This is a genomic window from Allobosea sp. Tri-44 (assembly GCF_004123845.1).
Taxonomy (GTDB): Bacteria; Pseudomonadota; Alphaproteobacteria; order Rhizobiales; family Beijerinckiaceae; genus Allobosea.
The window spans coordinates 941,000-997,524 of the sequence record NZ_NBDP01000030.1 but is presented as its reverse complement, the minus strand read 5'-3'; the positions used below and the strand labels follow the sequence as shown (position 1 = coordinate 997,524).

The window sequence follows — 56,525 nt, the reverse complement described above, 5'->3', positions numbered from 1 at the left end:
CTTCCTGGTTTCGGGCATCTCCGGCTCCAAGGTCTCCGACATGGCGACGGTGGCGCCGGCACTGTTCCCGGAGATGAAGCGGCGCGGCTACCAGCCCAAGGAACTGATCGCGCTGCTCTCAACTGGCGCCGCCATGGCTGAGACCGTGCCGCCCTCGATCGTGCTGATCGTGCTCGGCTCGGTCGCCGGTGTCTCGATCGCCGGGCTCTTCACCAACGGCCTCGTGGTCGCGACCGTGCTGCTGCTCGTGCTCGCCATATTGGCGCGCTGGAAGGCGCGGGGCGAGATGCTGAAGGGCGTGCGCCGCGCGCCTTTCGCGACGATCTGGAAGACGGCGCTGGTCGCGGCGCCGGCCCTCGTCCTGCCCTTCCTGATCCGCAGCGCCGTCGGCGGCGGCGTCGCCACCGCGACCGAGGTCTCGACCATCGCCGTGCTCTACGCGCTGATCGTCGGCATCGTCCTCTATGGCGGCATCAGCTGGCGCACCTTCTACGGCATGCTGGTCGAGACCGCGGCGCTTTCGGGCGCCATCCTGCTGATCCTCGGCACCGCCTCGGCCATGGCCTGGGCGCTGACCCAGACCGGCTTCGCCCGCGATCTTGCGACCGCGATGTCGCATCTGCCCGGCGGCTGGATCAGCTTCATGGCGGTGACGATCGTTGTCTTCATGATCCTCGGCTGCGTGCTCGAGGGCCTGCCGGCGATCGTCCTGATGGCGCCCTTGATGTTCCCGATCGCCAAGAGCCTCGGCATCAACGACATCCACTATTCGATGGTGGTCGTCACCGCGATGAACATCGGCCTGATGACGCCGCCGGTCGGCATCGGCTTCTACATCGCCTGCAAGATCGGCAATGTCGAACCGGACGAGGCGATGGGCGCGATCTGGCCCTATCTGCTCGCACTGCTCGCCGGCCTCGCCATCATCGCCTACGTCCCGTCCTTCTCGACGATGTTCCTGTGATGGGTGGGGCCGGTTCTTCGACCTCTCCCGCGAGCCCTCATCCTGAGGAGCGCCGCAGGCGCGTCTCGAAGGATGCTCCAGCCAGTTCCGGAGCCTCTTGGAGCATCCTTCGAGACGCCACTTCGCGGCTCCTCAGGATGAGGGCTGAGTTGGGACATGCCGGTTTGGCATGGCCGCCCACCATCGCGATCAGTTGTCCACGCGGTATGTGCCGCGCAGCATGAGCAAAACGCCTTGGCGCGTCCGAGCGAGGCCGCGCTGACCAATGAAGAACCTTCAGGGAGGAAAGACCATGTCGATCTCACGCCGCACGATCCTGCAGGGCGCCACCGCCGCCGCCACCATCGGGACCTTCCAGGTCGCCCGCGCCCAGACGCCGGAATTCACCTACAAATACGCCAACAACCTGCCGCTGGCGCATCCGTTGAACGTGCGCGCCGCCGAGGCGATGGAGAAGATCAAGGCCGAGACCAATGGCCGGGTCGTCATCCAGATCTTCCCGAACAACCAGCTCGGCTCCGACACCGACATGCTGAACCAGGTCCGCTCCGGCGGCGTCGAGTTCTTCACGTTGTCGCCGCTGATCCTGTCGACGCTCGTGCCGAACGCTTCGGTCAGCGGCATCGGCTTTGCCTTCCCGGACTATGACTCCGTCTGGAAGGCGATGGATGGCGAACTCGGGACTTATGTCCGCGGCCAGATCGCCAAGGCGAACCTGCATGTCCTCGACAAGATCTGGGACAACGGCTTCCGCCAGATGACCTCATCCAAGGGCCCGATCACCAGCCCGGCCGATCTCAAGGGCTTCAAGATCCGCGTGCCGGTCTCGCCGCTCTGGACCTCGATGTTCAAGGCCTTCGACTCGGCCCCGGCCAGCATCAACTTCGCCGAGGTCTATACGGCGCTGCAGACCAAGATCGTCGACGGACAGGAGAACCCGCTCGCGATCATCGCGACGGCGAAGCTGTTCGAGGTGCAGAAATACCTCTCGCTCACCAACCATATGTGGGACGGCTTCTGGTTCCTGGCCAATCGCCGCGCCTGGGACCGGCTGCCGCAGGACCTGCGGACCATCGTCGCCAAGAACATCGACGCCGCCGCCCTGCTCGAGCGGGCCGACGTCGCCAAGCTCAATGCCGGCCTGCAGGCCGAGCTGACCTCGAAGGGCATGGTCATCAACCCGACCAAGGCCGATGAATTCCGGGCCGCGCTGCAGAAGGCCGGCTTCTACGGCGAGTGGAAGGGCAAGTACGGCGACGAGGCCTGGGCGATCCTGGAGAAGGCGGTCGGCGGCAAGCTGGCTTGAGCGGGTAGCTTCTCCCTCTCCACCGTCATTCCGGCCGCAGCGAAGCGGAGTGCCGGAATCCATCGTAGAGCTCAGCGCCCTTCGATGGATTCCGGAGCTGCGCTGCTCCGCAGCTTGTCCGGAATGACGGTGCTCAAGCGACGGCGGGCGGCGGAAAAATCAACCACCCTTCTTCACCGCCTTGCCCGGCTCGCTGAAGTCGAGCTGCTTCTGAAGTCCGAGCTGGACCACGAAGGCCGGCACCGCTTCCAGCCCGGTATCCTTGGTCTTGCGCCAGGCGGCCGAGGCGGTTGCGGTCATGCCGTTGCCGAGGCCGCGCGCATAGTCGATGCCGATGCTGGCGGTCCGCGTCGTCGAGTCGAGCCCGAGATAATCCTCCAGCTTCTGCCTGACGGTGAGCGAGAGCGCGTTGGTGTCGTTGAAGCGCGCGGTGAGCTTGCCCTCGTGCAGCGTCACGAGATTGATCACGGCGAAGGGCAGGGTGGTGTCCTCGACGGTGCGGCCCGATGACAGGTCGAGCGTCAGCCACTCATAGGGAACGCGGAGCTTCGCTGTATAGAGCAGCTTCTTCTCGTTCTCGAACTCCTTGTCCGGGAAGATGATCTGCAGCGGTGAGAGCGAGGCCTCGAAGCTCGCTCCCTTGAGTGCGGTCGAGACGAACAGGTTGGGCTGCAGCCGGTAGTTGTCTCGGCGCAGGCCGAGATAGTCGGTGCCGTTGGTGAAGCGGGTGCGTGACGCCATGAACGAGACGCCGATCTCGGTCTCACCCTGGCGCCAGGCGATGCCCGGCGTGATGCCGAGCGTGGCGAGGTTCTCGTCCTGGGGCAGGAAATCGCCACTGGCGAAGACGTTGCGCTCGTTGAGCGCAGCGAGCCGCGCCTCGGCATTGGCAAAAAGCCTGATGGAGCCGAGGCTGAGATTGAGCCGCTCGCGCCAGGTCAGGCTGCTGCGGCGGCGCGACCAGGTCTGCTCGTTCTCGATCGCCAGCGAGGATTGCAGGGTAAGCCTCTCGCCGACCCCGGTGGCGTGCTTCAGCGTCAGCGTATGCAGCCGGCTGGCGGCGAGCTGGCGTGGATCGTACTGGGTGTCGACCAGCAGGAGGTCGAGCCCGTAGCCGTCCTGCGCCGTGCCGCGCAGATAGTTCCAGCTCGCAAAGCCGGTCAGCGTCGGGCTGCCCTTCTCGCCCTTGCTGTTGGTCGGGCTGGAGTCGAAGCCGCCGCGCAATCCGACCACGGCCGTCGAGGCTAGGGTCTCCTCCGCTTTCTCTCCGGCCGTAGCCGGCAGGGTGCAGAGCAAGGCGCAGCAAAGCACGAATACCGTACGGACAGGACGCATGACATCACCCCTCTCAGACAAAGATAGGTAATCATGCCTAACGGCCAGTTAATACTATCAAGATGTGGTTCGTAGTTCCAAGAATAGATTTGGCGTAATACATTTTAGCCGAGATAATATTGGCTTCTGTATTCGGGCGCTCCCCGGTTAAGGCTAGCAAGTATGGTTAACAATGCGTTCAGATTGCAGTCAAAGTAAAACACAACCATAACGTGTATATCGCTTCGACACCCGGAGCGAGAGCAGGGAGAGAAAGATGAAGTACGCAATTGTTCTTGCCTCGATCGCTGCCTTTTCCGTCACCCCCGCCTTCGCAGGAAGCAAGGGTGGCCGTGGTGGCGGCCTTCTCGGCGGTGTCTTCGCCTCGGTGGCGTCCGTCACGACTGCCGTCTCGAACGTCAAGGTGCTCAACAACGTCTCGGTGCTGAGCGGCAATGGCATCCTGAACGGCAACCGGGTCAGCGTCGGCCGCGGCGGTATCGGCATCGGCAATGGTGGGCACGGCTGCGGCTGCAACTGAGCCCCGAGGAGAGCCAGGCCGGTCGATGACACCGGTCCGGAGGAAGAGAGGAGCGAGCGCCGCTCCTCTCTTCTTCGCGGCATTCGAGAGTTGTCTACCTGCCGACCGGTAGGGTAAGCTATCGCGGAGACATGGGAGCATGCTGGCGGCGATGGACAATTTCGATGCGGCTGGCGGCGGGACACTCCGTTCGCCCTATTTCAGCGAGGAACACGAGGCGCTGCGCGACCAGTTGCGCCGCTTCGTCGCGAGCGAGGTCAAGCCGCACGGGCTCGCCTGGGAAGAGGCCGGCATGGTGCCGCGCGAGGTGCTGCGCCGCATGGGCGAGCTCGGCTTTCTCGGCATCCGCTACCCGGCCGAATATGGCGGCTCCGAGCTCGATACGCTCGCCACCGTGGTGCTGGCCGAGGAGCTCGGCCGCTCGACCTTCTCGGGCTTTGCCATCACCGCCCTCGTCCACACCGACATGGCCTCGGTCCATGTCTTCAATGCCGGCAGCAAGGAGCAGCGCGACCGCTGGCTGCCCGACATCATCGCCGGCAAGGTGATCTGCGCCATCGCCGTCACCGAACCCGATGCCGGCTCCGACGTGAAAGGCATCCGTACCACCGCCCGGCGCGACGGCGACTCCTATGTACTGAACGGCGCTAAGATGTTCATCACCAACGGCGTCCACGCCGATCTCTACTGCGTCGCCGCCAAGACCGATCCGTCGGCGAAGCCTTCGCAGGCGGTGTCGATGTTCCTGGTCGAGAAGGGCACGCCGGGCTTCCGCGTCGGCCGCGCCCTCGACAAGCATGGCTGGCGTTCCTCCGACACCGCCGAGCTGATCTTCGAGGATTGCCGGATTCCGGCCGAGAACCTGCTCGGTGGCGAGGGACGCGGCTTCTACGCGATCATGCGCAACTTCCAGAACGAGCGCACCGTGATCGGCGCCATGGCGATGGGCGAGGCGCAGGCCGCGCTCGAGCTGACGCTCGACTATGTCCGCACGCGCATGGCCTTCGGCGCGCCGCTCTGGGACAAGCAGGCGATCCGGCAGAAGCTCGCCATGCTCGCAGGCAAAGTCGAGGCCGGGCGTCAGCTCGTCCATCATGCTGCCTGGCTCGATGCCAGGGGCTTCGACGCGACGCGCGAGGTCTCGATGGTCAAGGCTTATTGCGGCGAGCTGGTCAACGAAGTCATGTATGCCTGCGTCCAGTTCCATGGCGGCATGGGCTTCATGCGCGAGAGCGCGATCGAGCGCATGGCCCGTGACGCCCGCGTCCAGGCAATCGGCGGCGGCGCCACCGAAGTCATGCTCGAAGAGGTGGCGAAGCGGTTGTGAGGACGTTTGCGGTGACGGAACTCCCCTTCGCCGTCATTCCGGCCGCAGCGAAGCGGAGTGCCGGAATCCATCATAGAGCTCTTGCGCCCTTCGATGGATTCCGGAGCTGCGCCGCTCGCGCGGCTTGTCCGGAATGACGGCGGCATGATGGATGCTGATGCGAAGACCGGAAGAGGGCGGTTAAAGGGCGGCGCACGCCGCCTGATCCTCGACCATGCGGCGCGTCTGCTGCGCAGCAATGGCTATCACCAGACGAGCCTGCGCGAGATCGCCGAAGCCGTCGGCATCCGCAAGGCCAGCCTCTATCATCATTTCGCCTCGAAGGAGGAGATCGTCGAGGCGGTCGTCAACGACGGGGTCCGCTTCGTCCACGAGGCCGTGGCGGCGGCGCTCGCCGCCGCCGGTGAAGCCGATCCGCGCCGCCGGCTCGCAGCGGCGATCGCGGCGCATCTGTCCGCGCTGCACGGCCATTCCGACTACACCTGCGCCAGCATCAAGGTCTTCAGCTTCGGCGAGAACCCGACGCCGGAAAGCGTCCGGCGTATCCGCCGCGACTATGAGGATGTCTGGCGCTTGCTGATCGAGGAGCTCGCCGGCACGGGCGCGCTGGCGGTCGGGGCAGCGCCGGAGCGGCTGCGCCTCTTCCTGCTCGGGGCGATGAACGGCTCGGTCGACTGGTACCGCGAGGGGCGCTTCGACATCGCCCAGCTTGCCGATGAGCTCGCGGCTCTGGTCGCGCCGGTCAAGGCTGGCGAAGCCAGCTAGCCAAGACTATTGGCCAAGACAGCTGGCCATTTCACCTTAACCTCGCTTTGACCAGCGCCGGGTGACGGTACGCGCATGACGCGCGACGGCCTGTTTCGATTCGGTGGTGAATTCCGCGATTCCCTCCGGGAAGTGGCGTTCCGCGATGCGCGCTTTGCCGAGATGCTCCGGCAGTGCCGCTTGATCTTCTTGATCTCGGCGATCCTCAACACGCTCTTTCTCGCCAGCGACTGGCGCTTCCACGGCACGCCGCATTTCTTCGTCGCCGTGCCGGCGCGCCTCGTGGTCGTCTTCGCCTCGCTGCTCTGCTTTGCGCTGGTGCGCCGGGCGACGCGCTTCTCGCAGGCGCAAGCCGTGCTGATCGGCTGGGAGGTCACGACCGCCCTCGCCGTCGCGCTGCTGGTGTCGTCGCGCAGTGATCTTGCGCTCTTCGTCGTGCTGATGCTGCCCTCGATCTTCTATCTGGTGGCGCCGACGGCCTTTCGCTGGAGCATGGTCCTGGGTGTCGGTTGCAGTGCTCTCATGCTCGCCGGCTATCTCGGCCGCGGGCCGATGCCCACGACCTTGCCGGGCCTGATCCTCGTCCTCGTGATGCTCAATTTCGCGCTTGGGCTGGTCGTCGTCCACGGCAACCGCCTGCGCCGGCTCGAATGGGCGGCGACACAGGCCGAGCGCCAGGCCAAGGACGAGCTCGTCGCCAGCCAGGCGATGATCGAGCGCATCTTCATGGCGGTGCCGATCCCGCTCATCGTCACCTCGCGTGACGAGGGCCGCTTCCTGCGCGGCAACGATGCCGCCAAGCGCTATTTCGGCGAGGAGGTCACGCAGGCACAGGTCCAGGATGTCCTGCTCGATGGCGGCAACCGGCGCATGATCGCCCGCTTGTTGCATGAGCAGGAGCAGATCAAAAGTCATGAGGCGAAGGTCCGCGACGGCAGCGGCGCCGTGCGCGACGTCCTGATCACCGCGACGACGCTGCCGATCGGCGAGGCGCCGGCGGTGGTCGCGGGGATCGTCGACATCACCGACCGCAAGGCGGCCGAGGCGCGGACGCGGCTGCAGGCGACGCACGATGCGCTGACCGGCTTGCCGAACCGGCTGCTCTTTGGCGAGCGGCTGCAGCGGGAGTTGGCGCGCATGGCGCGCAAGGGCGGCGCGGTCGGGCTCTTGCTGATCGACCTCGACGACTTCAAATCGGTCAACGACACGCTCGGCCACGATGCCGGTGACGCGCTGCTGATCAAGGCGGCGGCGCGGCTTGCCGCAGCGATCGGCCCGGAGGACTTCGTCGCCCGTCTCGGTGGCGACGAGTTCATCGTGCTGACCGCCGAGCGGCTGACGACGGTGCAGGCCCTGGCGAAGGGCGAGCGGCTGATCGAGGTGCTGCGCCAGCCCTGCGAACATGCCGGGCAGACGATCGCGACGCGTGCGAGCCTCGGCATTGCGTTCGCGCCCGAGCATGATCGGGACGCTGTCGAGCTGATGAAGGACGCCGATCTCGCGCTCTATCGGGCCAAGGCGAACGGCCGCAACATGGCGATCGTCTACGAGCCGTCGATGCGGGCCGCGATGGCGCGCCGGGTCGCCGTCTGCCAGGGGCTGGCCGGCGCGCTGAAGGAAGAGCGAATCCTGCCCTACTATCAGCCGCAGGTCGCGCTCGACACCGGCCGGATCGCCGGCTTCGAGGCGTTGGCGCGCTGGCGCCATGCCGAGCGCGGCATCATCCCGGCCGCGGCTTTCCAGGAAGGTTTCCAGGACGCCGAGATCGCCAACGGGATCAGCGATGCGATCATCGCCGCGGCGGTGAGCGATCTGCGGCGCTGGCTCGATGCCGGCCTCGATGTCGGCCATGTCCATGTCAACCTCGCGGCGAGCGTCTTCCGCGACCCGGCGCTGCCGGAGCGCCTCCTCGCGCAACTGGCGGCAGCCGGCGTGCCGGCCGATCGCTTCGGCGTCGAGGTCACCGAGACGGTGCTGCTCACCCGCAATGCCGACGAGGCCGAGCGCACGCTGAAGACCTTGCGCGCGGCGGGCCTGCGTGTCGCGCTCGACGATTTCGGCACCGGCTATGCCTCGCTGACCCATCTCAAGCGCTTCCCGGTCGACGCCCTCAAGATCGATCGCGGCTTCGTCAGCCATGTCGCCGAGGGGCAGGGCGATGCGGCGATCGTGCGGGCGCTGATCCGGCTCGCGGCCGATCTTCGTCTCGATGTCATCGCCGAGGGGGTCGAGACCGCCGAGCAGGAGGCCTTCCTGCGCGAGCATGGCTGCCGCTTCGCCCAGGGCTATCGTTACGCGAAACCCGCCCCAGCAAGCCTCGTGCCCCGGCTGCTGCAGCTGCCGGACCTGTTGCCGAAGAACGGCGCCATGCACGGGGATAGTGCCGCCGCCTGAGCCGGCGCACTGGTCGTGGAATGGTTTTCGTGGCGCTATGCGCGCTTCCTGATCAAAGCCACGAGCCTTGCATGCGCGCCTTCTACCATCCCGACCAGTCCAAGCATGATCCGCAGCAATATATGCGCTTCGGCCAGATCGTGGCGCCGAAGGACCTGCCGGAGCGGACCGAGCGGCTGCTCGGCGCGCTGGCCAAGCACGGCATCACGCCCGAGCGTCCGGCCGAGCACGGCACAGGCCCGATCCTGGCGGTTCATGACGAAGGCTTCGTCCGCTTCCTCGAGGGCTTGTGGGAGCGCTGGCTTGCTTTGCCCGAACGGGGACCGGAAGCCTGGCCCAACACCTTCCCCTATTGGAGCGGCCGCACCGACGAGGATGTGCGCCCGCCCTGCCGGCCGATCGGCATCGTCGGCCAGATGGGCTGGTATCTCGGCGATATGTCGGTGCCGGTCGGCGAGCATTGCTGGCTCTCGACCCTGCGCTCGGCCGAGACGGCGGTCTCGGGCGCTGACGCGATCCTCGCTGGCGAGCGCGCCGTCTATTCGCTCTGCCGCCCCTCGGGCCATCATGCCCGCGCCGACCGCGCCTCCGGCTTCTGCTACCTCAACAACACCGCGATCGCGGCGCAGCGCCTGCGCCGTAAATTCCGCAAGGTCGCGATCCTCGATGTCGACGCCCATCACGGCGACGGCACCCAGCAAATCTTCTATCGCCGCGACGACGTGCTGACGATCTCGGTCCATGCCGACCCGGTGAACTACTACCCCTTCTTTACCGGCTATGAGGACGAGCGCGGCAATGGTCCGGGCGAGGGCTACAATATCAACCTGCCACTCGCGCCCGGTGCCGGCGGCGCCGAGATGGAAGCGGCGGTCGATCGTGCCGGCCGCGCCATTCGCGAGTTCGGTGCCGAGGTCCTCGTCATCGCGCTCGGCTATGACGCGCACAAGGACGATCCGATCGGCGTGCTCAAGCTCGAAGCGTCGGATTTCGCCACGATCGGCGAGAGGGTGAAGGCGCTCGGCCTGCCGACCCTGGTGGTGCAGGAAGGCGGCTACGCCATCGAGGCGATCGGCGACTGCCTCGACGCGTTTTTGGGTGGGTTCAAGTAGCGCTTCTTCTCCCCTCGGGGGAGAAGGTCCCGGCAGGGGATGAGGGCGGTGTGACCGGGTGAAGAAAAAGGGCCGCGCGCGGCCCTTCCCTCATCCGTCAGCGCTGCGCGCTGCCACCTTCTCCCCCGAGGGGAGAAGGAAGAAGAGCGGACGCCAGCCCGCTCTTCCTTTGGCTCCAGCCGCTATTCGGCCGCCTCGCGCCCCGACAGCACCCAGTCCGGGCGGACCCAGTGGCAGGTATAGCCGGCCGGGTAGCGCTCCAGATAATCCTGGTGCTCCGGCTCCGCCTCCCAGAAATCGCCTTCGGGCTTCACTTCCGTGGTCACGCGGCCGGGCCAACGTCCCGACGCGTTCACCTCGGCTATGACCTCCTCGGCGGTCTTCTTCTGCGCCTCGTCGACATAGTAGATGCCCGAGCGATAGCTGGTGCCGAGGTCGTTGCCCTGGCGGTTCAGCGTCGTCGGGTCATGGATCTGGAAGAAGAACTCCACCAGCTGCCGGTAGCCGATCTTGCCGGGATCGAAGGTGATCTCGATGCCCTCGGCATGGGTCCCGTGATTGCGATAGGTCGCATTCTTCACGTCGCCGCCGGTGTAGCCGACCCGGGTCGTCTCGACACCGGGGAGCTTGCGGATCAGGTCCTGCATGCCCCAGAAGCAACCGCCTGCAAGTACAGCACGTTCCGTCATGTCAAACCTCCTTGATCCCGCCGAGATAAGCATCGAAACCTGAGTTCGCTATGTCGGCGCGTCAGGTTACAATCGGCAACACCTTCATCGAGAGCGCGCAGGCTCGCAGCTCAGATCACCGCCTCGATCAGGAACGGCCCCTTGCGACCGAGCGCGCCCTTGAACAGCCTGGTGAACTCCTCGGCCGTCGTCGCCCGTCCGGCCTCGACGCCCATGCCCTTCGCCATCGCGACCCAGTCCAGCGCCGGCTCGTCGAGATTGAGCATCAGCTTGGCGTTGCGGCCGAAATCATTGACGCCGACTGCGCGCATCTCGCCGTGCAGGATCGCATAGGTCCGGTTGGCGAAGATCACGGTGATGACATCGAGGTTCTCGCGCGCCTGCGTCCACAGGCCCTGTACCGTATACATGCCGGAGCCGTCGGCCTGCATGCCGATGACCTTGCGATCGGGGCAGGCGACCGCGGCGCCGACGCAGAGCGGGATGCCTTCGCCGATCGCGCCGCCGGTGAGCTGGATGTAGTCGTGCTGCGGCGCGCTGTGGCAGTCGTAATAGAAGCTGCGCCCCGACGAGACGGATTCGTCGCAGATGATCGCGTTCTCGGGCAGGAGCCGCGCGACGATGGTGCAGACCTTGTCGGCGTCGAGCGCGCCGGTTGGCAGCGCCTCGCCTTGGGGCTGCGGCGCGGCGATGAAGGCGGGCGGTGTCGCCTTGGCCGAGAGCGCGTCGGCCAGCGCCTCGATCGTGCCCGGCAGGTCATCACCGGGCACGGCCAACTGCTCGACGCGGCAGCCTTCGTGCACGAGCCGGCCTGGCTTGCCCGGATAGGCGAAGAAGCCGACCGGCATCTGGGCGCCGATCAGGACGAGCAGGTCGATGTCCTTGAGTTGCTGCAGCGCCATGTCGATGGGGTAGAACACCTTCGGGATGGCGACGCGGCCGGCACCGCGCTCGATCCGGCCATTCGACATCTGGGCGAAGATCTGGGCGCCGGTCGCCGCGCAAACGCGCGCCGCCATCGCCATCGGCCCCTCGCGCAGCGCCGAGCCGGTCAGCATGATCGCAGCGCGCGGCCCATGCTTGCGCAGCAGGCCAGCGACGTCGCGGATCAGCGCCGCATCGACCTCTCCCGGTGCCGACAGCGGCGTCGGCTTCAGCTCCGCCGCCTCGACGCTGCCCCAGGCGCAATCGGCCGGCAGGATCACGGTGGTGACGCCGGGCAAGGTGAGCGAGGCGGCATAGGCTTCGCCGATCGCCGGGCCGACATCCTCGGGCGAGGCGATGCGGCGCACGAACTGCGACATCGGTCGGGCCAGGCTCTCGATGTCGCTGGTCAGCGGCGCATCATGCTGCAGGTGATAGGTGGCGTGGTCGCCGACGACGTTGATCATCGGTGTCCAGGCGCGCCTGGCGTTGTGCATGTTGGCCAGCGCGTTGGCCATGCCGGGCCCGCAATGCAGCAGCGTCGCCGCCGGCTTGTCGGCCATGCGGGCATAGCCATCGGCCGCGCCGGTGACCACGCCCTCGAACAGGCCGAGCACGCAACGCATCTGCGGCTTGCGGTCGAGCGCTGCGACGAAGTGCATTTCGGAGGTGCCGGGATTGGCGAAGCAGACATCGACATCGTTGACCAGCAACGTGTCGCACAGGCGGTCGGCGCCATTCATCCGGAAGAACCTCTCGATAGCCAAAGGCGCTTTGCGCCGATGGTCCGAGGGGAGGGGATCGCTACTGCGGTGTCAAACAAGAGAATGTCATTGCTTTCCCAAGCGGCGGTGATCAGCGGTTCATTCGTCAGCTCCTATCGAGCCCTCATCCTGAGGAGCGATCCAAAGGATCGCGTCTCGAAGGACGCTCCAACTGGTTCGGGAGCCTCCTGGAGCATCCTTCGAGACGCCGCTCGCGCGGCTCCTCAGGATGAGGGCTTATGAGATGCCGCACTGCCTTGACGGATTTGCATATGCATTTAACCTGACTTGGAACGAAGCTTGCTTTATCGGGCACGATCGGGCTGCGATGGCCGGGGTGTTCCGCCGCAGGCAGAAACAAGAGGGGAGTGGGTTCGTCATGATAGGTATGAAGCGTATCGGGGTGGCCGCCGGGATCGGCCTTGCAACCCTCATGGCCGCGGCCGGCGCGCAGGCGCAGACCAAGGTCAATATCGGCATCTCCGGCTGGACCGGCTTTGCCCCGCTGGTGCTGGCCAAGGAGGCCGGCATCTTCGCCAGGAACGGCCTCGACGTCTCGATCAAGAAGATCCCGCAGAAGGATCGCCACCTCGCCATCGCGTCGGGTGACATCCAGTGCGCTGCGACCACGGTCGAGACCTGGATCGTCTGGGACGCCGCCGGCATCAAGACCAAGCAGATCTTCCAGCTCGACAAGAGCTATGGCGCCGACGGCATGGCCGTGCGCAGCGCGACCGGCTCGATCAAAGACCTGAAGGGCAAGACGGTCGCGGCTTCCGCCCCCGGCACCTCGCCCTATTTCGCCCTGGCCTGGATCCTCAAGGAGAACGGCATGTCGGTGAAGGACGTCAGCGTCGTCAACATGGAGCCCGGCCCGGCGGCGCAGGCCTTCATCGCCGGCCAGAACGACGCCGCTATGACCTATGAGCCCTATCTCTCGGCGGTGCGCGAGAAGCCGGATGCCGGCAAGATCATCGCCACCACGCTCGACTACCCGATGGTGATGGACACCTTCGGCTGCACGCCGAAATTCCTGGGCGAGAACGATGCGGCCGCCGCGGCGCTGACCAAGAGCTATTTCGAGGCGCTCGCCCTGATCAAGGCCGATCAGGCCAAGGCCTATGGCATCATGGGCGCCGATGTGAAGCAGACCGGCGAGCAGTTCGGCAAGTCGGCCGGCTACCTGCGCTGGTCGGACGCCGAGGGCAACAAGGCCTTCTTCGCCGGCGAGTGGCAGGCCTTCACCAACAAGGCGGCGGACCTGCTGCTCGAGATCGGCCTGATCAAGGCCAAGCCCGACATCACCACGCTGGTCGACACGAAGTACGTCGCCGGCAAGTGACTGATCACGTCCTGCCGGACGTGCTGGGGCCGGGCTTGCGCGTCGTCTTCTGCGGCACGCAGGCCGGTTCCGTCTCGGCCCGGCGGGGCGCCTATTATGCCGGCCCGGGCAACAGGTTCTGGCCGACATTGTTCGAGACCGGTCTGATCCCGCTGCAACTCGGTCCGGCCGATTTCCGCGAGCTCCCGTGCTACGGCATCGGCTGCACCGATGTCGCGAAGCGAACCTTCGGACCGGATACGGCGCTGATACGGGATCACTTCGACGTCGCGGGCTTCCTCGGCAAGATGCGGGCGCAGCGGCCCGCAATCGTCGCCTTCAACGGCAAGCGCGCCGCCCAGGCTGTTCTGGCTGAGGCTGGTCGCGTACTAGCCTACGGCCTTCAGCCTGCAGCCATCGACGACATCCGCGTCGTCGTCCTGCCGTCCACATCCGGTGCCGCCTCGGGCTACTGGTCGATCGAACCCTGGCGTGAACTCGCCGCCCTCGCGAAGGAAGCGAGCCTCTGACGATGAAACCACTCCAGCCCGTCTCCGCCGGCGCCCGCGTCGGCTACGGCGTCGCCTTCTTCGCGCTCTTCGTCGTGGTCTGGTCGATCGCGACCTTTGGCGGCTATGTGCAGAAGCTCTTCCTTGCCGATCCCCTGACCATGGTCGCCGAGGGCTGGAATCTGCTCGTCAATCACGGCTTCCTGTTCGACATCGGCATGACGATCTGGCGGGTGCTGGGCGGCTTCGTCCTGGCCGTGGTCCTGGCGCTGCCGTTCGGCATCCTGATGGGCGCCTACAAGCCGGTCGAGGCTTTCCTCGAGCCCTTCGTCTCCTTCGCGCGCTATCTGCCGGCCTCAGCCTTCATCCCGCTGCTGATCCTCTGGGCCGGCATCGGCGAGACGCAGAAGCTGCTCGTCATCTTCATCGGCTCGTTCTTCCAGCTCGTGCTGATGATCGCGGTCGCGGTCGGCGGCATCAGGCGCGACCTGGTCGACGCCGCCTATACGCTGGGCGCGAGCGATCCTTCCGTGGTGCGCCGCGTGCTGCTGCCCAATGCCGCGCCGGAGATTGCCGAGATCTTCCGCCTCGTCCTCGGCTGGGCCTGGACCTATGTCATCGTCGCCGAGCTCATCGGCTCGTCCTCCGGCATCGGCCACATGATCACCGACAGCCAGGCGCTGCTGAACACCGGGCAGATCATCTTCGGCATCATCATCATCGGCCTGATCGGGCTGGTCTCGGATTTCCTCTTCAAGGCGGTCAACCAGCGCCTGTTTCCGTGGGCGCAGGCATGAGCAAGCTCCTGATCGACCAGGTCGGCAAGGTCTTCCCGGCGCGCGGCAAGGGCCAGCCGACGCGCGCGCTGATGCCGACCTCGCTCAGCGTCGCCGACAACGACTTCATCACCATCCTCGGCCCCTCGGGCTGCGGGAAGTCGACGCTTTTGCGCATCATCGGCGGGCTGGAGACGGCGAGCGAAGGCAAGATCCTGCTCGACGGCGCTCCCGTCACCGGGCCGGGCGCCGATCGCGGCTTCGTCTTCCAGAGCTACACGCTCTTCCCCTGGCTGAACGTGGCCCAGAACATCGCCTTCGGCCTGCGCGAGAAGGGCGTGCCGGAACGCGAACGGCTCGATATCGCCCGCAAATGGGCCGAGCGGGTCGGGCTCACCGGCTTCGTCGACCATTTCCCGAAGCAGCTCTCGGGCGGCATGCAGCAGCGCACCGCGATCGCGCGGGCGCTCGCCAATGATCCCAAGATTCTGCTGCTCGACGAGCCCTTCGGCGCGCTCGACAATCAGACCCGCGCCTTGATGCAGGAGATGCTGCTCGGCATCTGGGAGCGCGAGCAGAAGACCGTGCTCTTCGTCACCCACGACATCGAGGAGGCGATCTTCGTCGGCTCGCGCGTCGTGGTGATGAGCGCGAGGCCCGGCCGGATCAAGGCCGACATCCAAGTCGAGCTGCCGCATCCCAGGCCCTACACGATCAAGACCTCGCCCGAGTTCGTCGCCCTGAAGGAGCGGCTGGTCGAGGAGATCCGCGTCGAGGCCGTGCTGGCGGCCGAGGGGCACTGATCCTGGAGCTTAGTGCGCTTCCGGCAGGTTGAGATGCTGCTCGACCCGGCGCAGCCGCGCTTCGAGCTCGCTGATCAGCACGCCGTGGCCGATGACCGAGGTGTGGTATTCCACCACAGCTCGGCGAAGCCCGACGATCTGGCCGCCCAATTCCTTGTGCAGGGTGAGCACATCTGAGGCGACATCGGCCCTGAGCGAGCTGAAATCCGACTGGAGCTCGCGGATGTCGTCCTTGCTCGCGACGGTCCCCTCGAGGCGAGCCATGTCGGCACGCATCTCGCGCAGCAGCTGCAGGATCACGCTTTCAGGTTCGGTGCTCATATGGATCCGGTCAGTTTTCGTCACACCCCATCAAAATTGTAGCTTGTGCGCATGGCGCGGCAATGTCCGCGGCGTGCGCCATGTTTCTCGGTCTGATCGTTCTCGTCAAATTGGGCAACGCCAATCGGTTGACACCAGACCGGTATGGTGGTTTTTGTCGATGAAATTGGCCTGACCACATGGCCAAATCGATGCCGCACATTCGGGTGGCGCAGGGAAGGGTCCAGGGAGCCGATGCCGCTCGCAGTCGTCGAGTCGCCGCGTCTTTATCGGCAGATCGCCGATCAATTGCGCCATCTCATCGACCAGCATGAATTTCCGGTCGGCAGCCGCCTGCCGCCCGAACGCGAGCTCGCGGAGAAGCTCGGCGTCTCCCGCCCCTCGGTACGCGAGGCCCTGATCGCGCTCGAGGTCGAGGGGCGCGTGCGCATCCGCATGGGCTCGGGCGTCTATGTCGTCGATCCCGCGCAGGCTGCGGCGCAGCTCGCCGGAGCCGGCTTTCCCATGGAGGGGCCGTTCGAGGTGCTCGCCGCGCGCAGGCTGATCGAGGGCGCGGTCGCGGCTGAAGCTGCAGCGCAGGCGACGCCCGCGCAATTGGCCGGTCTCGCCGGCATCCTCGACCAGATGGAGCAGCCCGGTTTGCCGGCCGAGCGGCTGATTGCGCTCGACCGCGCCTTCCATGTCGAGATCGCCGCGATGCTCGGCAACACCGTTCTGGTGCGCTGCGTCGGCGAGCTCTTCGACCAGCGTATGAGCCCGTATTTCCGCCAGCTCGCGCAGTATTTCGAGAACGAGCAGTCGTGGCGCACGGCTGCCGCCGAGCATCGCGCGATCCATGCCGCACTCGCCGCTGGCGACCACGAGGCGGCGCGCGCGGCGATGTACGCCCATCTCCAGGCTTCGCAGGAGCGCTTTTCGCAGAGCTTCGGCGAGACCGACTTCAAGCGGGCAGGCGAGCGTCAGCGCCGGCCGCGGCCGATCAAATGACGCAAGACCAGATCACACCCGTGACCTTCAGGGAGGACAGACGATGAAACTGCACCACGCCCTCGCCGCGCTCGCCGCCGGCGCTCTTTTCGCCGTTGCACCGGCGCAGGCCCAGACCAAGCTGAAATGGGCCCATGTCTACGAGACCTCCGAACCCTTCCACACCGAGTCGGTCTGGGCCGCCGAGGAGATCAAGAAGCGCTCCAACGGCAAATACGAGATCACGGTCTATCCGGCCTCGCAGCTCGGCAAGGAGACCGACATCAACCAGGGCCTGACGCTGGGGACGGTCGACATGATCATCTCCGGCTCGAGCTTCGCGGCCCGCGCCTATCCGCCGATCGGCGTGACCTATTATCCCTTCATCTTCCGCGGCCCCGACCATTTGCTCGCCTATGTGAAGAGCGACGTCTTCAAGGAGATGGCCAAGGGCTATGAGGAGAAGAGCGGCCACCAGATCCTGGCCGTGACTTATTACGGCACGCGCCACACCACTTCGAACAAGCCGATCAAGGCCTGCGCCGACATGAAGGGCCTGAAGATCCGCGTGCCCGACGTGCCGGCCTATCTCGCCATGCCGCGCGCCTGCGGCGCCAACACCACGCCGATCGCCTTCGCCGAGGTCTATCTCGCGCTGCAGAACGGCACCGTCGAGGCGCAGGAGAACCCGCTCAACACCATCGACGCCAAGAAGTTCTACGAGGTCCAGAAGCACATCGTGCTCACCGGCCACATCGTCGACCACCTCAACACGGTCGTCTCGAAGCAGCTCTGGGCCAAGCTCTCGGCCGAGGACCGCAAGCTCTTCACCGACGTCGCCCAGGAGGCGGCGACGCGCGCCACCAAGAAGATCCAGGACGATGAGGTGAAGCTCGTCCAGGTCTTCAAGGACAAGGGGCTCTCGGTCACCGAGATCGACAAGGCCGACTTCCTCGCCGCCGTGGAGAAGAACGTGAACTTCGAGCAGTACGGCTATCGCAAGGCCGACTGGGAGAGGATCCAGGCGATCAAGTGAGCTGATCCGTCCTTTCGGAGCAGGCCGCAGGGCCGGCTCTGGAACCGATGCACGTCGCCCCTCCGTCATGGTCGGGCTTGTCCCGACCATCCACGTCTTTGCTTCGCTGATCGAGCGCGGCGTTCAAGACGTGGATGCTCGCCACAAGGGCGAGCATGACGGCTGGAGTGATGCCGAAGTGAAGAGCGAGCCATGACGACGACGCCGGAAATCCATACCCAAGTCACCAGCGAGGAGATCGCCCACGTCTTCGACGAGGCGCCGCCGCCAGCCGACCTTTCCGGCTATGGCCTCGAGGACTGGGTGACGCTCGCCGCCTTCTGGCTGATGGTCGCCTGCGTCGTGGCGCAGTTCTTCACCCGCTATGTCCTCAACGACAGCTTCGCCTGGACCGAGGAGATCGCGATCTACGCGCTGATCGTCGTGGTCTTCCTCGGCTCCGCGCTCTGCGTGCGCGCCTCGCGCCACATCCAGGTCGACTTCCTCTACCGTTATTTGTCGCATGGCGCCGGCCGGGTGCTCTCGACCTTCGTCGACATCGTGCGCATCGGCTTCTTCGCCTACGGCACGGTACTGACGCATCGCTATGCCGAGCTCATCCCGGACGAGATGATGACGACGATCCAGTTCCCGAAATCGGTGGTGTTCTACGCCGTCGTGATCGCCTTCGCCCTGATGACGCTGCGGGCGATCCAGGTCGCCTGGCAGAACTGGCGCCGCGGCTATTCGGTGCTGGAGCGTCCCTCGGCCTTCGACGGCTCGGAGGCCTGACCCATGCTGATCCTGCTTGGAAGCTTCCTCGGCCTGATGATCCTCGGCGTGCCGGTCGCCATCTCGATGGCCGTCGCCTCGCTCGCCTTCATCCTCGTCTCCGGCACCGTGCCGGACGTGATCCTGGCCCAGCGCATGATCGCCGGCGTCGAGAGCTTCCCGTTGCTCGCGGTGCCCTTCTTCATCCTCGCCGGCAACCTGATGAACATCGCCGGCGTCACCGGCCGCATCTACGCCTTCGCCGTCGCCCTCGTCGGCTGGATGCGCGGCGGTCTTGCCCAGGTCAACATCATCGGCTCGGTGATCTTCTCCGGCATGTCGGGTACCGCGATCGCCGATGCCGCCGGCATCGGCACGATCGAGATCAAGGCGATGAAGGACCACGGCTATTCGGCCGAGGTCGCCGTCGGCGTCACCGCGGCGTCCGCCACGCTCGGGCCGATCATCCCGCCCTCCTTGCCCTTCGTCATCTACGGCATGATGTCGAACACCTCGATCGGCGCGCTCTTCCTCGGCGGCGTCATCCCCGGCGTGGTGATGACGCTGTTCATGATGCTCACGGTCGCGATCTTCGCCCGCATCTACAAATGGGGGTCGGACACGGCATTCTCGCTGCGCGACCTCGGTTCGGCCGGCATCGAGGTGCTGGTCGTGATGGGCTTCCCGGTCCTGGCCTACGGGCTGGTCTTCGCCGGGCTCGATCCCAACCTCGCCATCGGCATCGCGCTCGCCGTGCTGCTGGCCATGGACTACTACTTCAACTTCTCGGCCGTGATGGCGCTGATGACGCCGGTCATCCTGATCGGCGGCATGACCATGGGCTGGTTCACGCCGACGGAGGCGGCCGCCGCGGCGGTGATCTGGTCGCTCTTCCTCGGCCTGGTGCGCTACCGCTCGATGACCATGCGCAGCCTGACCAAGGCGACCTTCGACACGATCGAGACCACCGCCTCGGTGCTGTTCATCGTCACCGCCGCCTCGATCTTCGCCTGGCTGCTGACGGTGTCGCAGACGGCCCAGCTGCTCTCCGACCTGATCCTCGGCTTCACCCAGAACAAATGGGTGTTCCTGATCCTGGTCAACCTGCTGCTGCTGTTCATCGGCTGCTTCCTCGACACCATCGCGGCGATCACCATCGTCGTGCCGATCCTCCTGCCGATCGCACTCAAGCTCGGCATCGATCCGATCCATTTCGGCCTGATCCTCACGCTCAACCTGATGATCGGGTTGCTGCACCCGCCGCTCGGCATGGTGCTGTTCGTGCTCTCGCGCGTCGCCAAGCTCTCGGTCGAGCGCACCACCATGGCGATCCTGCCCTGGCTGATCCCGCTCTTTGCGGCGCTGATCGCGATCACCTTCATCCCGGAGCTGACGCTCTGGCTGCCGCGCACCATGGGCATGATCAGATAGGGCGCGCTGGAGCATCGGAGCGAAAAGTGGATTCCACTTTTCGGGGAAATCCGATGCTGAAACGAAGAGCTGGATCGCCACTTCGCGTCCGGTAGGACGCATGGCGATCTGGCGGCGGCTGGCGAAAATGGCCCGCCGTCCCCATTTTTCCTGTCAGGAGGCTGACAGCTGCGGCATGCGGCGGGCGTGTATCGGCCCTGCGCCGAACCCTCTGTTACGCTGCCGCGGGTGATTGCCATCTTTGATGGCGAAGGGGCACTGCCGCGAGGTAGAGCCATGCGGGCGCTGATTGCGAAGATGTTGTCCCGGTTGGTCCGGGAACCCAGGATTGACGTCGTATTCGCCGATGGATCGCTCCATTCGGCCGGGCGAGGTTCGGCGCCCGCGATCACCTTGCGTATTGCCGACCGTGAAACCGAATTCAAACTGGCCCTCGATCCCGAGCTCGCGCTCGGCGAGGCGGTGATGGATGGCCGCGTCATCGTCGAGCGCGGCACGATCTACCAGTTGCTCGAGACGCTGGTCTGCGGGCTGTCGCGTCAGCCGCCTTCGGCTTTAGCCGGGACGCTGACCAAGCTGCGCACGGCGGTCAGGCGGCTGACGCAGCACAACACCCCGGCCTGGGCCAGGCGCAACGTCCATCACCATTATGACCTGAAGAGCGAGTTCTTCCGGCTCTTCCTCGATGCCGACCAGCAGTACTCCTGCGCCTTCTTCGAGCATCCGGGCGCGACGCTGGAGGAGGCGCAGGCCGCCAAGAAGCGCAGGATCGCGGCGAAGCTGGCCCTGAAGCCGGGCCAACGCGTGCTCGACATCGGCTCCGGCTGGGGCGGGCTCGGCCTCTCGATCGCGCGCGAGACTGGCGCCAGGGTGACCGGCATCACATTGTCCGAGGAGCAGTTCGCCGCTGCGAGCAAGCGGGCGGAGGAATCGGGACTGCCGGTCGAGTTCCGCCTGCAGGATTATCGCGCCGTCACCGAACGTTTCGACCGCGTCGTCTCGGTCGGCATGTTCGAGCATGTCGGCGTCGGCTACTACCGCGACTACTTCCGCAAGGTCCGCGAACTCCTGGAGGATGACGGCGTCGCCCTGATCCACACGATCGGCCGTAGCACGCCGCCCGGCGCGACCAACCCGTTCATCGCCAAGTACATCTTCCCCGGCGGCTATATCCCGGCGCTGTCGGAGGTCACTGCGGCGATCGAGCAGGAAGGGTTGATCATCACCGATGTCGAGGTGCTGCGCCTGCACTATGCCGAAACGCTCAAGGCCTGGCGCGAGCGCTTCCTCGCCCATCGCCAGGAGGCCGTCGCGATGTATGACGAGCGCTTCGCGCGGATGTGGGAGTTCTACCTCGCCGCCTCCGAAGCGAGCTTCCGCTATGACGGCCTCGTCGTCTTCCAGCTCCAGCTCGCCAAGCGGCTCGGCACGCTGCCGATCACGCGGGACTATATGAGCAAGAAGGGCAGGGCTGCCGGGACGATCGACCGGGCAGCCTGACCGCGCGATTGAGCTACTGCCATGCCCCCGCTAGGCTCCGGCCCGGCGGGGATACCAGCGGAGGTCGATCGTGCGATCATCGATGATTGCGCTTGCGGTGGCAGCGCAGATGTCAGCTCTTCCAGCCCTTGCCCAGGAACGCCAGCCTCGCGACGAGTTCTTCTGGCTCGGCGAGATCAACAAGGCCACGGCCGTGATCAACACGGATGAAGGCCTGCTCGACAAGGCGCTGGCGCCGCGCATCGCGGCCGGTCTCGGCAAGGTGCTGCAGGAGGGCGCCAAGCCCGGCGCGAAGCGGCCCGCGACCGTGATCAGCTTCGAACCGCTGCGGATCGCGGCCGCCGGGCAGGAAGTCACGCTCCTGCATGCCGGGCGTTCGAGCCAGGACATGCATGCGACCTATCGCGCCGCGATCCTGCGCGACGACATGCTGGCGCTCGCCGACCAGCTCAACCGCACCACGGCGACGCTGGTCGGGCTGGCGGAAAAGCACGCTGCGACCATCGTGCCGAATTACACCAACGGCGTCGCGGCCCAGCCGAACAGCCTCGGCCACACCCTGCTCGGCCATGCCGCCGGGCTCGAACGCGATGCCCAGCGCATTCGCGAGGCTTATGCACGCATCGACCGTTCTGCCATGGGCACGACCGTGCTCAACGGCACGAGCTGGCCGCTCAACCGCAAGCGCATGGCCGATTATCTCGGCTTCGCGGCGATCGTCGACAACGCTTATGACGCCGGCCAGATCTCCTCGGCCGAGCATCCTGTCGAGGCGGGCGCCATCGTCACCAGCATCGCCCTCCATGCCGGCGCCTTCGTCGAGGACGTCATGAGCCAGTATGCCTTCGCGCGGCCCTGGATGCTGCTGCAGGAGGGCGACGGCAACACCTATGTCTCCAGCGCGATGCCGCAGAAGCGCAATCCCGGCCTGCTCAACACCACGCGCCAGCAGGCCTCGACCGCGCTCTCGCTCGCGATGGGAGCCGCGATCCAGGCTCACAACATCACCCCGGGCATGAGCGATCCCAAGGACGTCAGGCCCAACAGCGCGATGGTGAAGAGCGCGGCCACCGTGCTCGCCAATTGGGATCGTATCCTCAAGGGGCTGGTGATCAGCCCTGAGCGAGCGCTGGAGGAGCTGAACAGCGACTGGACCGCCTCGCAGGAACTGGCCGACCTCCTGATGCGCAAATACAGGCTGCCCTTCCGCGTCGGCCACCACTTCGCCTCCGAGGTCGTTACCCACGCCAAGGATCACGATATCAGGCCGCTCGATTTCCCCTATGCCGAGGCCAAGCGGATCTATGCCGCGGCGGTCAAGGGCACGGAGTATCCGGCCGAGCTTCCGATCAGCGAGGCCGAGTTCCGCGCGGCGCTCGACCCCGTCGCGATCGTGCGCAGCCGTGCGACCGTCGGCGGTCCGCAGCCGGCCGAGATGGAGCGGATGCTGGCGGCGGCCAAGGGCCGGATCGCGGAGCAGGGCGCCTGGATCAAGGAACGGCGCGAGAGGATTTCCACATCGCTTGGAAGGCTCGACAAGGATTTCGAGGCGCTGCGTGCGCAGGCGCAGTAGCGCATTCTCAGGCGGGCGCCGGACCGACATAACGGGCGCGCGGGCGGATGAGCCGGCCGGTCTCGTTCTGCTCCAGCGCATGGGCGAGCCAGCCGGTGCAGCGCGCCGCCGCGAAGATCTGGAATGGAGCCGTCTCCGGCAGGGAGAGCTTGGCCGCCAGCGCTGACAGGGCGAAGTCGATGTTCGGCTCTTCCCCCGTCAACGCCGCGATGGCGGCCTGCGCCTGCGCATAGGCGGGCGGCGGCTCGAATGCCGCGAACAGCGCCCGCGCCCGGGGATCGCCGTCGGGATAGAGCGGGTGACCGAAGCCGGGCAGCTTGGCGCCGGTCTCCAGCCTTGCCGCCAGCGCAGCCTCCAGCCCGTCGCGCTCGATCTCGCGCATCAGCGCGAGCACGCGCGGCGCGACGCCGCCATGCAAGGGACCGGAGAGCGCAGCGAGCCCGGCCATGGCGCAGGCGGCGAGCGAGGCGCCGGTCGAGGCGGTCACGCGGGCCGCGAAGGTCGAGGCGTTGAGCTCGTGGTCTGCGAGCAGGACGAGCGCCCGCCGGATCGGCTCGGCGCCTTCTGTTTCGCAGCCCCACGCCCGGGCCAGTCGGGCATGGATCGGGCCGTCGCCCGGTCCACCGGCGATGGCGTCGACCAGCGTGTCGAGCACAGCGGCGGCTTCGAGATAGAGCGCCTTCTTGGCTCGCCCGACCATTGGCCGGTCGGTCGCGGTCCGCGCCGCGATCACCGCGAAGACGCGCGACAGCGGCTCGCCAGGCGGCACGATCGTCGCCAAAGGCGGGAAGCGCTGCGTGCCGCAATCCCAGAGCAGGCGCGCGATATCCTCCAGCTTGGCGCTCTCGGCCAGGCGCGTCGCATCCTGCCCCCGATACCAGAGCCCGCCGCGCTCGATCGTGGTGATGCTGGAAGACAGCACCGGCTCGCCATAGGCGATCGCATCCTCGGCGATTGCGGCGGGGCGCCGGCCGCGCGCCTTGCGATGCTCCAGCCGGGCGACGTCCTCGGCGCGGTAGAGGCTACGGCGCGAATCCCCGGCATCGCCGCGGGCCTCGATCAGCCCGCGGCTGACATAGGCGTAGAGCGTCTGCGGCTTCAGGCCGAGCCGCGCCATCGCTTCCTGTGCCGTCAGCCAGTCCTGCATCGCCCTCTGCTCGATATATTGATTATATTGTTCAAGATTGATTCTAGCAGTGCGGAGGCCGATCCTCAAGGCGAATGCTTTTGAGGAGTTCAGCTCATGTCCGATGGTCTCGATGACGTCGTCGCCGCCCATACCGTGCTCTCGGAGGTCGACGGCGCTTCCGGTCGCCTGGTGATCCGCGGCCACAGCCTCGCCGAGCTTGCCGGCCGAACCAGCTTCGAGGAGATGGCGGCGCTGATGTTCGACGGCTTGCTGCCCGGCCTGCCGCAGAACCGCAAATTCTCCGCGGCACTCGGCCAGGCTCGTGCCGATCTCTTCGGCATCGTCGAGCGCACCGCGCTTGCGGACGGTCTTGGACCAGTCGAGGCGGTTCGCGCCTGGACCGCGCAGATCGCCGACGGCGAGGGGCCCGAGACGGCGCTGAAGCTGCTCGCGGCGCCGGCCGTCTTCACCGCCGCTGCGGTCCGCAAGCGGCGCGGGCTTGCGCCGATCGCTCCCGATCCGGCGCTGTCGCAGGCGGCCGACACGCTGCGCATGCTGCGCGGCGAGGTGCCGACTGCGGCGCAGGCCGCGGCGCTCGACACCTATCTCGTCACTGTCGCCGATCACGGCCTCAACGCCTCGACCTTCGCGGCGCGCGTCGTTGCCTCGACGCGGGCCGGGTTGGTCTCGGCCGTGCTGGCCGGGATCAGCGCCTTGAAGGGCCCGCTGCATGGCGGCGCGCCAGGGCCGGTAATCGAGATGCTCGATGCGATCGGCGAGCCGGCCAATGCCCGGCCCTGGCTGGAAGACGCGCTCGATCGCGGCGAGCGGCTGATGGGCTTCGGCCACCGCATCTATCGCGTCCGCGATCCGCGCGCCGATGCGCTGAAGCAGGCGATTGCGAAGCTCGGCGCCGATGCCGGGCGCCTGCGCCTTGCCGAGGCGGTCGAGCAGGCGGCGCTCGCCATCCTGCGCGAGCGCAAGCCCGGCCGCTCGCTCGAGACCAATGTCGAATTCTACACCGCGCTGCTGCTCGAGGCACTCGGCTTCCCGCCCGAGGCCTTCACTTGCGTCTTCGCGCTCGGCCGCACCACCGGCTGGCTCGCCCATGCCCGCGAGCAGATCGAGACCGGCCGCCTGATCCGGCCGCAATCGGTCTATGTCGGCCCGCAGCCGCGTCAGGCGGCTTGACAGGCCAGGCTGCCCGGTGGGCGATGGCAGAAGGGCCAAGCGCGGGATCCCCTCTCCTGTAAGGAGAGGGGTAGGGGTGAGGTGTAGGCGGCCCGACCAGTTGCGTGAGCGCTGACCGCGGATGTGTTGAGGCTCGCGATATCCCTCCCGAACACCTCACCCTGCCCTCTCCTTTCAGGAGAGGGTTCCCCGCGCCTCCATCGTCAACCCAACCGCGTAAAGCTCCGCCTCACCACCACTGACGACCAGCTCGATGTGCCCCGGCGCGTCCAGGACCGCGCTGTCGCCAGCGGCGAGCTTCGCTCCATTAACCTGCCAGTCGCCCTTGCGGGCGACCAGCACCAGCAGGCCTTCGGTCGCGTTGAGCGAGCCTGCGCCCAATACGCGCTCCACCTGATGCCGCCAGCGGCCGCGCCGGGACATCACGTTGAGATCGTCGATCGGCCCGCTGGTCAGAAGCCCGTCGACCGCCCGGTCGGCGGCGAAGGGGCAGGGCGCGCTCGTGCAGTCGAGCCTGACGCGCTCACCATCGCCGAAGGCCAGCGTGATCCCGGCGCCGGTCAGCACCGACAGCGTCCGGTCGATGCCGGGGAAGGACGAGAACGGCCCGTCCTGCCCGACATGGGCCATGCTGATGCGCCAGTCGAAATCGCTCAGTGAGGCGCCTTCCGGCGCGACCGCGATCTCGGTGGTCGTCCCGCCGCCGTTCTTCCACGGCATGACCAGGCAGTCGGCGGCGCGGATGATGCGCATGGAACGGTCCTTCGAATTCAAGCAGCCACCTTTGTCATTCCGGGGCGCCCGAAGGGCGAACCCGGAACCCACGACGGGGTGCAAAGTGATGGTCAGGTCGGACTCGCCCAGTCGTGGGTTCCGGGTTCTCCGCTGCGCGGAGCCCCGGAATGACACGTGGGTTCAGCCCAAAATCCCCGGCAGCTTCAGGCCCTTCTCCCGGGCGCAGTCGAGCGCGATGTCGTAGCCGGCATCGGCATGGCGCATCACGCCGGTGGCCGGGTCGTTCCAGAGCACGCGCTCCAGGCGCTTGGCCGCTTCCGGCGTCCCGTCGGCGACGATGACCACGCCCGAATGCTGCGAATAGCCCATGCCGACGCCGCCGCCATGGTGCAGCGAAACCCAGGTCGCGCCGCCGGCGGTGTTGAGCAGGGCGTTGAGCAACGGCCAGTCGGAGACGGCGTCCGAGCCGTCCTTCATCGCTTCTGTCTCGCGGTTGGGTGAGGCGACCGAGCCGGAATCGAGATGGTCGCGGCCGATCACGATCGGCGCCTTGACCTCGCCCTTGGCCACCATCTCGTTGAAGGCGAGGCCGAGCCGGTGCCTGTCACCGAGGCCGACCCAGCAGATCCGCGCCGGCAGGCCCTGGAACTGGATGCGCTCGCGCGCCATGTCGAGCCAGTTGTGCAGGTGCTTGTCGTCGGGCAGCAGTTCCTTGACGCGCTGGTCGGTGCGGTAGATGTCCTCCGGATCGCCCGAGAGCGCGGCCCAGCGGAACGGGCCGATGCCGCGGCAGAACAGCGGGCGGATATAGGCCGGGACGAAGCCGGGGAAATCGAAGGCGTTGTCGACGCCCATATCCTTCGCCATCTGGCGGATGTTGTTGCCGTAGTCGAGCGTCGGCACGCCCATCTTCTGGAAGTCGAGCATCGCCTTGACATGTTCGGCCATCGACTTCTTGGCAGCTTCGATCGTGCCGGCTGGGTCACGCTCACGGCGCTCTTCCCATTCCTCCAGCGTCCAGCCGGCAGGCAGGTAGCCGTTGAGCGGGTCATGGGCCGAGGTCTGGTCGGTGACGACGTCGGGGCGGATGCCGCGGCGGACCATGTCGGGGAAGATCTCGGCGGCGTTACCGAGCACGCCGACCGAGACGGCCTTACCCTTGGCATGGGCGGCCTCGATGATCTTCAGGGCTTCATCGACGCTGTCGGCCTTCTCGTCGAGATAGCGGGTGCGCAGGCGGAAATCGATGCTCGACGGCCTGCACTCGACGGCGATCATCGAGGCGCCGGCCATTGTCGCGGCCAGAGGCTGGGCGCCGCCCATGCCGCCGAGCCCGCCGGTCAGGACCCATTTGCCCTTGAGGCTGCCGTTGTAGTGCTGGCGGCCGACCTCGACGAAGGTCTCGTAGGTGCCCTGAACGATGCCCTGCGTGCCGATATAGATCCAGGAGCCGGCCGTCATCTGGCCGTACATCATCAGCCCGAGCTTATCGAGATGATGGAAATGCTCCCAATTGGCATAGGCCGGGACGAGGTTGGAATTCGCGATCAGCACGCGCGGCGCGTCCGGATGGGTCTTGAAGATGCCGACCGGCTTGCCGGACTGGACCAGCAGGGTCTCGTCAGCCTCGAGCGAGCGCAGCGAGGCGCAGATCCGGTCGAAATCTTCCCAGGTGCGGGCGGCGCGGCCGATGCCGCCATAGACCACGAGCTCGCCCGGCTTCTCGGCGACATCCGGGTCGAGATTGTTCATCAGCATACGCAGCGCGGCTTCCGTCAGCCAGGACTTGGCGCTGCGCTCATTGCCGTGGGGCGCGCGGATGACGCGGCTGTTGTCGATGCGGGTCATGGCTTGCTCCGTTCGAGCTGGGTGGCGGCGGCGAGCGCGGCCTCGATCATGGCGGAAAGGGTGGCTTGCAGGCTGGCGGCCTTTGCCGGGGCGAAGGTCCAGGGCGCGGCTTCATCGTCGAGATAGGCCGAGAGCGCGATCTCCATCTGGAGCGCGTGCACGCGTTCGGCCGGGCGGCCGTAATGCCGGGTGATCCAGCCGCCCTTGAAGCGGCCGTTGACGACCTGGCTGAAGGCGCTGCCGGCCATCGCCGCGGCTGCGGCGGCCTCGACGGAAGGCGCGGCGCTCGCGCCCGAATTGGTGCCGAGATTGAGCGTCGGCAGCGTGCCCGGGAACAGGCGCGGGATCACAGATTTGATCGAGTGGCAGTCCCAGAGCAGGCAGAAGCCGTGCTGCGCCTTGGCGTGCGCGATCTCGGCGGCGAGCGCTGCGTGATAGGGCTTGAAGTAAGCCTCGCGCCGGCGGGTGATCTCGGCTTCGTCCGGCGCGGTCTGCCAGATCGGCGCGCCGTCGAAGGTCGTGGTCGGCACGAGCTCGGTCGTCGCCTGGCCGGGATAGAGCGAGACGCCGGCGGGATCGCGATTGAGGTCGATGACGAAGCGCGACAATTGCGCCTCGACGATGCTCGGCTGGAAGCGCTCGGCGAAGCCGTAGAGCTGGCGCATATGCCAGTCGGTGTCCTCGACCAGCTTGCCGCGTGCATCGAGCTGCGTCGCGACCTCGTCCGGCAGGCCGGTGCCGAGATGCGGCATCGACAGCACCAGCGGCGAGGAACCGCGCGTGACGGAGACGATGTCGGCGCTCATGCGGAGAGCTCCGCGAAGCTGTCGACGCCGGCGGCCTTGCCGAGCGCGCCCGAGAGCACGAGTTCCGTCGCCGCCGCGAGATCGGGCGCGAGATAGCGGTCTTCGGTCAGCGGCGCGATTTTTCCGCGGATCAGCGCCAGCACCGGCTCGAGTCGCGGCGAGGTCTTCATCGGCTGGTGATGCTCGATCGCCTCGGCCGCGGCCATCAATTCGACCGCGATGATGCTCGCCGCGTTCTTCGCCATCTCGATCAGGCGGAAGGCGCCATGCGTCGCCATCGAGACATGGTCTTCCTGATTGGCCGAGGTCGGGATGGTGTCGACCGAGGCGGGATACGCCCTCTGCTTGTTCTCGGAAGCGAGCGCCGCGGCGGTCACCTGCGCGATCATGAAGCCGGAGTTGAGGCCGGCATCGCGGGCGAGGAAGGGCGGCAGGCCGCTCATCACCGGATCGACCAGCAGCGCGATGCGGCGCTCGGCGAGGTTGCCGATCTCGCAGACTCCCATTGCCAGCATGTCGGCGGCGAAGGCGACCGGCTCGGCGTGGAAATTGCCGCCCGAGACGATCTCGCCCGGCCCCAGCACCAGCGGGTTGTCGGTGACCGCATTGGCCTCGATCGCGAGCGTCGCGGCGACATTGGCGAGGAGATCACGCACCGCGCCCATCACCTGCGGCTGGCAGCGCAGCGAGTAGGGGTCCTGGACCTTGGAATCGCCGAAGCGGTGGCTCTCGCGGATCTCGCTGCCGGCGATCAGCTGCAGCAGCAATGCCGCGACCTTGATCTGGCCGGGCTGGCCGCGCAGCTGCTGGATGCGCGGATCGAACGGCGTGTCCGAACCCTTGAGCGCATCGACCGAGAGCGCGCCGGCGATCAGCGCCGCATCGAAGACGCGGGCGATGCTGGTGAGTCCGGCCAGCGCCAGCGAGGCCGAGACCTGCGTGCCGTTGATCAGCGCCAGGCCCTCCTTGGCGCCGAGCGCCAGCGGCGCCTGGCCGATGCGCTTCAGGGCGTCGGCGGCCGGCAGGACTTCGCCCTTCAGCCTGATCTCGCCGACGCCCATCAACGCGGCGGTGAGATGCGCCAGCGGGGCAAGGTCGCCGGAGGCGCCGACGGAGCCCTTGGCCGGCACGACCGGCAGCGCGCCGGCCTGGAGCGCGCCGATCAGCGCCTCGACCACGACGGGGCGGACACCGGAAGCGCCGCGCGCCAGGCTCGCCGCCTTCATGGCGAGGATCAGGGAAACGACTTCGTCCGGCAAAGCAGGGCCGGTGCCGACCGCATGCGAGAGGATGAGGTTGCGCTGCAGCTTGGCGAGATCGTTGTCGGCGATGCGGACGCTGGCGAGCTTGCCGAAGCCGGTGTTGACGCCATAGGTCACGGTGCCGGCGGCAACGATATCGTCGACGATCGCCTGCGCGGCGGCGATCGCGCCGGTGTCTGTGAGAGAGATGGTGGCGCCGTCGAGGACATGGCGCCAGTCGGCGAGGCGGGCCTCGCCGGGAGTGAGAGAGAGCGTGGTCATTGTCCGTTCCGGATGCGGGCGTGAAGCGGGTTGAAGCCGATGCGATAGGCAAGCTCGGCCGGGCGCTCGATCTCCCAGATGGCGAGATCGCAGGCCTTGCCGGCTTCGAGCGTGCCGATCTGATCTTGAAGTCCGAGGGCGAGCGCTGCATTCCGGGTCATGCCGGCCAGCGCCTCCTCCGGCGTCAGTCGGAACAGGGTGCAGCCCATGTTCATGGTCAGCAGCGGCGAGGTCAGCGGCGAGGTGCCGGGATTGGCGTCGGTGGCGAGCGCGATCGGCACGCCATGCTGGCGCAGCAGTTCGATCGGAGGCTTTACCGTCTCGCGCAGGAAGTAGAAGGCGCCCGGCAGCACCACCGCAACGGTGCCGGCCTTGGCCATCGCGATGACACCGGCCTCGTCGAGATGCTCGAGATGGTCGGCCGAGAGCGCGCCGAAGCTGGCCGCCAGCGCCGCGCCGCCGAGATTTGAAAGCTGCTCGGCATGGATCTTGACGGCTAAGCCCTTCGCCTTTGCGGCGGTGAAGACACGGGCCGTCTCCTCCGGTGAGAAGGCGATGCCCTCGCAGAACACATCGACGGCGTCGGCGAGCTTCTGTTCGGCGATCGCATCGAGCATCGGGCCGCAGACGAGATCGATATAATCGCCCGAACGGCCCTTGAACTCGGCCGGCACGGCATGGGCGCCGAGGAAGGTGGTCAGCACCCTGACCGGGCGCTCGCGCCCGAGCCGGCGGGCGACCGCCAGCACTTTGACCTCGCTGTCAGTGTCGAGCCCGTAGCCCGACTTGATCTCGACCGTGGTGACGCCCTCGGCGATCAGCGCAGCGAGGCGCTTGTCGGCGCTGGCGAAGAGCTGGTCTTCAGTTGCTGCGCGCGTCGCCTTGACGCTGGAGACGATGCCGCCACCGGCGCGGGCGATCTCCTCATAGCTCGCACCCTTCAGGCGCAATTCGAACTCGTTGGCACGATCGCCGCCATAGACGAGATGGGTGTGGCAATCGATGAGGCCGGGCGTGATCCAGCGCCGCGCGCAGTCGATCACCTCGGCGCTGCCGAAGGCGGGAGCCTCCGAGCGCGGACCGGCGAAGACGATGCGGCCGTCGCGGGCGATGACCACGCCGTCCTCGATCGCGCCATAGGGCGTGCCTGCATCGGCCGCCATGGTCGCGAGCCGGGCGTTGGTCCACACTCGGTTGCTGTTGGAAGGGGTCGTCGCCACGTCGCCTCCTCTCGACTTCATTCGCCTTATGGCTATGCTAGACAATTGCATATGCAATTAGCAAGCTTCATTTGCATATGCAATTAAACGAGGACGCCAGCGTGACCGGACATACGACACTGCATCTCGCCCAGGCGCTGCTGCCCGAGGGCTTCGCCGAGAACGTCACGCTGACGCTCGATCATGGAACGATCATGTCGGTCGCGGCGGGGCAGGCGGCGCCGGCCGGCGCGACCAGGCTCGCTGGTCTTGCACTGCCGGGCCTGCCCAATCTGCACAGCCACACCTTCCAGCGCGGCATGGCCGGCCTCGCCGAACGGCGCGGCGCCTCGGAGGATTCGTTCTGGACCTGGCGCGAGGTGATGTACCGCTTCCTCGATCGCCTGAACCCGGACGACGTCCAGGCGATCGCGGCGCAGGCCATGGTCGAGATGCTGGAAGGCGGCTTCACCGCGCTCGCCGAATTCCACTACCTGCATCATGACAAGGATGGCCGCGCTTATGGCGACATCGCCGCAATGGGCGCGGCGATCGCGGCAGCGTCCGAAGAGACCGGCATTGGGTTGACCTTGCTGCCGGTGCTCTATCGCTACGGCAATTTCGGCAGCGCGCCGGCCGCGCCCGGTCAGCGCCGCTTCCTCAACGACCGCGATGCCTATGCGCGCCTGATCGAGGGCAGCGAGAAGGCAGTCGCCAGCCTGCCCGATGCGCGCGTCGGCCTTGCTCCGCATTCGCTGCGGGCCGTGGCGCTCGAAGACCTGAGCTGGATCGCCGAGCTTCGCCAGAATGTGCCGCTGCACATCCATGTCGCCGAGCAGATCCGCGAGGTCGAGGACAGCCTCGCCATCACCGGCCGCCGCCCGGTCGAGCTGCTCATGGAGAACGTCGCGGTCGACCAGCGCTGGTGCCTGATCCATGCGACGCATCTGAGCGATGCCGAGCGCGACGCGATGGCGCTCTCCGGCGCGGTCGCGGGCCTGTGTCCGATCACCGAGGCCAATCTCGGCGACGGCATCTTCGATGGCGTGCGCTACCGCGAAAAGGGTGGGCGCATCGGCGTCGGCAGCGATTCCAATGTCGAGATCGGTGCCGGCGGCGAACTCCGCCTGCTCGAATATTCGCAGCGCCTGCGTGATCGGCGGCGTGCACTCTGGGCTGAAGCCGGCGTCTCGGCCGGCCTCAGGCTCTGGCAGGACGCCTGCGCCGGTGGCGCGCAGGCCTGCGGGCGCAGCGTCGGCGCGATCGCCGTCGGCCACCGTGCCGATCTCGTCACGCTCGATGCCGAGCATCCCGCCATCGTCGGCAAGGCCGGCGATTTCGCCCTCGACAGCGCCATCTTCGCCGCTCCCGCTTTGCCGGTCGCGGAGGTCGTCGTCGGTGGAAAGCCTGTGGTCAGCGCCGGCCGGCACATTGACCGCGCCCGCATCGCCGCGCGCTATGGTCAGGTGATCCGCAATCTCCTCGCCTGAGAGTCAGGGAGCTATGTCAGCCACACAGATCGATGCCGTGACGCTGGATGGAGCCGGTCCGCTCTATGACCAGATCCGTCGCGCCGTCCGCGATCTGATCCTGGCCGGCACCTGGCCACCGGGGACGGCGGTGCCACCCGAACACGCGCTGATGGAGCGGCTCGGTGCCTCGCGCATGACCGTGCATCGCGCGCTGGCGCAGCTTGCCCGCGAGGGACTGATCACGCGCCGGCGCCGCTCGGGCACAATCGTCGCAAGTCCGCCGACGAGCCACGCCATGCTCGACATCCTCTCGATCCCGCAGGAGGTTCGCGAGCTCGGTCAGGCCTACAGCTATCGCATCCTGCAACGGCGCGACGGCAAGGCGCAGCGCGAGGTTGCGGCGCGCTTCGAACTTCGCCGCTCCGTCGAGATCACGCACCTGACTTTGCTACACTTCGCCGATGGCAGGCCGCATGTGCTGGAGGACAGGGTGATCCACCTTGCCACGCTGCCGCAGGTCGCGGACGAAAGCTTCGCCGAGACCCCGCCTGGCGACTGGCTGCTCCAGAACAGCCTGTGGTCACAGGCCGAGCACGCGATCAGCGCCATCGCGGCGGAGCCGCAGGAGGCTGAGCTGCTGAAGATCGACGCCGGCGAGCCCTGCCTGCTGGTCGAGCGCCGAACCTGGAACCACGCCGACCCGATCACCGCCGTGCGATTGCTCTATCCCGGCGGTCGCCATCGATTCGTCGGCCGTTTCGGGCCCTATGGTGCGGTCTGAGCGGTAGGTTCACCCGAGCACAGCAAAACCATCCGGAGGAGGCATAATTCTGCCGTCCCCGGATGGCTTCGTCGCTGGTGTTCCTCGCAATGACGAGGAGCCTTTAGCAGGCGTAGCGGACGCGCCGGCCCCATTCGTCACGGCCATAGCAGATCTGGTCCGGCGAGGTCGCGTTGCCGATGATGGCGCCGCCGGCACCGCCGATCGCCGCGCCCGCCAGAGCGCCGCCGGCGCGCCCTGTCGCGGCACCGCCGATGAGGGCGCCCGCGCCGGCGCCGATCACCGCACCGGTCGCGGTTCGCTCTTCGCGGGGCGTGCAGGCGCCGAGCGCGGCGACCGCGGCGGCGACAAGTAGAAGCTTCTTCATCGGACGTTCCTTCCCTTTGTGGCAGGGCCGACGGCGTCGCGACGCGACAATGCAAGAACAAGCTTGGCAAGAACGAGCTTGCAAACGGCCATCGGCGTATCGGTCGCGGGTCGTGCGGCAGTGCCTTGGTGGCTTGCCGCCTGAAGCGTGTCGGCTGAAGCCGGACGCTCGATCCACCATCAAACCGCGCTTGCCGGCATTTGTTCCGCGCTCCGGCCGGCTGCGCCGGTTCCGGACACTCTCTGAACGCGCGGACAGTTCTCTTAGAGCCCGCCGGACAGCGCGATCTTTTTGTCCTGCGCGTTGGGAACCCGGCCGCTTCCGTCGGGTTGATGGAACGAGCCGGCTCGAAGGTCGGCCCGATAAGCTATTCATGGAGGGACCGATGAGTGCTACGATGACCGCAGCCTCTCATGCCGCCAACCCGCTGATCGCCGGCGCTCGCGTTGCCGGAACTGAAGTCTACAATACCGCCGCTGAGCATCTCGGCTCGATCTACGACGTCATGCTCGACAAGGCGACCGGCAAGGTCGCCTACGCGATCATGTCGTTCGGCGGCTTCCTCGGCCTCGGTGAGAAATACCACCCGATCCCGTGGAGCATGCTCGATTACGATGTCGAAAAGGGTGGCTATGTTGTGCCGCTCACTCGCGAGAAGCTCGAAGCTGCCCCGATGTACGGCGCCGATGGCGAGCCTGATTGGCACGACAAGGAATACGGCAAGCGGGTGCACGATTACTACGGCACGATGCCGTATTGGATGATGTGAGAGCGCGCCCCAGGGCCTGCGTTCCACACAAAGGCGCAACTCGCGGCGGTCGCTATCCCCCCAGCCGGATCGTCGTGATTGCGTGGTGCGGGCCGAAAGGTCCGCACCTTTTTTATGCGCAGATGTGCAGGGCAGGCAGGGAACTTCGAGGAGAGCAGAGCGTCATTGTGTGCCGGCTGGCACTGACCAGCCGCGGCGGGGCGGCTCTCTTCATGCAGTATCGAGGTCACCATGCAAATTCGTTACGGCTACCGCATAGAGCTCGTTTGCGAGCAGCCGACAGCGCTGCTCACGCTGCTCGATGTTCATCCCTCGCGCCGGCACGATCTGATCCGCCCGGACGAGATGCGCGTGGCGCCTGTCATGGCCCGGCCGGGGCCGATCGAGATCAGCCAGCATCTCGATCCGTTCGGAAACATCTGTCGCCGTTTCATTGCGCCGGCGGGTGGTGTCATGCTCGCATGCGAAGGCCTTATCCAGGATAGCGGCGAGCCCGATGCCGCCGACCCGGCCGCCTCCGAGGTCGCACCCGCCGAACTGCCCGATGCGGTACTGCCCTATCTGCTCGGCAGCCGCTATTGCGAGACCGACCGGCTGGCCGACACTGCCTGGCGGCTGTTTGGCCAGGTCCAGCCCGGCTGGGCCCGCGTTCAGGCCGTGACCGAATTCGTCCATAACCATGTCAGCTTCGGCTACGCTTTTGCGCGCAACACAAGGACCGCGGCCGAGGCCTTCGAGGAGCGTATCGGCGTCTGCCGGGATTTCGCCCACCTCGCGATCGCCCTATGCCGCTGCCTCAACATCCCGGCGCGCTATTGCAACGGCTATCTCGGCGATATCGGCGTCGTGCCCAACCCGGCGCCGATGGACTTCAACGCCTGGTTCGAGGTCTGGCTCGGCGGGCGCTGGCATACCTTCGATGCCCGTCACAACCAGCGCCGCATCGGCCGCATCGTCCTTGCTCGCGGTCGTGACGCGACGGACGTGCCGATGATCACCTCCTTTGGCCCGCACTGGCTGCGGCGCTTCGAGGTCGTCACCGAAGAGGTCGAGGAGGAGCCGCTGCGGCTTGCGCCGACGCCGACCCGCCTTGTTCCCGCCAAGAGAGACGCCCATATCGCCGCCTGACATGGCGAAACTGTCGGAACCGTCGCCCGAGCTCGAAACGCCGGCGCCAACGCGCCGCTTCCGCGTCATCGCCAACGCGCGCGCCGGTACGGTGCTGGAAGCAGGAGCCGACACCTTCTCGCGGCGGCTCGAGGCGGCATTCGAGGCTGTGGGTTGCCGGGCCGAGGTCGAACTGGTGCAGCCGCGCGAACTGCGGGAACGCTTGCAGGCCGCGGTTGCCGACGAAGCCGTGATTCCCGTCATCGCCGGCGGTGACGGCAGCATCAATGGTGCTTTGCCGGTCCTGACCGGCTGCAAACGGCCGGTGGGCGTGCTGCCGCTCGGCACGGTCAACGTGCTCGGCCGCGATCTCGGCCTCACCGGTACAGTGGAGCAGCAGATCGCCACGCTCTGCCAGGGCGAGCCGGTCTCGATGGATCTCGGCAGCGTCGATGGCCACCTGTTCCATTCGATCTCGGGCATGGGTTTTTTCAGCCTGATGGCGCGTCAGCGCGAATATGCCCGGCGCCGGTTTCCGTTCAGCCGCCTCGTCGCCTTCCTCTTCGCCGCGACGCGCGCGATCCTGTTCACGCGCCCCATCCGCATAGAGATGGAGATCGCCGGCGAACGCCGGCAGGTTGAGGCCGATGCGGTTCTGGTGACCGTCAACCAGTTCGACGGCGCCGAATGGCGTCGCAGCCGTCTCGACGGCGGCGAGTTCGAGGTCCATATCCTCGATACCGGCGGGCTGTTGTCGCGCAGCAAGGCCGCGATCTCGATGCTCACCGGCAGTTGGCGCGATTCCGGGAACCTCATCTCGTTGACCGGCACGGCGGTGACAATTACCCGTCGCGACAAGCGCCGCGGCCATGTCACCTTCGACGGCGAGGTCGAGCGCCGCGCCAGCCCGTTCGCCTATCGTCTGCTGCCAGGTGCGTTGCGCGTCATCGCAGCGCGCTCCCACGAGACCTGACCAGGCCCCCAATCATGGCCCTGCGCTTTCGGACGACGACCTGATGTTCCTGCTCCAGCCCCGCTTCCTTTTGCCCGTCGCCGCCGCCTTTGGTTTCCTGGGGCTGGCGATCTTCGTCGCCTTCGGCCGCGATTTCGCCTTAGACACCACCTTGGTGATGCTGTTTCGCGATGCCGCCGACCCCTCGCTGCCGATCGGCCCGGCCTGGGTGCGTGAGATGATGCGCGACCTGACCGCGCTCGGCAGCTTCGTCGGATTGGGTATCGCGACGGTGATCGCGGCGCTGACGCTGAGCCTTTGCGGCCATCGTCCGCTCGCGATCGGCCTGGTGGTCAACGTCCTCGCGGCGACGGGGACAAGCACGCTGCTCAAGCTCGCCTTCGGCCGCGAGCGGCCCGGCATCGTCGAGCATGCGGCGCTGACCTTCACGGCGAGCTTCCCGAGCGGTCACGCCTTCCTCTCGGCGGTGGTGCTGCTCGGCATCGCCGGCTTCGTCGGCATCGCCTCGCGCCGCGCCGACATCGCCCGGGTCTGCCTGTGGACGGCCTGGCTCCTGATCATCGCGATCGGGGTGAGCCGGATCTATCTCGGCGTGCACTGGCCGAGCGACGTGCTCGGCGGCTGGTGCCTCGGCGTCGCCTGGTCCGGCCTCGCCATCTTCCTGATCGGACGCTTCGCGGCTCGGACGGAAGCGAAGATGGCGCAGCTCACCGCGGCACGCGGCGAGCCCGCCATATGAGACGGGCCGGAACCAGACGATTGCGTCAGCGTTGATGGGCGCGCCGTTCTGGCGCCTGCAACGGAGTGCCTGATGACGCTGTCCCGGAATACGCTTGCCTTCCTGATCGGCTTGCTCGTCGTCGGCCTCGGAGCCGTCAGCTACGCGCTCTATCAGGAGAAGAAGCAGCCCGAGGGCGTCGAGATCTCGGTCGGCAAGAACGGCTTGTCGATCAAGGAGAAATAGGCTGGCCGCTCAGCTGTTCGCCAGGATCATGTTGCGGACGATCGGGTAGATCTGGCTCTCCCATTTGCGCCCCGAGAACACGCCGTAATGACCGACGCCGGCCTGCATGTGGTGGCGCTTGCGGAAGGGCTTGAGCCCGCGGCAGAGGTCGTGCGCCGCCGCGGTCTGGCCGAGCGAGCAGATGTCGTCGCGCTCGCCCTCGACCGTGAGCAGCGCCGTCTTGCGGATCGCGCCGCAATCGACGCGCTCGCCGCGATAGGTCAGCGTGCCGGCCGCCAGCCGCGCCTCCTGGAAGATCCACTGCACGGTCTCGAGATAGAATTCGGCCGGCAGGTCGAGCACCGCGAAATACTCGTCGTAGAAAGCCTTGATCGTCTGCGCCTTCTCGAACTCGCCGGCGGCGAGGTGAGTGAAGAGATCGATATGCGCGTTGACGTGCCGGCTCATGTTCATCGCCAGGAAGGCGCCGAGCTGGACGAAGCCGGGATAGACCCGGCGGCGGGCGCCCGGATAGCGCGCCGGCACGCTGGCGATCAGGTTCTTCTCGAACCAGCCGATCGGCTTGTCGCTCGCCAGCTTGTTCACCGCTGTCGGGTTGACGCGGGTGTCGACCGGCCCGGCCATCAGGGTCATGCTGCACGGCTGCGCCGGGTTGCCGGTCTGCGCCATAACTGCCGCTGCGGTGAGCACTTGCACACAAGGTTGGCAAACAGCGACGAGATGTGCCTCCGGGCCGAGCTGCTCCATGAAGCGGATCAGGTAGTCGACATAGTCGTCATAACCGAAGGGGCCGGCCTTAAGCGGCACGTCGCGGGCATTGTGCCAGTCGGTGATGTAGACGTCGTGATCCTGCAGCAGCGTTGCGACGGTGTTGCGAAGCAAGGTGGCGAAATGCCCCGACATCGGCGCGACCACCAGCACCTTCGACTGGGCGAGATCGCTGTCCTTGCGGAAATGCAGCAAGGTGCCGAAGGGCAGGGTCAGCGCCGCCTCCTCGGTCACCGGGACGTCGCGATTGCCGACGCGGGCGCTGGCGATGCCATAGGGCGGGCGCTCATGCGTGAGCCCGGCCCGCGTCACCATCTCGTAACCGGCGGCCGCGGCACGCAGGCTCAGCGGCTCGCCGAGCAGCGCGCGGCTGCCGAGCGTCACGATCGCCGCCTGGGCGAGCGCGCGAGCCGGGTCGAAGAGGTCGGACTGGGCCTGATAGGCGAGATAGAGCATCCGTCTGGCGATCCCGATCGTGCCGCGCGCCTGTATCAGGCGGTTTGCCCGTGCAATCGGCGTGCCCGCGCCGCCGCACTCGTGCCGGCGTCGCTGGAACGTCTCTTGCTACACCGGCTCTCCGAGCGCCGAGGATGCCGAGCATGCCTGCCACCACGCTGACCATCAGCAGCAAGAACTACTCGTCCTGGTCGCTGCGCGGCTGGCTGCTCTGCCAGCTCGCGGGTCTCGAGGTCGAGGAGATCATGCTCTCGGTCGACGATCCCTCGGCGCGGGCCGAACTGCTGCTGCTCTCGCCCTCCTTCCTGGTGCCCTGCCTGCGCCATGACGGCGTGGTGGTTTGGGACACGCTCGCGATCGCCGGCTATCTCGACGAGCTGAGGCCGCAGGCCGGCCTGCTGCCGAGCGAGGTCGGGGCGCGTGCCCATTGCCGCGCCATTTCCGGGGAGATGCATTCGGGCTTCGCCAATCTGCGCTCGGCTTTGCCGATGAACCTGAAGGCGCATTATCCCGGCTTCAAGCTCTGGGCCGGCGCCCAGGCCGATATCGACCGCGTCACCGAGATCTGGGGCGACTGCATCACCGCCTATGGCGGGCCCTATCTCTTTGGCGAACGGCTGACCATGGCGGACGCGATGTATGCGCCGGTCTGCCTGCGCTTCCTGACCTATGACGTCGGGCTCGACCCGCTCAGCCAGGCTTATTGCCAGACGATCCTGGGCTGGCCGGCGCTGCAGCGCTGGATCGCGGCCGCGAAGACCGAGCCGGACGAGCTCGAGGAGCTCGACGCCGAGTTCTGAGGAGCGGCCAGGGCTGAAATTTCAGGTTCTGCATGCGGACCTGCTCTTCGTGCATGGCGCGCGCCGGCCAAAGGCGCTAACACGGCCGTCCGTTGTCGAGACAAGCTCGGGAGGCCCTGCCCATGAATGCTCCGTTCAAGAACCTGATCGCCGGCGAGTGGGCCGCGTCGCAGAACGCCTCGCGCAACATCAACCCGTCCAACACCAACGACGTCGTCGGCGAGTATGCGCAGGGCTCGGTCGAGGACCTGAACAACGCGGTCGCCGCCGCCAAGGCTGCCTTCCCGGCCTGGGCCCGCACCACCCCGCAGGAGCGCTACGAGGTCCTGAAGAAGGCCTCCGACGAGATCCTCGCCCGCAAGGACGAGCTCGGCCGCCTGCTCTCGCGTGAAGAGGGCAAGACACTGGCGGAAGGCATCGGCGAGGCCGGCCGCGCCGGCCAGATCTTCGCCTTCTTCGCCGGCGAGTGCCTGCGCCTGGGCGGCGAGAGCATCCCCTCCGTGCGTCCCGGCGTCGGCGTCGAGGTCAGCCGCGAGCCGGTCGGCATCATCGGCATGATCACGCCCTGGAACTTCCCGATCGCGATCCCGGCCTGGAAGATCGCCCCGGCGCTGGCCTACGGCAATTGCGTCGTGATCAAGCCGGCTGATCTCGTCCCCGGCTCGGCCTGGGCACTGGTCGACATCATCCAGCGCGCCGGCCTGCCCAAGGGCGTGCTCAATCTGGTGATGGGCCGTGGCTCGGTCGTCGGCCAGGCGCTGCTCGAGCACAAGGACGTGCATGCGATCAGCTTCACCGGTTCGGTCTCGACCGGCCGCAAGGTCGCCACCGCCTGCATCGCCGGCAACCCGATGAAGAAGGTCCAGCTCGAGATGGGCGGCAAGAACCCGCTCGTCGTGCTCGATGACGCCGACCTCAAGACCGCGGTCGAGGCTGCGGTGCAAGGCGCTTTCTTCTCGACCGGCCAGCGCTGCACGGCGTCCTCGCGCCTGATCGTCCAGGCCGGCATCCATGACCGCTTCGTCGAGGCGGCGATCGAGCGGCTGAAGGGCGTCACCGTCGATGACGCGCTGAAGGCCGGCACCACGATCGGCCCGGTCGTCGACCAGAGCCAGCTCGACCAGAACCTGAAATACATCCAGATCGCCCGTGACGAGGGCGGCAAGCTCGCCTGGGGCGGCGAACTGCTCAATCGCGAGACGCCCGGCTTCTACCTGCAGCCGGCGCTGTTCACCGAGACGACCAACGCCATGCGCATCTCGCGCGAGGAGGTCTTCGGCCCGGTCGCCAACGTCGTCCGCGTCAAGGATTACGAGGAGGCGCTCGCCGTCGCCAACGACACCGAGTTCGGCCTGTCCTCGGGCATCTGCACGACTTCGCTGAAGCATGCGACGCACTTCAAGCGCAATGCCGAGGCCGGCATGGTGATGGTCAACCTCGCCACGGCGGGCGTCGACTACCATGTGCCGTTCGGTGGCCGGAAGGGCTCGAGCTACGGCCCGCGCGAGCAGGGCGCCTATGCCCGCGAGTTCTACACGACGGTGAAGACCTCCTACACGCTCGCCTGAGCCGGGCTTTCACGCAGGAAGCAAGGGCCGCGCCGCAAGCGCGGTCCTTTTTGTATCCAAGCACGGGCAAGCATTCGATCTGACCTAACCGAAGGAAAGAAGCGAATTTCAACGGTACCGGTCGCGGCTGATTAAGGCAATCGAGAGAGTTGACGACCTGTACGACGGCTGATTACGCAAAGATGCTTGCATTGGCTTCCTCGCTCGCGTCAGTATGCAACCATAGCGGGCGAGGAGGGGGTGATGGCGGCTATCGAGCTAACGCCCGATTTGTTGCGGCGGCTTGCGCGGCGCAACAATTTTCCTGTGCCCGACTCCGGCATGGTCTTCATCTGCATCCGCGGCGCGACGCCAGCTGATCTCGCCGACAACAGTTTCGCATCCAGTCGAACGATCCGTGAGATCAGTCTCGACTACGAGCATATGCGTTGCACCTTCGTGCAGTGGAAGCTCGATGACGGCACGCTGGCGCTCTTTGCAGGTTCGACCGTGCCGAACCGCAAATCGATCGACGCGGCTCTGGCTGGCAAGACCAAGGCCAATCAGGTGATTCCTGGCTGCTTTCGCTATGTCCGCGGTCGCCACAAGGGCAGTTCGCCCAGCGGGCATGACGCTTTCCGTCAGAACATCTTCCTGCCGGTGCAGCGAACCCGTGACGATGGCGACTTTGACCTTGCCGACGCGATCGACTTCGCTCGCAGCGCCAAAGCCGAGGAGTTCGTCTGGGACAATATCCATGCCGCCTACAACGACGATGCGGCGAAGCCGGGCTATTCGAGCGAGGGCTGCCTCGTAGTCTGCGGCTTCCCATCGACCACCAGCGGCAAATTCGTCGAGCGTGGGCCATGGAAGACCTTCCGCCGTAATGCCTACGATCAGACGGGCGGCCAGCAGGAATTCACCTGCATGCTGTTCGAGGCGGACGAGGTTGCTCGCGTCGCCGGCGCCAGGGATGGCGACCTGATCCAGCTCGTTCGCTACGGCTCGCGCGGCGCCCTCGTTGGCCAGGTCCAGGCGGCTCTGGTCAAGGCCGGTTTCGAGATCGGCACGCCTGACGACAAGTTCGGCCGGAACACGCTGATCGCGCTCTACGAGTTCCAGAAGCGGCTGTTCGACCAGCTGGGCGCTGATTGTGTCGTCGGCCCGGAGACGGCGAAGGCACTCGGCATCGAGATGCCGACATTGGCCGGCGGGCCCGCGCCCGGCGTCACCATCCGGCCGCAACCGTTGATGGATGAGGTCATCATCGTGAGGCCGGCGGGGATCGACCTTGCCAGCATCCCCGAGCGCTTCACCATCGAGGTCGTCAGGGCGGCGCAGGCCTCGCAGCGGAAATGGCGCGTGCCTGCCTCGATCACCCTGGCGCAATGGGCGCTGGAGAGCGCCTATGGCAAGCGTATGCCGGCGGGCTCGAACAACCCGTTCGGGATCAAGGCGCTGCCAGGCCAGAAGAGCGTTGCGGCGATGACCAAGGAGGAGATCGGCGGCAAGCTGATCTCGAAGCGGGAGCCGTTCCGCGTCTTCGACAGTCTCGACGAGGCCTTCATCAAGCATGCCGAGCTGCTCGGCACGAGCAAGCACTACGTCAAGGCGCGGATGTTCAGCGACGATCCCGATGCCTTCGCCGATGCGCTGACCGGCATCTATGCGACCGATTCGCTGTATGGCCAGAAGCTCAAGTCGATCATGCGTAAGAACGATCTTTACCGGTTCGATCTGGACGGGGCTGGTCCGTCGGTCGCGGAGGAGCCGATCATCATCTTCCGAGAGAGCGTTGCGAGCGAGTTCCTCCAGATCGGGATGAGCGGCAAGCGCGTCACCGAATTGCAGCTGGAGCTGGTGCGCCTCGGCTATGGCGTCGGCGATGTCGACGGCAAGTTCGGCACGCTGACCCGTGGCGCGCTGCTGGAGTTCCAGGCTGACAACGAAGTGCCCGCGACGGGCGTTGTCGATCCGCCGACGCAGCGTGCTTTCGAGATGCCGGCCGAGCGCCCGCTAGCGCCGGCTCGCACACAGGCGACGGAACAGGATCTGGCCAACCGTGGCTCGCGCATCATCAAGGATGCCGGCATGGGCCGGATTGCGAGCTGGATCACGGCGGCTTTCGGCGCGCTAGGCATCGGCAACAGCGCGGTGGTCAACGCGGTTGGCACGACCGGCCCCAGCGGCCAAGCCGGCAATGCGCTGTTTCCCTTCCTGGTGGACGTGCAACGGTTGAGCGAGGCCGGCCGGGCGACGACGGCTGAACTCGCGAGGCTGGCCGGAGAGGCCAAGACACTGCGCGAGGGCCTCGGCAGCGGGCTCTCGCCAGAAGCGGTACAAACGGTGCAGCAGATTCGCGGCTTGCTCCCGCAGGAGTTCGTGGCGCGGTTTCCGGAGTTGCGGCAGTTCCTGGACGCGGTCAACAGCGCGGCGGTGGCCAAGCCTGCCGCCTCGAACGTGTTCGAGCTGCTGGCCGGCAGCCTGCCGGCCGGCGGCGCGCTGCATAGCGTGGTCCAGGTGCTCGGTACTGTCGGGAGCAGCATGATCCCTGGGTTCGGCGGCTCGGCGGCGGTGCTGGGCCTCGGGCTGCTCGGCCGACATCTCGCCAACCGTATCGCGGCGGCAAGGCTCGAGGACCATCGGACCGGGATGAATATCGCGCGCTGACGGGCGAGCTTAGCCGAACAGGGCCTGCTCCAGCGTGGCGATGCTGGGCAGCAGCAGATGGCTGAGCGGGCGCAGGGTCTCGGCGCTGCCGGCGCCGGTCAGCACCGCGATGCGATAGCCGGCGCCGGCTGCCGCCGCCATGTGCATGTCGTGGGTGGAATCACCGATGACCGCGACGGCCTCCGTCGGCAGTCCAGTCGCGCGGCAGAAGCCGTCGACCATGCCGCGCCCCGGCTTGGCGCCATGACCGGAATCATAGCCACACAGGAAGGCGAGATGCGGTTCGAGGCCGAAGCGCTCGGCGGTGGCGGCGACCGCCGCCTCGCTGTCGCTGGAGGCGATGCCGAGGGCAAGTCCGCGACCGCTGAGGCTGGCGAACAGGGCGGCGAGGTCACAGACCGGCACCGCCGCGACGACCACCGAGCAGAACAGGGTATCGAGCCGTTCGGTCAACTCGGCCGCGCCGAAGGGCGAGCCGGCTTCCGCCCAGGCCTCGGCCAAGTCTTCGGTATTGCCCGAGGCGAGCAGCCCGTCGGAGGTGGCGTAGCCGGTCACGGGATCGACGCCAGCCACTGTCAAAAGGCGCGCTGCGAGTTCGAGGTCGCCCTGCGCAGCCAGCTGGCCTGCTTTCAGATTGGTCGGCGCCCAGCTCGCCTGATAGTCGATCAGCGTGCCGTCCTTGTCGAACAGCAGGCCGCGAATTGCGGGCAGAGCCATCAGGTCACCGGGATCACGTCGACCTTGACGTCGAGCTTCTGGCTGCCCGGTCCGACGAGCACGCCGTCGAGCGGCGAGACGTCGGCATAGTCGCGCCCCGTCGCGGTAACGATATGGTCGTCGGCGACGATCAGGTCGTTGGTCGGGTCGAGCCCGATCCAGCCGGTCCCCGGGCCGGTCCAGGCCATCACCCAGGCATGGGTCGCGTCCGCGCCTTCGAGGCGCGCCTGGCCGGGCGGCGGGATGGTGCGCAGATAGCCGCTGACATAGGCGGCCGGCAGGCCAAGCCCGCGCAGGCCCGCGATCATGATGTGGGCGAAGTCCTGGCAGACGCCGTGACGGGCAGCAAAAGCCTCGCGGATCGGGGTCGCGACCTCGGTCGCTTCGGGATCGTAGCGGAACTCCTTACGGATGCGGGCCATCAGCTCGCAAGCTGCCTCGAAGACCGGCCGCCTCGCCGGGAAGCTCGCGCGGGCATAGTCGGTGATCTCCGGCACGGTCGGTGCCAGGCGGCTTGGATAAAGATACTGTGCCGGGGAATCCGGTGCGAGGCTCTGTGCCTTGAGCGCGAGTTCGACGACTTCTTCCCAATGCCGTGTCAGGGCCGGAAAGGGGGCGGCTGGCCGCGTCACCTCGACCCGCGAGGTCATCTCGATCCGCAGTTCACGGTGCGGCCTGGCGATGGTCAGCGTCGTCGTGCGGTTGCCGAAGAAGCAGATGCCATCGTTCCGTTCGGCGCCGCGCGGTGTCACGGAAAGCTTGCTGGTCAGCACACGCTGACCGGCTCCATCGCGCGGCAGCACACGCAACATGCAGCGCGCGAACGGCACCGGCCGGCTATAGGCGTAAGCGGTGAGATGGCGGATGTCGTAGATCACGCGGACTCTCTTACGCGAGTCGCGTCATCCGCGAACCTTCCGGCCTGGAGTTCTGCAGGAAATAACGCTCGGCCACTGCGTTGGAGAGACCCATCAGCAATTGCTCGAAGAACAGGATGCTGGTGCGGTCGAGCCGGCTCGCCTCGGCGGTGCGGCATTCGGCGGCGAGCTTGAGCGCGAGCCGGCGTGGCTCCTCCAGCATCCCGTCGTCATGGAGCGAGGGCAGGGCGGCGATTTCGGCATCGAGCCGCTCGACCTGGAAGGCGACCGAGCGCGGGTTGTAAGGATCGAGCATGACGAGATCGAGAACCGGCTGCAACGCGGCGCCGAGCATGTAGCGCGAGCGGTAGGTGATCTGGGAGTCGGTCAGGTCGAGCAGCGCGTCGAGGCAGTTGCCCGGCGCGTCGTTCTCGATGAAATGGCGGGCGAAACGGCAGGTGGTGACGCCGCGCTCGATCCGCCGGCCGATGTCGAGGAAGCGCCAGCCGGCACCGCGCACCATGTTCTCCTGGGAGAGGCCGGAGAAGGCGGCGAGCGTTTTCAGCCCGGTATCGGCGATCTCGAAGGCCTCGCCTTCGCTGGTCGGTTTGCCCGGCGGCGCGGCGAGCTGGCGCTGCAGGTCGCCGAACAGGCGCCAGGCATCGACCGAAAGCCGCTCGCGGATGACCGAGGCGGTGCGCCTGGCCTCGCGCACCGAGGCGGCGGCCGAGCCGTACTGCTCGATATCGTGCAGCGCAGAACGCGCCTGCGCCGCGATTGGCCGGCCCCTGGGCGTCGCCGGCGCCGCTCCCCAGGCGACGAGCAGGGTGGCGAGGCGCTTGATCGTCTCGCCATGGCCGGGGGCCTGGTCGTCGGCGTTGATCAGGCGGCCGAGCAAGGCACGCACCAGGCGCAGCGTCGCCTCGCTCCGCTCCAGATAGCGGCCGAGCCAGAACAGATTGTCGGCCGCCCGGCTCGGCAGGATACCGACGATGCGGCGAATAGGGATCCGGTCCGGGCTCGGCAGCAGCGTCACCTGCTCGACGGGCGCATCGGAGGTGACCCAGACATCGCTGGAGCGTACGCCCGAGCGCATCGTCACGGCGCGTGCGTCGGATTCGTCCGAGACGCGGCAGAAGCCGCCCGGCATTACCTGCCAGCCATCGGGCGTAGCCGCGGCGAAGACGCGCAGCGTCATCGGCCTCGGCTCCAGCCGGCCACCATGCATCACCGGCATGGTCGAGAGTTTGACCACTTCCTGCCCGACATGGTCGAGCCCGCGCTCCGTGATGCGGGTGCGCAGCGCCTCGCGCTCGCTTTTGCCGAGGTCCGCGACCAGCACGGTGCCGCCATCCAGCCCGTCGCCGGGCGCGCGGAAGGCGGGTGCAATGCTCATCTCGTCGAGCCGGTCGAGCACGATCTGACGCTCGCGCGGTTGGCCGCACCACCAGGTCGCGATGTTCGGCAGGATCAGCTCCTCGCCGAGCACCTCGCGGGCGAGCTTCGGCATGAAGCCCATCAGCGCCCGCGCCTCGATCACGCCGGAGCCGAGGCCGTTGGCGACGATGACGTTCTCAGCCCGCACCGCCTCGACCAGACCAGGCACGCCGAGCGCGGAGCGGGCGTTGAGCTCGAGCGGGTCGGCGAAATCGCCGTCGATGCGGCGCCAGATCACGTCGGCACGCTTGAAGCCGGCGATGGTGCGCACATGCACCAGCCCGTCGCGCATCACGAGGTCGCCGCCCTCGACCAGAAGGAAGCCGAGATAGCGGGCGAGATAGGCCTGCTCGAAATAGCTCTCGTTGAGCTGGCCCGGAGTCAGCAGGCAAATCCGCGGCTCGACCCGCTTCGCGCGGGCGACGAGGCCGGCGCGAAAACCCTGGAAGAAGGCGGCGAGCCGCTCGACATTCATCGTCCGGAACAGGTCCGGGAAGGCGCGCCCGATGGCGAGCCGGTTCTCCAGTGCATAGCCCGCGCCTGATGGCGCCTGGGTGCGGTCGTTCAGCACCCACCAGCGCCCGTCCGGGCCGCGGCCGAGATCGGCGGCATAGATCTGGAGCTGTCCGGCGCCGCTCACCCCCTGCACGGGCCGAAGATAATCGGGGCTGCCGGTGACGGCGGCCGCCGGCAGTGCGCCGCCGGCGATCAGACGGCCGGGGCCGTAGATGTCGCCGAGCACGGCATCGAGCAGTTGCGCGCGCTGGGCGACACCGGCCGCGATCGTCTTCCATTCCTGCCCGGTGAGCACAAGCGGTGCGTGGTTCAGCGGCCAGGCCCGCTCGCTGGCGAGGGGGTCGTTCTCGTCGAGATCGCCATGGACGCGGTAGGAGACGCCGGTGTCGCGGACATGCCGGTCGGCGAGGCCGAAGCGGCGCTGCAACTCGTCGCTCGACAGCGCCGACCATTCGGCGAGGAACGGCTCCCATTGCGGCCGGATCGTGCCGTCCGGAGCCATCAGTTCGTCATAGGCGCCGGGCAGGGGCCGATAGCCCGAAAGCAGGGCGTTGCGGCGCTCGCTGCGAGCCCGCGCCGAACTCGATCGGCCCTGCAGAGCCATGCTTGACCTCAAACCCCGATCGGGCGGCGCAGGTCGAGTGTCATCGGGAACTCCGGATTTCGCTCTTCTGCGGGAATCGCCAGCGGCCCCGGACTATGGCCGATCGCCTCGAAGCGAGCCAGCCTTCTGGCTTCCGCCTCGTAGGAATTCACAGGAGGTGTCTCGTAATTGCGACCGCCGGGATGGGCGACATGGTAGACGCAACCGCCGAGCGAGCGACCGACCCAGCTGTCTACGATGTCGAAGGTCAGCGGCGCATGCACCGGAATCGTCGGATGCAGTCCCGATGCCGGCTGCCAGGCCTTGAAGCGCAGGCCGGCGATGCTGACCCCGGCGGCGATTTCGCTCATCGGTAGCGCCCGCCCGTTGCAGGTGATGACGTGTCGGCCAGGCGTGAGCCCGCTCGCCTTGAGCTGCAGGCGTTCGACCGAGGAGTCGACATAGCGCACCGTGCCGCCGATCGCGCCCTCTTCGCCCATCACATGCCAGGGCTCGAGCGCCTGGCGGAGTTCGAGCTCGACACCGCCTTGATTGACCTTGCCGAAGAAGGGGAAGCGGAACTCGTGCTGGGCCGCGAACCAGGCCGGGTCGAAGCGGTAGCCGGCCCGCTCCAGATCGGCGAGCACGTCGCGGAAATCCTGCCAGACGAGCTCGGGGAGCATGAAGCGGTCGTGCAGGCTCGTGCCCCAGCGGGTGAGCTTGCCGGCCTGCGGTTCGCGCCAGAACCAGGCGATCAGCGCCCGGATCAGCAATTGCTGCGCCAGCGACATGCGCGCATCCGGCGGCATCTCGAAGGAGCGGAACTCGATCAGCCCGAGCCGGCCGGTCGGGCCATCAGGCGAATAGAGCTTGTCGATGCAGATCTCGGTGCGATGGGTGTTGCCGGAGACATCGACCAAGAGGTTGCGGTAGAGCCGGTCGACCAGCCAGAGCGGGATCGCCGGGGCGTTCGGGCCGGGCGTCTGCGCCAACGCGATCTCGAGTTCGTAGAGCTGGTCGTGCCGGGCCTCGTCGATGCGCGGCGCCTGGCTGGTCGGGCCGATGAACAGGCCGGAGAACAGATAGGACAGCGAGGGGTGGCGCTGCCAGTAGAGCACGATGCTCTTGAGCAGGTCCGGCCGGCGCAGGAACGGGCTGTCGGCCGGCGTCATGCCGCCGAGCACGACATGGTTGCCGCCGCCGGTGCCAGTATGGCGGCCGTCGACCATGAACTTCTCGGCGCAGAGCCGCGACTGGCGCGCTTCCTCATAGACGCCGCGCGTGATCGAGACCGCCTGCGCCCAGTTCCTGGCCGGATGGATGTTGACCTCGATCACGCCCGGATCGGGCGTGACCTTGATGACGTTGAGGCGCGGATCGTGCGGCGGCGAATAGCCCTCGATATGGACCGGCTGGCCGCTCTCTTCCGCTGTCGCCTCGATGCTGGCGATCAGGTCGAGATAATCCTCCAGCCGCTCGACCGGCGGCAGGAAGACGCAGAGCACGCCGTCGCGCACCTCGATGCTGAGCGCGGTGCGCACCGACTCGGCGCCGAGCTCCTGCTCGACGATGTCCTGGCGCTGAACCTGCGGCTCGCTGCTCCCGGCTGGCCGGGTCGGCTGGATCGGGCCGTCGAAGCCCGGTGGCGGATCGGCGGCGCGCGGTGCGCCGGGTGAACCGGCCGTGGCGGGCGGCAGCGGGCCGCGCGGCTCCAGCGGGTCCTGCGGATGGATATGCGGATAGGCCTTCGCCGGGACATGCGGCAGCGAGCCGAGCGGCAGCCGGAAGCCGACTGGAGAATCGCCCGGGACCAGGAAGAGCTTGCCGCGCCGGAGCTTCCATTTCTCCGAGCGCCAGCGCCGGTCCTCCGCCGCCGCCTGCCAGCGCTGCACCGGGATGACATAGCCGCTCGGCTTGCCGAGCCCGCGTTCGAAGACGCGCACCATCCGGGCGCGCTCCTCAGGGTCGGAGAGCTTCGGGTCGAGCGGGTCGACATTGTCGGGCAGCTGGCCTTCCTTCACCAGCCAGTGGCCGGTGTCTTCATAGGCCGGCAGCACGTAATCCGCGCCGAGGCCGAGCCGCTCGGACAGGCCCGCAGCGAGCGTCTCGACCGCAGCCGAGGTCGGCACGACCTCGTGCTCGCGGTCGCCGCCGGTCTTGGCACCGGGCTCGCGCGCGATCAGCGCGGCGTTGCGCCAGATCGGCTCGCCATCCTCGCGCCAGTAAAGCGCGAAGGCCCAGCGCGGCAGGCTCTCGCCCGGATACCATTTGCCCTGGCCGTAATGCAGCATGCCGCCCGGCGCGAAGCGCTCGCGCAGGCGCCGGATCAGCACGTCGGCGCGCTCGCGCTTGGTTGGGCCGACAGCGGCGGTGTTCCACTCCTCGCCGGTCTGGTCGTCGATCGAGACGAAGGTCGGCTCGCCGCCCATGGTGAGCCGGACATCCTGCGCCTGGAGGTCGGCCTCGACCTGTTCGCCGAGCGCATCGAGCTCGAGCCAGGACTCGCCCGAGAAGGGCAGGGTGATGCGCGGCACCTCGTGAACGCGCGCGACGCTCATGTCGAAGGCGAACTGCGTCTCGGCATAGCTCGCGACACCGCTGACCGGCGCGGCCGAGCGGTAATGCGGCGTCGCTGCCAGCGGCAGGTGGCCCTCGCCGGTGAGCAGGCCCGAGGTCGGGTCCATCCCGATCCAGCCGGCGCCGGGAAGATAGACCTCGGCCCAGGCGTGCAGGTCGGTGAAGTCCTTGTCGGTGCCGCGCGGGCCTTCGAGCGGATCGATGTCCGCCTTCATCTGGATCAGATAGCCGGAGACGAAGCGGGCGGCGAGGCCGAGATGGCGCAGGATCTGGACCAGCAGCCAGGAGGTATCGCGGCAGGAGCCGGACCTGATCGCCAGCGTCTGCTCCGGCTCCTGGACGCCGGCCTCCATGCGGATGCCATAGGCGATCATCCGCTGCAGGCGGGCATTGAGGTCGACGATGAAGTTGACGGTGTTGGCCTTCTCGCGCGGTACGCCAGCGAGGAGCTCGGCGAGCAGCGGCCCGGCCGGCTCCGTGACGAGATAGGGCGCGAGCTCGTCGTGCAGCTCGTCCGGATAGGCGAAAGGGAACTCCTCCGCCTCGGCTGCGACGAAGAAGTCGAACGGATTGATGATCGAGAGCTCGGTGACGAGGTCGACCTCGATGCGGAACTCGGTCACCGGCTCCGGGAAGACATAGCGCGCCAGCCAGTTGCCATTGGGATCCTGCTGCCAGTTCACGAAATGCTGCGCCGGCGTGACCTTGAGCGAATAGCTCTTCACCGCCGAGCGGCAATGCGGCGCCGGTCGCAGGCGGATGATCTGCGGGCCGAGCGTGACCGGCCGGTCATAGCGGTAATGCGTGACGTGATGCAGTGCAGCGATGATGGCCAAGAGCGAGCGCCTGCTTTGCTTCGAAGCCGGCCGGAGCGGCCGGAGGCTGTCACGATAGCGGCAGAAGACGCTGGAGCAAGCAGGTTCGTGCGCAGGAATGCGCCGGCAATTCAGGCTGTTGCGCAAGAAGCGTGCATGCTGTGCGCCATCCGCCGAACTCTGCTTTGGCCCTGCTGGACATCGGACACGATCTGGCCACAGAGTGCGCGCCAACGGGCGCCTCGGAGCGCTCGCAGACAGCACAATGGGGATTTTCCATGCGTCATGTTGCGAAATTGATGGCGGCTTCCGCTTTCGCGGCTCTGCTGGCGACGACCGCCCAGGCCCAGACGCCCAAAGACACCATCGTGATGGCCAAGCAGATCGATGACATCATCACGCTCGATCCGGCCGAGGCCTTCGAATTCTCCGGTGTCGAGGTCGGCGCCAATGTCTATGACAAGCTGATCGGCGTCGATCTCAAGAACAACAACGCCCTGATCGGCGAGCTCGCCCAGAGCTGGACGGTCAGCCCGGACAACCTGACCTACACCTTCAAGCTCCGCCCGGGCGTCAAGTTCCACTCCGGCAATCCGCTCACCGCGGCCGACGTGGTCTACTCCTTCCAGCGCGCGGTCACGCTGAACAAGTCGCCGGGCTTCATCCTAACCCAGTTCGGCCTGAACAAGGACACCGTGCTGGAGAAGGTCAAGGCCACCGACGACCAGACCGTCACCGTCACCGTCTCCAAGCCGTTCGCGCCGACCTTCTTCCTGAACTGCCTGACCTCGGGTGTCGCCGCGGTCGTCGACTCCAAGCTGGTCAAGGCCAATGAGAAGGACGGCGACTGGGGCAATGGCTGGCTGAAACTCAATTCGGCCGGCTCCGGTGCCTACAAGGTCCGCGTCTATCGCCCGAACGAGCAATACGCGCTCGACGCCAACGAGGCCTGGTACAAGGGCGCGCCCAAGACCAAGCGCGTCATCGTCCGCCATGTCGCCGAGCCGGCCTCGCAGCGCCTGCTGCTCGAGAAGGGCGACATCGACATCGCCCGCAACCTCTCAAAGGACCAGCTCGCCGCGGTCAAGAGCAACGCCAATGTCGAGATCGTCCAGGGCGACAAGGGCTACATTCTCTATCTTGGCCTGAACCAGAAGAACCCGAATCTCGCCAAGCCCGAGGTACGCGAGGCCCTGAAGTGGCTGGTCGACTACGACTCGATCGAGCGCAACATCGTCGAGGGCACCTATAAGGGCCATGAGAGCTTCCTGCCCAAGGGCTTCCTCGGGGCGATCACCGACCGGCCCTACAAGCTCGACGTCGCCAAGGCCAAGGAACTGCTCGCCAAGGCCGGCCTGCCGAACGGCTTCACCGTCACCATGGACACCCGTTCGGTCAACCCGATCACCGACATCGCCCAGGCGGTCCAGTCGACCTGGGCCCAGGCCGGGATCAAGCTCGAGATCCTTCCGGGCGACGGCAAGCAGACGCTGACCAAATACCGCGCCCGCACCCACGACATCTATATCGGCCAGTGGGGGCCGGACTATCTCGACCCGCACACCAATGCCGAGACCTTCGCCATCAACGAGGACAATGGCGAGGAGGCCAAGTCGAAGACCCTGGCCTGGCGCAATGCCTGGGACATCCCGGACATGACCAAGGTCACCCAGGCCAACGTGCTGGAGAGCGACGCGAGCAAGCGCGCCAGCGTCTATGGCGAGCTGCAGCGCGACCACCAGAAGGTCTCGCCCTTCGTGATCATGTTCCAGCAGGTCGAGGTTTCGGCCGACCGCAAGGGCATTGCCGGCTGGGTGATCGGACCGACCTCCGACACCAATTTCTACGCTCCGATCACCAAGAACTGAGGCGTTTGCCCAGCGGAACCCGCCGTAGCCAATCATCAGGCTGCGGCGGGTTCTTGCCATTGGCGCCAGCGTAGTCTGGCCGACGCCCTCCAAGAACAAGAAGAACGGAGCCGACGATGGTTTCCATCACTGCACCGACCCCGCCCGCACCGCCGCCACGCGCCAAGAATGGTGTCGTTCGCTGGGCGAAGATCCTCGGCCGTGAGCTGACCACGGTCGCGATCACGATCTTCGGCCTGCTGCTGGTCACCTTCCTGATCGCGCGCGTCATGCCGATCGATCCGGTGCTCGCCGTGGTCGGCGACCGCGCTCCGGCGGATGTCTACGACAAGGCAAGGCTCGCGCTTGGCCTCGACAAGCCGTACTGGCAGCAATTCGCCGTCTATATCGGCAAGGTCTTCACCGGTGATCTCGGCACCTCGGTGCTGACCGCGCAGAAGGTCACCGACGACATCAAGACGGTGTTCCCGGCGACGCTGGAGCTGGCGACGCTCGGCACCTTGATCGGCGTTGCGCTCGGTGTGCCGCTCGGCATCCTCGCCGCCGTCAACCAGGGCCGCTGGATCGACCAGATCGCCCGCGTGATCGGCCTGATCGGCTATTCGATCCCGGTGTTCTGGCTCGGCCTGATGGGGTTGCTGCTGTTCTACGCCAAGCTCGGCTGGGTCGCAGGTCCCGGGCGGCTCTCGATCGCCTTCGAGGATTTCGTCACGCCGATCACCGGCATCGTCATGCTCGACGCCGCGATGCAGGGCGAATGGGAGGCCGTCCGGGACGCCTTCTGGCACCTGATCCTGCCGGCCTCCGTGCTCGGCCTGCTCTCCGTCGCCTATATCAGCCGCATGACCCGCAGCTTCATGATCACCGAGCTGCAGCAGCAATATGTTGTGGCGGCGCGGGTGAAGGGGCTGTCGGAATGGCGCGTCGTCTGCGGTCATGCGCTCGGCAACGCGCTCGTGCCGCTCGTCACCGTGATCGCGCTCTCCTACATGCACCTGCTCGAAGGCTCGGTGCTGACCGAGACGATCTTCGCCTGGCCGGGCCTCGGCCGCTATCTCACCAATGCGCTGCTCAATGCCGACATGAATGCCGTGCTCGGCGCCACGCTCGTCGTCGGCGCCGTCTTCATCGCGGTCAACCTGTTCTCCGACATCCTCGGCCGGCTGGCCGATCCGCGGGCACGCTGAGGAGGATGGCCATGAGCGACCACGCCTCCGCCTCCGTCAGCTGGCATTCCTGGCTGACCACGACTTCGCCGGAATCACGCCGGCAGGCCAAGCTCGGCCAGCTCTACCGGCAATGGCTCGCCTTCAAGAAGAACCCGGCCGCCGTGGTCGGCCTCGTGATCGTGCTGGCTCTGCTGCTGCTCGCGGCCTTCGCGCCGCTGATCGCGCAATACGACCCGCTCGCCCAGGCGCTCGACCAGCGCCTGCTGGCGCCATCCGCGAAGCACTGGTTCGGCACAGATGCGCTCGGCCGCGACATCTTCAGCCGCATCGTCTACGGCACCCGCGTCACGCTGGTGATCGTCATGCTCGTGGTCATCACGGTCGGGCCGCTCGGCCTGCTCATCGGCTGCGCCGCCGGCTATTTCGGCGGCTGGATCGACACCGTGCTGATGCGCATCACCGACGTCTTCCTCGCCTTCCCGCGCCTCGTGCTGGCGCTCGCCTTCGTCGCGGCGCTCGGGCCCGGACTGGAGAACGCCGTCATCGCCATCGCCTTCACGGCCTGGCCGCCCTATGCCCGCGTCGCCCGTGCCGAGACGATGATCATCCGCAACGCCGACTACATCTCGGCGATGCGCCTGCAGGGCGCGAGTCAGATGCGGATCGTGCTCAAGCATATCGTGCCTATGTGCGTGCCCTCGCTGATCGTGCGCACCACCTACGACATGGCCGGCATCATCATCATCGCCGCGGGCCTCGGCTTCCTCGGCCTCGGCGCCCAGCCGCCGATCCCTGAATGGGGCGCGATGATCTCGACCGGCCGTGAGCAGATCTTCGACCAGTGGTGGGTCGCGACCTTCCCGGGCATCGCCATCTGCGTCGTCGCGCTCGGCTTCAACCTGCTCGGCGACGGCCTGCGCGACGTGCTGGATGCGAGGTGAGCACTATGGTTGATGCACCTCTGCTGACGCTCGACGATCTGCGCGTCGACTTCCACACGCCGACCGGCATTGTGAATGCCGTGCGCGGTCTGTCGTTCACGCTCGGCCGTGAGCGGCTCGGCATCGTCGGGGAATCCGGCTCCGGCAAGTCGATGACCGGCCGCGCCATCCTCGACCTGATCCCGCATCCCGGCGTGGTCACGGCGAAGCGGATGGAATTCCGCGGCAAGGACCTGACGGCGATGGACAAGGCGAGCCGCCGCAAACTGCGTGGCCGCCACATCTCCATGGTGATGCAGGATCCGAAGTTCTCGCTGAATCCGGTCCAGACCGTCGGCGACCAGATCGCCGAGGCCTACCGCGTCCACCACAAGGCGAGCGCGCGCCAGGCGAAGGAGCGCAGCCTCACCATGCTGGAGGCCGTGCAGATCCGCGAGCCGGGGCGCGTCTACGATCTCTACCCGCACGAGGTCTCGGGCGGCATGGGCCAGCGCGTGATGATCGCGATGATGCTGATCGCCGAGCCGGAGATCCTGATCGCCGACGAGCCGACCTCGGCGCTCGACGTCACCGTGCAATTGCAGGTGCTGAAGATCCTCGACGACCTCGTCACCAGCCGCGGCATGGGGCTGATCTTCATCAGCCACGATCTGCATCTGGTGAGGTCGTTCTGCGACCGCGTCATCGTCATGTATGGCGGCAAGGCCCTGGAGACGCTGCCCGCGGGCGAGCTCGACCGGGCGCAGCATCCCTATACGCGCGGCCTGCTCGGCTGCCTGCCCGATCTCGACCATCCGCGCGAAAAGCTCGCGACCCTCACCCGCGACCCGGCATGGCTGGCATGACAACTCAAC

Annotated in this window: 50 protein-coding genes (2 of these 50 running past the window's edge); 34 read left to right on the top strand and 16 right to left on the bottom strand. The window is 67.0% G+C overall.

The window, feature by feature from the left end; genetic code table 11:
* On the top strand, positions 1-964 hold the 3' portion of the coding sequence (locus B6S44_RS21200) for a TRAP transporter large permease (protein ID WP_129158826.1). The gene continues 935 nt to the left of window position 1, outside the view; the window shows 964 of its 1,899 coding nt (coding positions 936-1,899); its start codon lies beyond the left edge, outside the window; the stop codon is at positions 962-964.
* A gap of 292 nt (positions 965-1,256) precedes the next feature.
* Positions 1,257-2,270: a TRAP transporter substrate-binding protein gene (locus B6S44_RS21195; RefSeq protein ID WP_129158825.1), complete on the top strand. Its 1,014-nt coding sequence runs from the start codon at positions 1,257-1,259 to the stop codon at positions 2,268-2,270.
* Positions 2,271-2,429: 159 nt separating this feature from the next.
* Here the strand turns inward: B6S44_RS21195 and B6S44_RS21190 are convergent, their stop codons facing one another.
* The gene (locus tag B6S44_RS21190) at positions 2,430-3,605 is read right to left on the bottom strand and encodes a hypothetical protein (RefSeq protein ID WP_129158824.1); all 1,176 of its coding nucleotides are present in this window, start codon (positions 3,603-3,605) and stop codon (positions 2,430-2,432) included.
* Between the two features lie 256 nt (positions 3,606-3,861).
* On the opposite strand from B6S44_RS21190, the gene B6S44_RS21185 reads away from it, so the two are divergent.
* From B6S44_RS21185 to B6S44_RS21165, 5 genes are all read left to right on the top strand, one after another.
* Positions 3,862-4,125, top strand: coding sequence for a hypothetical protein (locus B6S44_RS21185; RefSeq protein ID WP_129158823.1), 264 nt, complete (start codon positions 3,862-3,864; stop codon positions 4,123-4,125).
* A 139-nt stretch (positions 4,126-4,264) separates the two neighbouring features.
* Positions 4,265-5,452: an acyl-CoA dehydrogenase family protein gene (locus B6S44_RS21180; protein ID WP_248309676.1), complete on the top strand. Its 1,188-nt coding sequence runs from the start codon at positions 4,265-4,267 to the stop codon at positions 5,450-5,452.
* A 144-nt stretch (positions 5,453-5,596) separates the two neighbouring features.
* Entirely contained in the window at positions 5,597-6,217 is a 621-nt protein-coding gene (locus B6S44_RS30105) for a TetR/AcrR family transcriptional regulator (protein WP_164985901.1), read from the top strand.
* 180 nt (positions 6,218-6,397) lie between these two features.
* A complete protein-coding gene (locus B6S44_RS21170) occupies positions 6,398-8,611 on the top strand; it encodes a putative bifunctional diguanylate cyclase/phosphodiesterase (RefSeq protein WP_164985900.1) in 2,214 nt (737 codons plus the stop codon).
* Between the two features lie 71 nt (positions 8,612-8,682).
* A complete protein-coding gene (locus tag B6S44_RS21165) occupies positions 8,683-9,723 on the top strand; it encodes a histone deacetylase family protein (RefSeq protein ID WP_129158820.1) in 1,041 nt (346 codons plus the stop codon).
* Between the two features lie 182 nt (positions 9,724-9,905).
* Here the strand turns inward: B6S44_RS21165 and msrA are convergent, their stop codons facing one another.
* Together msrA and B6S44_RS21155 are read right to left on the bottom strand one after the other, a co-directional pair.
* Entirely contained in the window at positions 9,906-10,412 is a 507-nt protein-coding gene (gene msrA, locus B6S44_RS21160) for a peptide-methionine (S)-S-oxide reductase MsrA (protein WP_129158819.1), read from the bottom strand.
* Between the two features lie 110 nt (positions 10,413-10,522).
* Positions 10,523-12,079, bottom strand: coding sequence for an acetolactate synthase large subunit (locus B6S44_RS21155; protein ID WP_129158818.1), 1,557 nt, complete (start codon positions 12,077-12,079; stop codon positions 10,523-10,525).
* Positions 12,080-12,488: 409 nt separating this feature from the next.
* Between B6S44_RS21155 and B6S44_RS21150 the strand changes: the two genes are divergently transcribed.
* The 4 genes from B6S44_RS21150 to B6S44_RS21135 are packed head-to-tail and all read left to right on the top strand — an operon-like array spanning position 12,489 to position 15,509.
* Positions 12,489-13,442: an ABC transporter substrate-binding protein gene (locus tag B6S44_RS21150; protein ID WP_129158895.1), complete on the top strand. Its 954-nt coding sequence runs from the start codon at positions 12,489-12,491 to the stop codon at positions 13,440-13,442.
* Entirely contained in the window at positions 13,439-13,951 is a 513-nt protein-coding gene (locus B6S44_RS21145; RefSeq protein ID WP_206735200.1) for a mismatch-specific DNA-glycosylase, read from the top strand. Before B6S44_RS21150 ends, B6S44_RS21145 begins: the two co-directional genes overlap by 4 nt.
* 2 nt (positions 13,952-13,953) lie before the next feature.
* Positions 13,954-14,727: an ABC transporter permease gene (locus B6S44_RS21140; RefSeq protein WP_129158817.1), complete on the top strand. Its 774-nt coding sequence runs from the start codon at positions 13,954-13,956 to the stop codon at positions 14,725-14,727.
* Positions 14,724-15,509, top strand: coding sequence for an ABC transporter ATP-binding protein (locus B6S44_RS21135; RefSeq protein ID WP_129158816.1), 786 nt, complete (start codon positions 14,724-14,726; stop codon positions 15,507-15,509). The genes B6S44_RS21140 and B6S44_RS21135 overlap by 4 nt, the downstream gene beginning before the upstream one ends.
* A 9-nt stretch (positions 15,510-15,518) precedes the next feature.
* Here the strand turns inward: B6S44_RS21135 and B6S44_RS21130 are convergent, their stop codons facing one another.
* The gene (locus B6S44_RS21130) at positions 15,519-15,830 is read right to left on the bottom strand and encodes a hypothetical protein (protein WP_129158815.1); all 312 of its coding nucleotides are present in this window, start codon (positions 15,828-15,830) and stop codon (positions 15,519-15,521) included.
* Between the two features lie 234 nt (positions 15,831-16,064).
* Here B6S44_RS21130 and B6S44_RS21125 point away from each other — a divergent pair, with 234 nt between their 5' ends.
* The 7 genes from B6S44_RS21125 to B6S44_RS21100 all read left to right on the top strand — a co-directional run bounded on the left by B6S44_RS21125 (position 16,065) and on the right by B6S44_RS21100 (position 23,086).
* Positions 16,065-16,817, top strand: coding sequence for a FadR/GntR family transcriptional regulator (locus B6S44_RS21125; RefSeq protein WP_129158814.1), 753 nt, complete (start codon positions 16,065-16,067; stop codon positions 16,815-16,817).
* A gap of 43 nt (positions 16,818-16,860) precedes the next feature.
* Positions 16,861-17,832, top strand: coding sequence for a sialic acid TRAP transporter substrate-binding protein SiaP (locus B6S44_RS21120; protein WP_129158813.1), 972 nt, complete (start codon positions 16,861-16,863; stop codon positions 17,830-17,832).
* 67 nt (positions 17,833-17,899) lie between these two features.
* The gene (locus tag B6S44_RS30100; RefSeq protein WP_282568193.1) at positions 17,900-18,028 is read left to right on the top strand and encodes a hypothetical protein; all 129 of its coding nucleotides are present in this window, start codon (positions 17,900-17,902) and stop codon (positions 18,026-18,028) included.
* Positions 18,025-18,603: a TRAP transporter small permease gene (locus B6S44_RS21115; RefSeq protein WP_129158812.1), complete on the top strand. Its 579-nt coding sequence runs from the start codon at positions 18,025-18,027 to the stop codon at positions 18,601-18,603. Before B6S44_RS30100 ends, B6S44_RS21115 begins: the two co-directional genes overlap by 4 nt.
* Before the next feature lie 3 nt (positions 18,604-18,606).
* Positions 18,607-20,013 carry a TRAP transporter large permease gene (locus tag B6S44_RS21110; RefSeq protein WP_129158811.1) on the top strand — a complete coding sequence of 469 codons (1,407 nt, stop codon included), beginning with the start codon at positions 18,607-18,609 and terminating at the stop codon, positions 20,011-20,013.
* Between the two features lie 276 nt (positions 20,014-20,289).
* A complete protein-coding gene (locus B6S44_RS21105; protein ID WP_465246128.1) occupies positions 20,290-21,513 on the top strand; it encodes a class I SAM-dependent methyltransferase in 1,224 nt (407 codons plus the stop codon).
* A 109-nt stretch (positions 21,514-21,622) separates the two neighbouring features.
* Entirely contained in the window at positions 21,623-23,086 is a 1,464-nt protein-coding gene (locus B6S44_RS21100; RefSeq protein ID WP_248309675.1) for a lyase family protein, read from the top strand.
* Positions 23,087-23,093: 7 nt separating this feature from the next.
* Here B6S44_RS21100 and B6S44_RS21095 read toward each other — a convergent pair whose 3' ends face one another.
* Positions 23,094-24,233 carry a citrate synthase family protein gene (locus tag B6S44_RS21095; protein ID WP_129158810.1) on the bottom strand — a complete coding sequence of 380 codons (1,140 nt, stop codon included), beginning with the start codon at positions 24,231-24,233 and terminating at the stop codon, positions 23,094-23,096.
* 96 nt (positions 24,234-24,329) lie between these two features.
* Here B6S44_RS21095 and B6S44_RS21090 point away from each other — a divergent pair, with 96 nt between their 5' ends.
* On the top strand, positions 24,330-25,406 hold the full coding sequence (locus B6S44_RS21090) for a citrate synthase/methylcitrate synthase (protein ID WP_129158809.1): 1,077 nt from the start codon (positions 24,330-24,332) through the stop codon (positions 25,404-25,406).
* 174 nt (positions 25,407-25,580) lie between these two features.
* Here B6S44_RS21090 and B6S44_RS21085 read toward each other — a convergent pair whose 3' ends face one another.
* The 5 genes from B6S44_RS21085 to hutI all read right to left on the bottom strand — a co-directional run bounded on the left by B6S44_RS21085 (position 25,581) and on the right by hutI (position 31,481).
* Positions 25,581-26,159 carry a HutD/Ves family protein gene (locus B6S44_RS21085; protein WP_129158808.1) on the bottom strand — a complete coding sequence of 193 codons (579 nt, stop codon included), beginning with the start codon at positions 26,157-26,159 and terminating at the stop codon, positions 25,581-25,583.
* A 162-nt stretch (positions 26,160-26,321) separates the two neighbouring features.
* The gene (hutU, locus tag B6S44_RS21080; RefSeq protein ID WP_129158807.1) at positions 26,322-27,989 is read right to left on the bottom strand and encodes a urocanate hydratase; all 1,668 of its coding nucleotides are present in this window, start codon (positions 27,987-27,989) and stop codon (positions 26,322-26,324) included.
* Positions 27,986-28,795: an N-formylglutamate deformylase gene (gene hutG / locus B6S44_RS21075; protein WP_129158806.1), complete on the bottom strand. Its 810-nt coding sequence runs from the start codon at positions 28,793-28,795 to the stop codon at positions 27,986-27,988. The genes hutU and hutG overlap by 4 nt, the downstream gene beginning before the upstream one ends.
* The gene (gene hutH, locus B6S44_RS21070; protein WP_129158805.1) at positions 28,792-30,318 is read right to left on the bottom strand and encodes a histidine ammonia-lyase; all 1,527 of its coding nucleotides are present in this window, start codon (positions 30,316-30,318) and stop codon (positions 28,792-28,794) included. Before hutH ends, hutG begins: the two co-directional genes overlap by 4 nt.
* Complete coding sequence (gene hutI / locus B6S44_RS21065; RefSeq protein WP_248309690.1) at positions 30,315-31,481, bottom strand: imidazolonepropionase; 1,167 nt, start codon at positions 31,479-31,481, stop codon at positions 30,315-30,317. The genes hutH and hutI overlap by 4 nt, the downstream gene beginning before the upstream one ends.
* A gap of 158 nt (positions 31,482-31,639) precedes the next feature.
* On the opposite strand from hutI, the gene B6S44_RS21060 reads away from it, so the two are divergent.
* Together B6S44_RS21060 and hutC are read left to right on the top strand one after the other, a co-directional pair.
* Complete coding sequence (locus B6S44_RS21060) at positions 31,640-33,007, top strand: formimidoylglutamate deiminase (RefSeq protein ID WP_248309674.1); 1,368 nt, start codon at positions 31,640-31,642, stop codon at positions 33,005-33,007.
* A 13-nt stretch (positions 33,008-33,020) separates the two neighbouring features.
* Positions 33,021-33,770, top strand: a complete 750-nt coding sequence (gene hutC / locus B6S44_RS21055) for a histidine utilization repressor (protein ID WP_129158802.1) — start codon at positions 33,021-33,023, stop codon at positions 33,768-33,770.
* Positions 33,771-33,873: 103 nt separating this feature from the next.
* On the opposite strand, the gene B6S44_RS21050 is transcribed toward hutC, so the two are convergent.
* Positions 33,874-34,137 carry a glycine zipper domain-containing protein gene (locus tag B6S44_RS21050; protein WP_129158801.1) on the bottom strand — a complete coding sequence of 88 codons (264 nt, stop codon included), beginning with the start codon at positions 34,135-34,137 and terminating at the stop codon, positions 33,874-33,876.
* A gap of 397 nt (positions 34,138-34,534) precedes the next feature.
* On the opposite strand from B6S44_RS21050, the gene B6S44_RS21045 reads away from it, so the two are divergent.
* The 5 genes from B6S44_RS21045 to B6S44_RS29440 all read left to right on the top strand — a co-directional run bounded on the left by B6S44_RS21045 (position 34,535) and on the right by B6S44_RS29440 (position 37,950).
* Entirely contained in the window at positions 34,535-34,906 is a 372-nt protein-coding gene (locus tag B6S44_RS21045; RefSeq protein ID WP_206735198.1) for a PRC-barrel domain-containing protein, read from the top strand.
* A gap of 231 nt (positions 34,907-35,137) precedes the next feature.
* Positions 35,138-36,034: a transglutaminase-like domain-containing protein gene (locus tag B6S44_RS21040; protein ID WP_129158799.1), complete on the top strand. Its 897-nt coding sequence runs from the start codon at positions 35,138-35,140 to the stop codon at positions 36,032-36,034.
* Between the two features lies 1 nt (position 36,035).
* Complete coding sequence (locus B6S44_RS21035) at positions 36,036-36,986, top strand: diacylglycerol/lipid kinase family protein (RefSeq protein WP_129158798.1); 951 nt, start codon at positions 36,036-36,038, stop codon at positions 36,984-36,986.
* Positions 36,987-37,029: 43 nt separating this feature from the next.
* Positions 37,030-37,725, top strand: a complete 696-nt coding sequence (locus B6S44_RS21030; protein ID WP_164985899.1) for a phosphatase PAP2 family protein — start codon at positions 37,030-37,032, stop codon at positions 37,723-37,725.
* Positions 37,726-37,797: 72 nt separating this feature from the next.
* Positions 37,798-37,950: a hypothetical protein gene (locus B6S44_RS29440; RefSeq protein ID WP_164985898.1), complete on the top strand. Its 153-nt coding sequence runs from the start codon at positions 37,798-37,800 to the stop codon at positions 37,948-37,950.
* 9 nt (positions 37,951-37,959) lie between these two features.
* Here B6S44_RS29440 and B6S44_RS21025 read toward each other — a convergent pair whose 3' ends face one another.
* A complete protein-coding gene (locus B6S44_RS21025; RefSeq protein ID WP_129158796.1) occupies positions 37,960-39,174 on the bottom strand; it encodes a polyhydroxyalkanoate depolymerase in 1,215 nt (404 codons plus the stop codon).
* A 143-nt stretch (positions 39,175-39,317) separates the two neighbouring features.
* On the opposite strand from B6S44_RS21025, the gene B6S44_RS21020 reads away from it, so the two are divergent.
* From B6S44_RS21020 to B6S44_RS21010, 3 genes are all read left to right on the top strand, one after another.
* Positions 39,318-39,974 carry a glutathione S-transferase family protein gene (locus B6S44_RS21020; protein ID WP_129158795.1) on the top strand — a complete coding sequence of 219 codons (657 nt, stop codon included), beginning with the start codon at positions 39,318-39,320 and terminating at the stop codon, positions 39,972-39,974.
* Positions 39,975-40,096: 122 nt separating this feature from the next.
* Positions 40,097-41,542, top strand: a complete 1,446-nt coding sequence (locus B6S44_RS21015; protein ID WP_129158794.1) for an aldehyde dehydrogenase family protein — start codon at positions 40,097-40,099, stop codon at positions 41,540-41,542.
* Positions 41,543-41,785: 243 nt separating this feature from the next.
* Positions 41,786-44,191: a glucosaminidase domain-containing protein gene (locus tag B6S44_RS21010; RefSeq protein ID WP_129158793.1), complete on the top strand. Its 2,406-nt coding sequence runs from the start codon at positions 41,786-41,788 to the stop codon at positions 44,189-44,191.
* 9 nt (positions 44,192-44,200) lie between these two features.
* On the opposite strand, the gene B6S44_RS21005 is transcribed toward B6S44_RS21010, so the two are convergent.
* From B6S44_RS21005 to B6S44_RS20990, 4 genes are read right to left on the bottom strand one after another with little or no spacing between them, the layout of a single operon-like run.
* Positions 44,201-44,908 (bottom strand): HAD family hydrolase, encoded by a 708-nt coding sequence (locus B6S44_RS21005; protein WP_129158792.1) that lies wholly within the window; start codon positions 44,906-44,908, stop codon positions 44,201-44,203.
* On the bottom strand, positions 44,908-45,786 hold the full coding sequence (locus B6S44_RS21000) for a transglutaminase family protein (RefSeq protein WP_129158791.1): 879 nt from the start codon (positions 45,784-45,786) through the stop codon (positions 44,908-44,910). Before B6S44_RS21000 ends, B6S44_RS21005 begins: the two co-directional genes overlap by 1 nt.
* Before the next feature lie 10 nt (positions 45,787-45,796).
* Positions 45,797-48,322, bottom strand: coding sequence for a circularly permuted type 2 ATP-grasp protein (locus tag B6S44_RS20995; protein ID WP_129158790.1), 2,526 nt, complete (start codon positions 48,320-48,322; stop codon positions 45,797-45,799).
* A gap of 8 nt (positions 48,323-48,330) precedes the next feature.
* Entirely contained in the window at positions 48,331-51,714 is a 3,384-nt protein-coding gene (locus B6S44_RS20990; protein ID WP_129158789.1) for a transglutaminase family protein, read from the bottom strand.
* 278 nt (positions 51,715-51,992) lie between these two features.
* On the opposite strand from B6S44_RS20990, the gene B6S44_RS20985 reads away from it, so the two are divergent.
* The 5 genes from B6S44_RS20985 to B6S44_RS20965 all read left to right on the top strand — a co-directional run.
* Positions 51,993-53,561, top strand: coding sequence for an ABC transporter substrate-binding protein (locus B6S44_RS20985; RefSeq protein ID WP_248309673.1), 1,569 nt, complete (start codon positions 51,993-51,995; stop codon positions 53,559-53,561).
* Positions 53,562-53,677: 116 nt separating this feature from the next.
* Positions 53,678-54,748: an ABC transporter permease gene (locus B6S44_RS20980; protein WP_129158787.1), complete on the top strand. Its 1,071-nt coding sequence runs from the start codon at positions 53,678-53,680 to the stop codon at positions 54,746-54,748.
* A gap of 11 nt (positions 54,749-54,759) precedes the next feature.
* Positions 54,760-55,671 carry a nickel transporter permease gene (gene nikC / locus B6S44_RS20975; protein WP_465246127.1) on the top strand — a complete coding sequence of 304 codons (912 nt, stop codon included), beginning with the start codon at positions 54,760-54,762 and terminating at the stop codon, positions 55,669-55,671.
* A 5-nt stretch (positions 55,672-55,676) separates the two neighbouring features.
* Positions 55,677-56,516 (top strand): ABC transporter ATP-binding protein, encoded by an 840-nt coding sequence (locus B6S44_RS20970; RefSeq protein ID WP_129158785.1) that lies wholly within the window; start codon positions 55,677-55,679, stop codon positions 56,514-56,516.
* A protein-coding gene (locus B6S44_RS20965) for an ABC transporter ATP-binding protein (RefSeq protein ID WP_129158784.1) crosses the window boundary here: on the top strand, positions 56,513-56,525 show its 5' portion. It continues 743 nt past the right edge of the window; 13 of the gene's 756 nt are visible here — the first part of the coding sequence; the start codon lies at positions 56,513-56,515; the stop codon falls past the right edge of the window. The genes B6S44_RS20970 and B6S44_RS20965 overlap by 4 nt, the downstream gene beginning before the upstream one ends.

What these genes read in the sequence shown, in the direction of transcription:
- B6S44_RS21140 (WP_129158817.1), top strand. Translation starts at nt 13,954, where the DNA reads ATGAAACCACTCCAGCCCGTCTCCGCCGGCGCCCGCGTCGGCTACGGC.
- B6S44_RS30105 (WP_164985901.1), top strand. Translation starts at nt 5,597, where the DNA reads ATGATGGATGCTGATGCGAAGACCGGAAGAGGGCGGTTAAAGGGCGGC.
- B6S44_RS20985 (WP_248309673.1), top strand. Translation starts at nt 51,993, where the DNA reads ATGGCGGCTTCCGCTTTCGCGGCTCTGCTGGCGACGACCGCCCAGGCC.
- B6S44_RS21135 (WP_129158816.1), top strand. Translation starts at nt 14,724, where the DNA reads ATGAGCAAGCTCCTGATCGACCAGGTCGGCAAGGTCTTCCCGGCGCGC.
- B6S44_RS21190 (WP_129158824.1), bottom strand. Translation starts at nt 3,605, where the DNA reads ATGCGTCCTGTCCGTACGGTATTCGTGCTTTGCTGCGCCTTGCTCTGC.
- B6S44_RS21025 (WP_129158796.1), bottom strand. Translation starts at nt 39,174, where the DNA reads ATGCTCTATCTCGCCTATCAGGCCCAGTCCGACCTCTTCGACCCGGCT.
- B6S44_RS21125 (WP_129158814.1), top strand. Translation starts at nt 16,065, where the DNA reads ATGCCGCTCGCAGTCGTCGAGTCGCCGCGTCTTTATCGGCAGATCGCC.
- hutI (WP_248309690.1), bottom strand. Translation starts at nt 31,481, where the DNA reads ATGGCGGCCGATGCAGGCACGCCCTATGGCGCGATCGAGGACGGCGTG.
- B6S44_RS21110 (WP_129158811.1), top strand. Translation starts at nt 18,607, where the DNA reads ATGCTGATCCTGCTTGGAAGCTTCCTCGGCCTGATGATCCTCGGCGTG.
- B6S44_RS21180 (WP_248309676.1), top strand. Translation starts at nt 4,265, where the DNA reads ATGCTGGCGGCGATGGACAATTTCGATGCGGCTGGCGGCGGGACACTC.
- B6S44_RS21095 (WP_129158810.1), bottom strand. Translation starts at nt 24,233, where the DNA reads ATGCAGGACTGGCTGACGGCACAGGAAGCGATGGCGCGGCTCGGCCTG.
- hutG (WP_129158806.1), bottom strand. Translation starts at nt 28,795, where the DNA reads ATGAGCGCCGACATCGTCTCCGTCACGCGCGGTTCCTCGCCGCTGGTG.
- B6S44_RS21120 (WP_129158813.1), top strand. Translation starts at nt 16,861, where the DNA reads ATGAAACTGCACCACGCCCTCGCCGCGCTCGCCGCCGGCGCTCTTTTC.
- hutH (WP_129158805.1), bottom strand. Translation starts at nt 30,318, where the DNA reads ATGACCACGCTCTCTCTCACTCCCGGCGAGGCCCGCCTCGCCGACTGG.
- nikC (WP_465246127.1), top strand. Translation starts at nt 54,760, where the DNA reads ATGAGCGACCACGCCTCCGCCTCCGTCAGCTGGCATTCCTGGCTGACC.
- B6S44_RS21090 (WP_129158809.1), top strand. Translation starts at nt 24,330, where the DNA reads ATGTCCGATGGTCTCGATGACGTCGTCGCCGCCCATACCGTGCTCTCG.
- B6S44_RS21085 (WP_129158808.1), bottom strand. Translation starts at nt 26,159, where the DNA reads ATGCGCATCATCCGCGCCGCCGACTGCCTGGTCATGCCGTGGAAGAAC.
- B6S44_RS21035 (WP_129158798.1), top strand. Translation starts at nt 36,036, where the DNA reads ATGGCGAAACTGTCGGAACCGTCGCCCGAGCTCGAAACGCCGGCGCCA.
- B6S44_RS21105 (WP_465246128.1), top strand. Translation starts at nt 20,290, where the DNA reads ATGCGGGCGCTGATTGCGAAGATGTTGTCCCGGTTGGTCCGGGAACCC.
- B6S44_RS29440 (WP_164985898.1), top strand. Translation starts at nt 37,798, where the DNA reads ATGACGCTGTCCCGGAATACGCTTGCCTTCCTGATCGGCTTGCTCGTC.
- B6S44_RS21155 (WP_129158818.1), bottom strand. Translation starts at nt 12,079, where the DNA reads ATGAATGGCGCCGACCGCCTGTGCGACACGTTGCTGGTCAACGATGTC.
- B6S44_RS21150 (WP_129158895.1), top strand. Translation starts at nt 12,489, where the DNA reads ATGAAGCGTATCGGGGTGGCCGCCGGGATCGGCCTTGCAACCCTCATG.
- B6S44_RS21130 (WP_129158815.1), bottom strand. Translation starts at nt 15,830, where the DNA reads ATGAGCACCGAACCTGAAAGCGTGATCCTGCAGCTGCTGCGCGAGATG.
- B6S44_RS21165 (WP_129158820.1), top strand. Translation starts at nt 8,683, where the DNA reads ATGCGCGCCTTCTACCATCCCGACCAGTCCAAGCATGATCCGCAGCAA.
- B6S44_RS20980 (WP_129158787.1), top strand. Translation starts at nt 53,678, where the DNA reads ATGGTTTCCATCACTGCACCGACCCCGCCCGCACCGCCGCCACGCGCC.
- B6S44_RS30100 (WP_282568193.1), top strand. Translation starts at nt 17,900, where the DNA reads ATGGTCGGGCTTGTCCCGACCATCCACGTCTTTGCTTCGCTGATCGAG.
- B6S44_RS21020 (WP_129158795.1), top strand. Translation starts at nt 39,318, where the DNA reads ATGCCTGCCACCACGCTGACCATCAGCAGCAAGAACTACTCGTCCTGG.
- hutU (WP_129158807.1), bottom strand. Translation starts at nt 27,989, where the DNA reads ATGACCCGCATCGACAACAGCCGCGTCATCCGCGCGCCCCACGGCAAT.
- B6S44_RS21115 (WP_129158812.1), top strand. Translation starts at nt 18,025, where the DNA reads ATGACGACGACGCCGGAAATCCATACCCAAGTCACCAGCGAGGAGATC.
- B6S44_RS21015 (WP_129158794.1), top strand. Translation starts at nt 40,097, where the DNA reads ATGAATGCTCCGTTCAAGAACCTGATCGCCGGCGAGTGGGCCGCGTCG.
- B6S44_RS21005 (WP_129158792.1), bottom strand. Translation starts at nt 44,908, where the DNA reads ATGGCTCTGCCCGCAATTCGCGGCCTGCTGTTCGACAAGGACGGCACG.
- B6S44_RS21050 (WP_129158801.1), bottom strand. Translation starts at nt 34,137, where the DNA reads ATGAAGAAGCTTCTACTTGTCGCCGCCGCGGTCGCCGCGCTCGGCGCC.
- B6S44_RS21045 (WP_206735198.1), top strand. Translation starts at nt 34,535, where the DNA reads ATGACCGCAGCCTCTCATGCCGCCAACCCGCTGATCGCCGGCGCTCGC.
- B6S44_RS20995 (WP_129158790.1), bottom strand. Translation starts at nt 48,322, where the DNA reads ATGGCTCTGCAGGGCCGATCGAGTTCGGCGCGGGCTCGCAGCGAGCGC.
- B6S44_RS21030 (WP_164985899.1), top strand. Translation starts at nt 37,030, where the DNA reads ATGTTCCTGCTCCAGCCCCGCTTCCTTTTGCCCGTCGCCGCCGCCTTT.
- msrA (WP_129158819.1), bottom strand. Translation starts at nt 10,412, where the DNA reads ATGACGGAACGTGCTGTACTTGCAGGCGGTTGCTTCTGGGGCATGCAG.
- B6S44_RS21195 (WP_129158825.1), top strand. Translation starts at nt 1,257, where the DNA reads ATGTCGATCTCACGCCGCACGATCCTGCAGGGCGCCACCGCCGCCGCC.
- B6S44_RS21010 (WP_129158793.1), top strand. Translation starts at nt 41,786, where the DNA reads ATGGCGGCTATCGAGCTAACGCCCGATTTGTTGCGGCGGCTTGCGCGG.
- B6S44_RS21040 (WP_129158799.1), top strand. Translation starts at nt 35,138, where the DNA reads ATGCAAATTCGTTACGGCTACCGCATAGAGCTCGTTTGCGAGCAGCCG.
- B6S44_RS21100 (WP_248309675.1), top strand. Translation starts at nt 21,623, where the DNA reads ATGTCAGCTCTTCCAGCCCTTGCCCAGGAACGCCAGCCTCGCGACGAG.
- B6S44_RS21185 (WP_129158823.1), top strand. Translation starts at nt 3,862, where the DNA reads ATGAAGTACGCAATTGTTCTTGCCTCGATCGCTGCCTTTTCCGTCACC.
- hutC (WP_129158802.1), top strand. Translation starts at nt 33,021, where the DNA reads ATGTCAGCCACACAGATCGATGCCGTGACGCTGGATGGAGCCGGTCCG.
- B6S44_RS20970 (WP_129158785.1), top strand. Translation starts at nt 55,677, where the DNA reads ATGGTTGATGCACCTCTGCTGACGCTCGACGATCTGCGCGTCGACTTC.